General features: G+C 73.1%; 48 protein-coding genes (1 of these 48 running past the window's edge). 30 read left to right on the top strand and 18 right to left on the bottom strand.

Features of this window, described 5'->3' with window-relative positions:
* The 4 genes in view from hutU to hutI are tightly spaced (at most 26 nt apart) and all read left to right on the top strand, a layout consistent with a single transcriptional unit that may run on beyond the window.
* A protein-coding gene (gene hutU / locus AB0N63_RS29155) for a urocanate hydratase (RefSeq protein ID WP_365533402.1) crosses the window boundary here: on the top strand, positions 1–1,086 show its 3' portion. 579 nt of this gene lie to the left of the window's left edge; 1,086 of the gene's 1,665 nt are visible here — the last part of the coding sequence; its start codon lies off the left edge, out of view; its stop codon occupies positions 1,084–1,086.
* On the top strand, positions 1,083–2,300 hold the full coding sequence (locus AB0N63_RS29150; RefSeq protein WP_365533400.1) for an allantoate amidohydrolase: 1,218 nt from the start codon (positions 1,083–1,085) through the stop codon (positions 2,298–2,300). The genes hutU and AB0N63_RS29150 overlap by 4 nt, the downstream gene beginning before the upstream one ends.
* A complete protein-coding gene (locus AB0N63_RS29145) occupies positions 2,297–3,646 on the top strand; it encodes a formimidoylglutamate deiminase (protein WP_365533397.1) in 1,350 nt (449 codons plus the stop codon). Before AB0N63_RS29150 ends, AB0N63_RS29145 begins: the two co-directional genes overlap by 4 nt.
* 26 nt (positions 3,647–3,672) lie before the next feature.
* Complete coding sequence (gene hutI, locus AB0N63_RS29140; RefSeq protein ID WP_365533395.1) at positions 3,673–4,863, top strand: imidazolonepropionase; 1,191 nt, start codon at positions 3,673–3,675, stop codon at positions 4,861–4,863.
* 166 nt (positions 4,864–5,029) lie between these two features.
* Here hutI and AB0N63_RS29135 read toward each other — a convergent pair whose 3' ends face one another.
* Positions 5,030–5,947 (bottom strand): RNA polymerase sigma factor SigF, encoded by a 918-nt coding sequence (locus tag AB0N63_RS29135; RefSeq protein ID WP_365533392.1) that lies wholly within the window; start codon positions 5,945–5,947, stop codon positions 5,030–5,032.
* A gap of 237 nt (positions 5,948–6,184) precedes the next feature.
* Here AB0N63_RS29135 and AB0N63_RS29130 point away from each other — a divergent pair, with 237 nt between their 5' ends.
* Both AB0N63_RS29130 and AB0N63_RS29125 read left to right on the top strand, forming a co-directional pair.
* Entirely contained in the window at positions 6,185–6,562 is a 378-nt protein-coding gene (locus AB0N63_RS29130; RefSeq protein WP_009188994.1) for an STAS domain-containing protein, read from the top strand.
* 288 nt (positions 6,563–6,850) lie between these two features.
* Positions 6,851–7,399 (top strand): ATP-binding protein, encoded by a 549-nt coding sequence (locus AB0N63_RS29125; RefSeq protein ID WP_365533388.1) that lies wholly within the window; start codon positions 6,851–6,853, stop codon positions 7,397–7,399.
* Positions 7,400–7,738: 339 nt separating this feature from the next.
* On the opposite strand, the gene AB0N63_RS29120 is transcribed toward AB0N63_RS29125, so the two are convergent.
* Positions 7,739–9,235 (bottom strand): oligopeptide:H+ symporter, encoded by a 1,497-nt coding sequence (locus AB0N63_RS29120; RefSeq protein ID WP_365533385.1) that lies wholly within the window; start codon positions 9,233–9,235, stop codon positions 7,739–7,741.
* Between the two features lie 576 nt (positions 9,236–9,811).
* Between AB0N63_RS29120 and AB0N63_RS29115 the strand changes: the two genes are divergently transcribed.
* Positions 9,812–10,489 (top strand): response regulator transcription factor, encoded by a 678-nt coding sequence (locus tag AB0N63_RS29115; RefSeq protein ID WP_365533383.1) that lies wholly within the window; start codon positions 9,812–9,814, stop codon positions 10,487–10,489.
* Between the two features lie 37 nt (positions 10,490–10,526).
* Entirely contained in the window at positions 10,527–11,798 is a 1,272-nt protein-coding gene (locus AB0N63_RS29110; RefSeq protein WP_365533380.1) for an ATP-binding protein, read from the top strand.
* A 90-nt stretch (positions 11,799–11,888) separates the two neighbouring features.
* On the opposite strand, the gene AB0N63_RS29105 is transcribed toward AB0N63_RS29110, so the two are convergent.
* Complete coding sequence (locus AB0N63_RS29105) at positions 11,889–12,530, bottom strand: GtrA family protein (RefSeq protein WP_365533482.1); 642 nt, start codon at positions 12,528–12,530, stop codon at positions 11,889–11,891.
* 242 nt (positions 12,531–12,772) lie between these two features.
* On the opposite strand from AB0N63_RS29105, the gene AB0N63_RS29100 reads away from it, so the two are divergent.
* From AB0N63_RS29100 to AB0N63_RS29090, 3 genes are read left to right on the top strand one after another with little or no spacing between them, the layout of a single operon-like run.
* Positions 12,773–13,912 (top strand): 5-(carboxyamino)imidazole ribonucleotide synthase, encoded by a 1,140-nt coding sequence (locus AB0N63_RS29100; protein ID WP_365533378.1) that lies wholly within the window; start codon positions 12,773–12,775, stop codon positions 13,910–13,912.
* On the top strand, positions 13,909–14,445 hold the full coding sequence (purE, locus tag AB0N63_RS29095) for a 5-(carboxyamino)imidazole ribonucleotide mutase (protein ID WP_365533375.1): 537 nt from the start codon (positions 13,909–13,911) through the stop codon (positions 14,443–14,445). Before AB0N63_RS29100 ends, purE begins: the two co-directional genes overlap by 4 nt.
* Complete coding sequence (locus tag AB0N63_RS29090) at positions 14,442–15,629, top strand: dipeptidase (protein ID WP_365533372.1); 1,188 nt, start codon at positions 14,442–14,444, stop codon at positions 15,627–15,629. The genes purE and AB0N63_RS29090 overlap by 4 nt, the downstream gene beginning before the upstream one ends.
* A 69-nt stretch (positions 15,630–15,698) precedes the next feature.
* Here AB0N63_RS29090 and AB0N63_RS29085 read toward each other — a convergent pair whose 3' ends face one another.
* Positions 15,699–16,088: a VOC family protein gene (locus AB0N63_RS29085; protein ID WP_365533369.1), complete on the bottom strand. Its 390-nt coding sequence runs from the start codon at positions 16,086–16,088 to the stop codon at positions 15,699–15,701.
* A gap of 23 nt (positions 16,089–16,111) precedes the next feature.
* Positions 16,112–16,471, bottom strand: a complete 360-nt coding sequence (locus AB0N63_RS29080) for a VOC family protein (protein WP_365533367.1) — start codon at positions 16,469–16,471, stop codon at positions 16,112–16,114.
* 118 nt (positions 16,472–16,589) lie between these two features.
* On the opposite strand from AB0N63_RS29080, the gene AB0N63_RS29075 reads away from it, so the two are divergent.
* Positions 16,590–17,096 carry a CGNR zinc finger domain-containing protein gene (locus tag AB0N63_RS29075; RefSeq protein WP_365533365.1) on the top strand — a complete coding sequence of 169 codons (507 nt, stop codon included), beginning with the start codon at positions 16,590–16,592 and terminating at the stop codon, positions 17,094–17,096.
* Positions 17,097–17,317: 221 nt separating this feature from the next.
* On the opposite strand, the gene AB0N63_RS29070 is transcribed toward AB0N63_RS29075, so the two are convergent.
* Positions 17,318–18,661 carry a UDP-glucose/GDP-mannose dehydrogenase family protein gene (locus AB0N63_RS29070; RefSeq protein ID WP_365533363.1) on the bottom strand — a complete coding sequence of 448 codons (1,344 nt, stop codon included), beginning with the start codon at positions 18,659–18,661 and terminating at the stop codon, positions 17,318–17,320.
* 186 nt (positions 18,662–18,847) lie between these two features.
* Here AB0N63_RS29070 and AB0N63_RS29065 point away from each other — a divergent pair, with 186 nt between their 5' ends.
* Together AB0N63_RS29065 and AB0N63_RS29060 are read left to right on the top strand one after the other, a co-directional pair.
* Positions 18,848–20,005: an acyl-CoA dehydrogenase gene (locus tag AB0N63_RS29065; RefSeq protein ID WP_365533361.1), complete on the top strand. Its 1,158-nt coding sequence runs from the start codon at positions 18,848–18,850 to the stop codon at positions 20,003–20,005.
* A 203-nt stretch (positions 20,006–20,208) separates the two neighbouring features.
* Complete coding sequence (locus tag AB0N63_RS29060) at positions 20,209–20,577, top strand: four-helix bundle copper-binding protein (RefSeq protein ID WP_365533359.1); 369 nt, start codon at positions 20,209–20,211, stop codon at positions 20,575–20,577.
* 119 nt (positions 20,578–20,696) lie between these two features.
* Here the strand turns inward: AB0N63_RS29060 and AB0N63_RS29055 are convergent, their stop codons facing one another.
* Positions 20,697–22,013, bottom strand: a complete 1,317-nt coding sequence (locus tag AB0N63_RS29055; protein ID WP_365533357.1) for an LCP family protein — start codon at positions 22,011–22,013, stop codon at positions 20,697–20,699.
* A gap of 121 nt (positions 22,014–22,134) precedes the next feature.
* On the opposite strand from AB0N63_RS29055, the gene AB0N63_RS29050 reads away from it, so the two are divergent.
* On the top strand, positions 22,135–22,692 hold the full coding sequence (locus AB0N63_RS29050) for an acyl-CoA thioesterase (RefSeq protein ID WP_365533355.1): 558 nt from the start codon (positions 22,135–22,137) through the stop codon (positions 22,690–22,692).
* 212 nt (positions 22,693–22,904) lie between these two features.
* On the opposite strand, the gene AB0N63_RS29045 is transcribed toward AB0N63_RS29050, so the two are convergent.
* Positions 22,905–24,410 carry an LCP family protein gene (locus AB0N63_RS29045; protein WP_365533353.1) on the bottom strand — a complete coding sequence of 502 codons (1,506 nt, stop codon included), beginning with the start codon at positions 24,408–24,410 and terminating at the stop codon, positions 22,905–22,907.
* A gap of 127 nt (positions 24,411–24,537) precedes the next feature.
* Between AB0N63_RS29045 and AB0N63_RS29040 the strand changes: the two genes are divergently transcribed.
* Positions 24,538–25,569, top strand: coding sequence for a glycosyltransferase family 2 protein (locus tag AB0N63_RS29040; protein WP_365533351.1), 1,032 nt, complete (start codon positions 24,538–24,540; stop codon positions 25,567–25,569).
* A gap of 104 nt (positions 25,570–25,673) precedes the next feature.
* Here the strand turns inward: AB0N63_RS29040 and AB0N63_RS29035 are convergent, their stop codons facing one another.
* From AB0N63_RS29035 to AB0N63_RS29020, 4 genes are all read right to left on the bottom strand, one after another.
* Positions 25,674–27,293: an LCP family protein gene (locus AB0N63_RS29035; protein ID WP_365533348.1), complete on the bottom strand. Its 1,620-nt coding sequence runs from the start codon at positions 27,291–27,293 to the stop codon at positions 25,674–25,676.
* A 142-nt stretch (positions 27,294–27,435) separates the two neighbouring features.
* A complete protein-coding gene (locus AB0N63_RS29030; protein WP_365533346.1) occupies positions 27,436–29,229 on the bottom strand; it encodes an LCP family protein in 1,794 nt (597 codons plus the stop codon).
* Positions 29,230–29,456: 227 nt separating this feature from the next.
* Entirely contained in the window at positions 29,457–30,746 is a 1,290-nt protein-coding gene (locus tag AB0N63_RS29025; protein ID WP_365533480.1) for an LCP family protein, read from the bottom strand.
* A gap of 501 nt (positions 30,747–31,247) precedes the next feature.
* Positions 31,248–32,003 carry a TIGR03089 family protein gene (locus tag AB0N63_RS29020; RefSeq protein ID WP_365533343.1) on the bottom strand — a complete coding sequence of 252 codons (756 nt, stop codon included), beginning with the start codon at positions 32,001–32,003 and terminating at the stop codon, positions 31,248–31,250.
* A 149-nt stretch (positions 32,004–32,152) separates the two neighbouring features.
* Here AB0N63_RS29020 and AB0N63_RS29015 point away from each other — a divergent pair, with 149 nt between their 5' ends.
* Entirely contained in the window at positions 32,153–33,565 is a 1,413-nt protein-coding gene (locus AB0N63_RS29015; protein WP_365533340.1) for a peptidoglycan recognition protein, read from the top strand.
* Positions 33,566–33,694: 129 nt separating this feature from the next.
* Positions 33,695–34,777, top strand: a complete 1,083-nt coding sequence (locus AB0N63_RS29010) for an NDP-sugar synthase (protein WP_365533339.1) — start codon at positions 33,695–33,697, stop codon at positions 34,775–34,777.
* A 220-nt stretch (positions 34,778–34,997) separates the two neighbouring features.
* Here AB0N63_RS29010 and AB0N63_RS29005 read toward each other — a convergent pair whose 3' ends face one another.
* The 4 genes from AB0N63_RS29005 to AB0N63_RS28990 all read right to left on the bottom strand — a co-directional run bounded on the left by AB0N63_RS29005 (position 34,998) and on the right by AB0N63_RS28990 (position 39,130).
* Positions 34,998–36,026 (bottom strand): DNA-3-methyladenine glycosylase 2 family protein, encoded by a 1,029-nt coding sequence (locus tag AB0N63_RS29005; protein WP_365533337.1) that lies wholly within the window; start codon positions 36,024–36,026, stop codon positions 34,998–35,000.
* 109 nt (positions 36,027–36,135) lie between these two features.
* Positions 36,136–37,473, bottom strand: coding sequence for a coenzyme F420-0:L-glutamate ligase (locus tag AB0N63_RS29000; protein ID WP_365533334.1), 1,338 nt, complete (start codon positions 37,471–37,473; stop codon positions 36,136–36,138).
* Positions 37,470–38,429 (bottom strand): 2-phospho-L-lactate transferase, encoded by a 960-nt coding sequence (cofD, locus tag AB0N63_RS28995; protein ID WP_365533331.1) that lies wholly within the window; start codon positions 38,427–38,429, stop codon positions 37,470–37,472. Before cofD ends, AB0N63_RS29000 begins: the two co-directional genes overlap by 4 nt.
* Positions 38,430–38,608: 179 nt before the next feature.
* Positions 38,609–39,130, bottom strand: coding sequence for a cysteine dioxygenase family protein (locus tag AB0N63_RS28990; RefSeq protein WP_365533329.1), 522 nt, complete (start codon positions 39,128–39,130; stop codon positions 38,609–38,611).
* Between the two features lie 672 nt (positions 39,131–39,802).
* Between AB0N63_RS28990 and AB0N63_RS28985 the strand changes: the two genes are divergently transcribed.
* From AB0N63_RS28985 to AB0N63_RS28975, 3 genes are all read left to right on the top strand, one after another.
* Positions 39,803–40,066, top strand: a complete 264-nt coding sequence (locus tag AB0N63_RS28985; RefSeq protein WP_003975777.1) for a WhiB family transcriptional regulator — start codon at positions 39,803–39,805, stop codon at positions 40,064–40,066.
* A 262-nt stretch (positions 40,067–40,328) separates the two neighbouring features.
* The gene (locus AB0N63_RS28980) at positions 40,329–44,144 is read left to right on the top strand and encodes a glycosyltransferase family 2 protein (RefSeq protein ID WP_365533327.1); all 3,816 of its coding nucleotides are present in this window, start codon (positions 40,329–40,331) and stop codon (positions 44,142–44,144) included.
* Entirely contained in the window at positions 44,141–45,676 is a 1,536-nt protein-coding gene (locus AB0N63_RS28975; RefSeq protein WP_365533325.1) for a DUF5719 family protein, read from the top strand. Before AB0N63_RS28980 ends, AB0N63_RS28975 begins: the two co-directional genes overlap by 4 nt.
* Positions 45,677–45,828: 152 nt before the next feature.
* Here the strand turns inward: AB0N63_RS28975 and AB0N63_RS28970 are convergent, their stop codons facing one another.
* Complete coding sequence (locus AB0N63_RS28970) at positions 45,829–46,278, bottom strand: metallopeptidase family protein (protein ID WP_365533477.1); 450 nt, start codon at positions 46,276–46,278, stop codon at positions 45,829–45,831.
* Between the two features lie 305 nt (positions 46,279–46,583).
* Between AB0N63_RS28970 and AB0N63_RS28965 the strand changes: the two genes are divergently transcribed.
* From AB0N63_RS28965 to AB0N63_RS28930, 8 genes are all read left to right on the top strand, one after another.
* Positions 46,584–47,003: a DUF3499 domain-containing protein gene (locus AB0N63_RS28965; RefSeq protein ID WP_365533324.1), complete on the top strand. Its 420-nt coding sequence runs from the start codon at positions 46,584–46,586 to the stop codon at positions 47,001–47,003.
* 179 nt (positions 47,004–47,182) lie between these two features.
* Positions 47,183–48,547, top strand: a complete 1,365-nt coding sequence (locus AB0N63_RS28960; RefSeq protein ID WP_365533322.1) for a phosphomannomutase/phosphoglucomutase — start codon at positions 47,183–47,185, stop codon at positions 48,545–48,547.
* Positions 48,548–48,666: 119 nt separating this feature from the next.
* The gene (locus AB0N63_RS28955; RefSeq protein ID WP_009188957.1) at positions 48,667–48,837 is read left to right on the top strand and encodes a Trm112 family protein; all 171 of its coding nucleotides are present in this window, start codon (positions 48,667–48,669) and stop codon (positions 48,835–48,837) included.
* Between the two features lie 93 nt (positions 48,838–48,930).
* A complete protein-coding gene (locus tag AB0N63_RS28950; protein WP_365533320.1) occupies positions 48,931–50,058 on the top strand; it encodes an SIS domain-containing protein in 1,128 nt (375 codons plus the stop codon).
* A 187-nt stretch (positions 50,059–50,245) separates the two neighbouring features.
* Positions 50,246–51,397 (top strand): mannose-6-phosphate isomerase, class I, encoded by a 1,152-nt coding sequence (manA, locus tag AB0N63_RS28945; protein WP_365533318.1) that lies wholly within the window; start codon positions 50,246–50,248, stop codon positions 51,395–51,397.
* Between the two features lie 171 nt (positions 51,398–51,568).
* A complete protein-coding gene (locus tag AB0N63_RS28940) occupies positions 51,569–52,549 on the top strand; it encodes a cation diffusion facilitator family transporter (protein ID WP_365533316.1) in 981 nt (326 codons plus the stop codon).
* Between the two features lie 315 nt (positions 52,550–52,864).
* The gene (ahcY, locus tag AB0N63_RS28935) at positions 52,865–54,322 is read left to right on the top strand and encodes an adenosylhomocysteinase (protein ID WP_365533313.1); all 1,458 of its coding nucleotides are present in this window, start codon (positions 52,865–52,867) and stop codon (positions 54,320–54,322) included.
* Between the two features lie 190 nt (positions 54,323–54,512).
* Positions 54,513–55,130, top strand: a complete 618-nt coding sequence (locus tag AB0N63_RS28930) for a hypothetical protein (protein ID WP_365533310.1) — start codon at positions 54,513–54,515, stop codon at positions 55,128–55,130.
* 73 nt (positions 55,131–55,203) lie between these two features.
* On the opposite strand, the gene AB0N63_RS28925 is transcribed toward AB0N63_RS28930, so the two are convergent.
* Positions 55,204–56,208 carry an RDD family protein gene (locus AB0N63_RS28925; RefSeq protein ID WP_365533307.1) on the bottom strand — a complete coding sequence of 335 codons (1,005 nt, stop codon included), beginning with the start codon at positions 56,206–56,208 and terminating at the stop codon, positions 55,204–55,206.
* 131 nt (positions 56,209–56,339) lie between these two features.
* Here AB0N63_RS28925 and AB0N63_RS28920 point away from each other — a divergent pair, with 131 nt between their 5' ends.
* Positions 56,340–57,347: a stage II sporulation protein M gene (locus AB0N63_RS28920; protein WP_365533305.1), complete on the top strand. Its 1,008-nt coding sequence runs from the start codon at positions 56,340–56,342 to the stop codon at positions 57,345–57,347.
* Positions 57,348–57,671 lie beyond the last annotated feature (324 nt).

Raw genomic sequence — 57,671 nt, 5'->3', positions numbered from 1 at the left:
GACCCGCGCGCCATCGACCGCCGCATCGAGCACCGCTACCTCGACGTGCGGGCCGACTCCCTCGACCACGCGCTCCAGCTCGCCACCGAGGCCCGCGACCAGCGCAGGCCGCTGTCCATCGGCGTCCTCGGCAACGCCGCCGAACTGGTCCCGCAGCTGCTCGCCATGGGCGCGCCCATCGACATCGTCACCGACCAGACCTCCGCCCACGACCCGCTGTCCTACCTGCCGCTGGGCGTCGACTTCGACGACATGGCCGACGCCGCCGCCAAGGACCCGGCCGGCTTCACCACCCGCGCCCGCGAGTCCATGGCCCGGCACGTCGAGGCGATGGTCGGCTTCCAGGACGCGGGCGCCGAGGTCTTCGACTACGGCAACTCCATCCGCGGCGAGGCACAGCTCGCCGGGTACGACCGGGCGTTCGCCTTCCCCGGCTTCGTCCCCGCCTACATCCGCCCGCTGTTCTGCGAGGGCAAGGGCCCCTTCCGCTGGGCCGCCCTGTCGGGCGAGGCGTCCGACATCGCCAAGACCGACAAGGCGATCCTGGACCTCTTCCCGGAGAACGAGTCGCTGGCCCGCTGGATCAAGATGGCCGGTGAGCGCGTCCACTTCCAGGGACTGCCCGCCCGTATCTGCTGGCTCGGCTACGGCGAGCGCGACAAGGCCGGCGAGCGCTTCAACGACATGGTCGCCGGCGGCGAGCTGGCCGCGCCGATCGTCATCGGCCGCGACCACCTCGACTGCGGCTCCGTCGCCTCCCCGTACCGCGAGACCGAGGCCATGCTCGACGGCTCCGACGCCATCGCCGACTGGCCGCTGCTGAACGCCATGGTGAACGTCGCCTCCGGCGCCTCCTGGGTCTCCCTCCACCACGGCGGCGGCGTCGGCATGGGCCGCTCCATCCACGCCGGCCAGGTCACCGTCGCCGACGGCACCGCGCTCGCCGGCGAGAAGATCCGCCGGGTCCTCACCAACGACCCCGGCATGGGCGTCATCCGGCACGTGGACGCGGGGTACGACATCGCCGAGTCGGTGGCGGCCGAGCGGGACGTACGCGTCCCCATGCGCGAGGGTGACGGGGCGTGAGCTTCCACAGCATGTGGGCGGAGCTGCTGCCGGTCGGCCGCAGCTCCGCCTCCGGCGGATACCGCCGCTTCGCCTGGACCGGCGCCGACGCCGAGTGCCGCGCCTGGTTCGAGGACCAGGCCCGCGCGCGCCAACTGGCCTACGAGACCGACCGCAACGGCAACCAGTGGGCCTGGCTCGGCGACCCCGCCGCCGGGAACGCCGTCGTCACCGGCTCGCACCTCGACTCCGTGCCCGACGGCGGCGCCTTCGACGGCCCCCTCGGGGTGGTGTCCGCCTTCGCGGCCCTGGACGAACTGCGCCGCGCAGGAGCGCGGTTCACCCGGCCGCTGGCGATCGTCAACTTCGGCGACGAGGAGGGCGCCCGGTTCGGCCTCGCCTGCGTCGGATCGCGGCTGACCGCCGGGGCGCTGACGGTCGAGGACGCGCACCGCCTCACCGACGGCGACGGGACCACCCTGCCGAAGGCCATGGAGGCCGCCGGGTACGACCCCGACGCCATCGGCCCGGACCCCGAACGTCTCGCCCGCATCGGTGCGTTCGTCGAACTCCACGTCGAGCAGGGGCGTGCCCTGGACCTCACCGGCGACGCCGTCGGCGTGGCCAGCGCCATCTGGCCGCACGGCCGCTGGCGGTTCGACTTCCGCGGCGAGGCCAACCACGCCGGCACCACCCGGCTCGCCGACCGCCGCGACCCGATGCTGTCGTACGCCGAGACGGTCCTCGCCGCCCGCCGCGAGGCCGAAGTCGCCGGCGCCGTCGCCACCTTCGGCAAGGTCGCCGTCGAGCCCAACGGCGTCAACGCCATCCCCTCCCTGGTGCGCGGCTGGCTCGACTCCCGCGCCGCCGACCAGCACCGCCTGGACACGGTGGTCACCGGCATCGAGAAGGCGGCCCGCGAGTACGCCGCTGCCCACGGCGTCGGCCTCGACGTGGTCCGCGAGTCCTTCACGCCCGTGGTCGAGTTCGACCACGCCCTGCGCGACGAACTGGCCCGCGTCCTCGGCAAGGACACCGAGCTGACCGTGCCCGTCCTCGGCACGGGCGCCGGACACGACGCGGGCATCCTGTCCGCGCGCGTGCCGACCGCCATGCTGTTCGTGCGCAACCCCACCGGCGTCTCGCACTCCCCGGCCGAGTCCGCCGCCGAGGACGACTGCGTGGCCGGGGTGCGCGCCCTCGCCGACGTACTGGAAGGACTGGCCTGCACGTGAGCCCCACCGAGCAGACGCGGACGTACTGGCTGGAGCACGCCTGGCTCGGCACGAACGTCGAGCCGGGCGTGGCCCTCGACGTGCGCGGCGGGCGCATCGCGGCCGTCCGCACGGATGTGGCCGCCCCGCCGCCGGGCGCCGAGGTCCTGCGCGGCCTCACGCTCCCCGGGCTGGCCGACGCCCACTCGCACGCCTTCCACCGCGCCCTGCGCGGCACCGTCCAGGTCGGGTCCGGCACCTTCTGGACCTGGCGCGAGGTCATGTACTCGGTCGCCGACCGGCTCACCCCGGAGACCTACCACGCGCTGGCCCGCGCGGTGTACGCCGAGATGGCGCTGGCCGGAATCACCGCCGTCGGCGAGTTCCACTACGTCCACCACGCCCCGGGCGGCGCCCGCTACGCCGACCCGAACGCGATGGGCGAGGCCCTGATCGAGGCAGCCGCCGAGGCGGGCGTGCGCATCACCCTCCTCGACACCTGCTACCTGTCCGCCGGTTTCGGCGAGGCGCCCAACCACCACCAGCTGCGCTTCTCCGACGGCACCGCCGAGGCCTGGGCCGAACGCTCCTCGGTTCTCAGGGAACGCGAACACGCACGGATCGGCGCCGCGATCCACTCGGTGCGGGCCGTGCCCGCCGGGCAGATGGCCACCGTGGCGGCCTGGGCGGAGGAACGGCGGGCCCCGCTGCACGTGCACCTGTCGGAGCAGACCGCCGAGAACGACGCCTGCCTCGCCGCCCACGGCCGCACGCCCACCCGGCTCCTGGCCGACCACGGCGTCCTCGGCCCGCGCACCACCGGCGTGCACAACACCCACCTCACCGACGCGGACATCGCCCTGCTCGGCGGCTTTGGGACCGGCACCTGCATGTGCCCGACCACCGAACGGGACCTGGCCGACGGCATCGGCCCCGCGCCCGCCCTCCAGCGCGCCGGCTCGCCGCTCTCCCTCGGCTCCGACAGCCACGCCGTCATCGACCTGTTCGAAGAGGCCCGCGCCATGGAGCTGAACGAACGGCTGCGCACCCGCACCCGCGGCCACTGGACGGCCGCCGCCCTGCTGCGCGCCGCCACCGCCGACGGCCACGCGGCCCTCGGCTGGGACGAGGCGGGCAGCCTCGTCCCCGGCGCGCTCGCCGACTTCACGACGCTCGCGCTGGACTCGGTCAGAACGGCGGGACCGGTGCCCCGGCTCGGCGTCGAGACGGCCGTGTTCGCGGCGAGCGCGGCGGACGTACGGCATACGGTCGTGGGCGGGCGGCACGTCGTGCGCGACGGGGCGCACACCCTCGTGCCCGATGTGCCGCGGGCGCTGACGGCCGCCGTCGAAGCCCTGCACGGCTGACCCCCACCGCCACTCCCGAGGACGCCATGAGCAGCACGGACACCACCACCAGCACGGTCGTCACGAACATCGCCACGCTGGTCACCAACGACCCCTCCCTCGGCGACGGCTCCCCGCTCGGACTGGTCCGGGACGCGGCCGTCGTCATCGAGGGCGACCGCGTCGTGTGGACCGGTGGAGCAAGCAGAGCACCCGCCACTGACCACCGGGTCGACGCGGGCGGCCGGGCGGTGCTGCCGGGGTTCGTGGACTCCCACTCCCACCTGGTCTTCGCGGGCGACCGCACCGAGGAGTTCAACGCCCGCATGTCCGGCCGGGCCTACAGCGCCGGCGGCATCCGCACCACGGTCGCCGCCACCCGCGCCGCGAGCGACGGGGAACTGGAGGCGGGCCTCGTCCGCTACCTCGCCGAGGCCCTGCGCCAGGGCACCACCACGTTCGAGACGAAGTCCGGCTACGGCCTCACCGTCGCCGACGAGGCCCGCGCCCTGGCCATCGCCGCCCGCCACACCGACGAGGTCACCTACCTCGGCGCGCACATCGTCCCCCCGGACTACGCCGAGGACCCGGCCGCCTACGTGGACCTCGTCACCGGGGAGATGCTGGAGGCCTGCGCCCCGCACGCCCGCTGGATCGACGTGTTCTGCGAGAAGGGCGCCTTCGACGGCGACCAGGCGCGCGCGATCCTCACCGCGGGCCGGGCCAGGGGCCTCACCCCGCGCATCCACGCCAACCAGCTCTCCTACGGCCCCGGCGTGCAGCTCGCCGTGGAACTCGACGCGGCCAGCGCCGACCACTGCACGCACCTCACCGACGCGGACGTGGACGCGCTGGCGAGCGGCCGCACGGTGGCCACGCTGCTGCCCGGCGCGGAGTTCTCCACCCGGGCCGCCTGGCCCGACGCCCGGCGGCTGCTGGACGCGGGCGTCACCGTGGCGCTGTCCACCGACTGCAACCCCGGCTCGTCGTTCACGTCGTCCGTGCCGTTCTGCGTCGCGCTGGCGGTGCGGGACATGGGGATGACGCCGGGCGAGGCGGTCTGGTCGGCCACGGCCGGCGGCGCGGCGGCGCTCCGGCGCGACGACGTCGGCCGCCTCGCCCCCGGCGCCCGCGCCGACCTGCTCGTCCTGGACGCGCCCAGCCACGTCCATCTGGCCTACCGGCCGGGCGTGCCCCTGGTCTCCCAGGTGTGGCGGCGGGGCGTGCGCGTGGTCTGAGACCGCCCGCGCGACGCCCTGCGCGGTCAGGCGCCCGCACCGGCGACGGCCCGGTACGGGCCCGTGCGCGCCGGCGCGGCACCGGCCCGCAGCGCACACCGCCGCCGGCCCGCAGCACATACCGAAACCGGCCCGGCCCAGGACGGAGGGGCCGGGCCGGCGGCGGTCATTCCACGACCGTGAGGCCCTTGCGCAGGCGTACCAGGGTGCGCGACAGCAGCCGGGAGACGTGCATCTGCGAGATGCCCAGTTCCTCGCCGATCTCCGACTGCGTCATGTTGGCGACGAACCGCAGGGACAGGATCTTCCGGTCCCGGGAGGGAAGCTCGGCGATGAGCGGCTTCAGCGACTCGACGTACTCGATGCCCTCGATCCCGTGGTCCTCGTAGCCGATGCGGTCCGCGAGGGCGCCCTCCGACTCGTTCTCCTCGGGCTGCGCGTCCAGTGACGAGGCCGTGTACGCGTTCGAAGCCGCCATGCCCTCGACCACCTCTTCGCCGGACAGGCCGAGGTGCTCGGCCAGCTCCGACACGGTGGGGGCGCGGTCCAGCCGCTGCGCCAGCTCGTCACCGGCCTTGGCCAGGTCGAGCCGCAGCTCCTGAAGCCGGCGCGGGACCCGCACGGACCACGAGGTGTCGCGGAAGAAGCGCTTGATCTCGCCGATGATGGTTGGCATCGCGAAGGTGGGGAACTCGACCCCACGCGAGAGTTCGAACCGGTCGATCGCCTTGATCAGGCCGATCGTGCCGACCTGGATGATGTCCTCCATCGGCTCGCTGCGGGAGCGGAAGCGGGAGGCGGCGAACTTGACCAGGGCGAGGTTGAGTTCGACGAGGGTGTTGCGGACGTAGGCATGTTCGTGCGTGCCTTCTTCGAGGGACTCCAGCCGCTCGAAGAGGGACTTGGACAGGGCCCGGGCGTCGTCCGGGGCCACCTCGTCGTACGGGGGGATGTCGGGAAGCCCGGCCAGGGCGTCCTCTGCTGCGTCCCTGGCGCCGGTCGGCTCCAGGCGGACCGGAGTAGGTGTCGACGTCGCCCTCGGGGTGTGCGAGGCGTCGAGCCGGGATGACATGATGTCCTCCATCGTTCTCGGCATATGGCTGCCGAAGCCAGTTCGTGCACTGCGGTGTGCGGCGCCTCCAAAGCCGGCCGTGTCGGGTGCGTGTCTCTACTAGCCCTACCCGCTTTCCCCGGGCCGCCGCAAGTGCGTTCTGTGGAAGTATGTCCGTTTCTGTGCGGTTGTTCGGGTGTCGGAGCGCTGCGGGAGGGCGTAGGGTGCGAGGGCGTCAGTCAGCAGCCAAGACCCCGGGAGAGAGACGGCATGGACCGCGGGACGGTCGGCAGTGCACAGTCGGGCCGGCTTCTGGTGGAAGTACGGCAGGAAGGATCGAGTGCCGTCGTGACCCCTGCGGGGGAACTGGACCACCACACGGCCGACCTGCTGCGCGAGCCGCTTGAGGAGTGCCTCGAGAAGGGGCGCTCGCGCCTGGTGGTGGACTGTTCACGCCTGGAGTTCTGCGACTCCACCGGGCTGAACGTGCTGCTGGGGGCGCGGCTGAAGGCGGAGGCGGCCGGGGGAGGTGTCCATCTCGCCGGCATGTTGCCGGTGGTGGCCCGCGTGTTCGAGATCACCGGGGCGGACGCCGTCTTCAGCGTGCACGACACGCTGGAGGACGCGCTGGCCGAAGAGACCGGCTGAGCCGGCCGCCGAGCAGACGACGTGTCCTGTACGTATCCGTACGCATCGGCGCCCGCGGGGCCCGTCCGTCCCCGGCGTCACGCCCCGGGGCCGGAAAACGGGGGTGTTCCGCAGGAACGGTCGGGCAGGAGACATCCTGAACGGACCGGACGCACGGACCGGCCGAACGGATCGATCGTTCGGACCGGGAGCCGGCGCGGGGCTGGACGGCGTGTATGGGGACGTATGCGGTGTACGTGTGTAGTGACTTCTGAATCGTGTCTGGTGAATCGGTGAGGTGAAGCGCTGATGAGCACCACCCGGCCTTACTCGCCGGGCGACCGCGGCCCGGAGCCCAGCGGCGCTTCCGGGGCGTCCGAGGGGGGCGTACCGGCGGGCGGGGCGTCCGCAGGGGGCGCGACGGCTGCGCCGTCGGCCCCGTCGGCGGGTCGTCAGGTCCGCAGGCTGAGCTTCGACGGCGAGAGCGCCGTCGTGCCGCTCGCCCGCGACTTCACCCGCCAGGCGCTGCACGCCTGGGGCTGGCTGCCCGCCGAGACCGCCGACCAGCGGGCGGCCGCCGAGGACGTGCTCCTCGTCGTCTCCGAGCTGGTCACCAACGCGTGCCTGCACGCCGAGGGGCCGGAGGAGCTGGAGCTCACCTGTGACAACAAGGTGATCCGCATCGAGGTCGCCGACCGCGGCGCGGGCCAGCCCGCCCCGCGCACCCCGCACCGTGCCGGCCGCCCCGGCGGCCACGGCATGTTCATCGTCCAGCGTCTGTGCCTCGACTGGGGCGTCGTCCGCGCCCCGGGCACGTCCGGCAAGAAGGTCTGGGCCGAACTCGGCGCCCCGGCATAACCCTCCGGGCGCCTGAACGGAACTCCCCGCCCCTCCCAGCGCGCCGGCCCGCCCACGGACCGGCGCGCCACGCGTTCCCCGCCCGCCACCGCACGGCGCGTGCGTGCCTCCCGGCCCCGCCCGCACGCGGCCCCGTACGCCCGCGCTGCCGAGACGCCCCAGGGCCGCCCGGCATGCGCCGCCCGGCATGCGCCGGCGGGCGAACGGAGGCCCGTCACCCGATGCGCGTGCGTACCCCCCGAAAACGCCCGGAGGGCCACCCCACCCCCCCCGTCAGGGGAGTGCGATGGCCCTCCGGGAAGAACCAGGGAGAGGTGGCCGTGCGGCCGGGGTGTCGCGTCAGCGGACGTCGCCCATGAGCTGCTTGACCTTGCTGCGGTACATCCACACCGCCACACCGGCGAGGACGGCGAGGACGGCCTCCAGGGTCACGATGCCCGTCTTGTTGAGGTCGACGCCGGCGATGGAGAGCAGACCGGTCGTGGCGTCACCGGCGGTGACCGCCAGGAACCAGACGCCCATCATCTGGGAGGCGTACTTCGCGGGCGCCATCTTCGTGGTGACCGACAGGCCGACCGGGGAGAGCGTCAGCTCGCCGACGGTCTGGACGAAGTAGATCGCCACCAGCCACAGCGCGGCCGCCTTGTGACCGCCGTCGGCGATCGCCAGCGGGGCCAGGAAGAGGAAGAACGACGCACCGATCAGCACCAGGCCCATCGCGAACTTCACCGCGGTGCTCGGCTCCTTGCCGCGCCGGGCGAGCGCCAGCCACGCCCAGGCGAAGACCGGGGCCAGCGCCATGATCATGACCGGGTTGACCGACTGGTACCAGGAGACCGGGAAGTCCCAGCCGAGGATCGTGTTCTTCGCCGAGGACTCGGCGAACAGCGACACCGTCGAACCGCCCTGGTCGTAGATCATCCAGAACACGGCCGCGGCGACGAAGAACCAGATGTAGGCGCTCATCTTCGACTGGTCGGCGCGGGACAGTTCCCTGTCCCGCTTGATCCGGGCGATGACCAGGACCGGGATGAGCAGACCGGCGACGGTGATCGGGACCAGCAGCCAGTTCAGGGTGTAGACGCCGGAGAAGCCGACGACCGCGTAGAAGACGACCGCGACGCCCGCCCACAGGGCGGCCTTGGTCAGCGTGGCCCGCTTCTCCTGGTCCGACAGCGGCGTCGGGACGACGTCCGAGCGGGCGTCCAGGTGACGGGAGCCGAGCAGGAACTGCGCGAGGCCCAGCGCCATGCCGAGCGCGGCGAGCGCGAAGCCGAAGTGCCAGTTCACGTTCTCGCCGACGGTGCCGATGATCAGCGGCGCGGCGAAGGCGCCGAGGTTGATGCCGATGTAGAAGAGCGTGAAGCCGCCGTCACGGCGCGGGTCGTCCGCGCCCTTGTACAGGTGGCCCACCATCGTGGAGATGTTGGCCTTCAGCAGGCCCGAGCCGACGGCGACGAGGCCGAGACCGCCGAAGAAGCTGCCCGACCACGGCAGGGCCAGCGTCAGATGGCCCAGCATGATGATCGCGCCGGCGACGGCGACCGTCTTGCGGGGACCGAGGACCCGGTCGGCGAACCAGCCGCCCGGCAGGGCGAGCAGGTACACGAGCGAGAGGTACACCGAGTAGATCGCGGTCGCGGTGGCCGCGTTCATGTGCAGCCCGGCCGGGGCCACCAGATACAGCGGGAGCAGGGCCTTCATGCCGTAGTAGGAGAAGCGCTCCCACATCTCGGTCATGAAGAGTGTGGCCAGGCCGCGGGGGTGGCCGAAGAAGGTCTTCTCGGAACCGGGGGTGCCCGGGAGGACCGAGTCCTTCGTCAGGCTGGACGCCATGGTCGTTCCTTGCTGGTCGGGACGCGCGCTCGACGAGCGGACGGCGCGCCCGGTGGGGGGCTGGCCGGCACCGGCAGGACCTGTCGTCCACCCCACGCCCAGGGGAGTACGCCCCGGGGTGCGGAGCGACGGACGGCGGCCACCGGGATCCACGCCCCGCAACGCGACGATGCGTCCAGCGAGGCCCGGCCCTAGGTCATTCCTTTTCGAGGCCGGACAGAACCGGCCCGCACGCAAAAGGGACCCTCAGCGCCGGATGAGCGCCGAAGGTCCGCTGCGTGCTACAGGCGTTCAGCTCACCATACGGCAGGACACTGCCGGATATGGAAGGACTTGAGACGCGGATCACAGGAAGCAACGGAACCGCACACCCGGTTTCGAAGGTGTTTTCAAGAATCGCACCTCTACCTCGGTGGTGCGGACCAGTGCCGTGGACGGTTCGTGGAGGGTTCGCACCCACCGTGTACCCACCGTCGCGGCAGTGTCCCGCCGCCGGGCCGCAAGGTAAGAGCGGCCGGATTCGATCACACCTGCGCACCGCCCCGGGGGGTGGCGCGGGCGGACTACCATCACTCCATGACCCGTGTACTGCTCGCCGAGGACGACGCGTCCATCTCGGAGCCGCTGGCCCGCGCTCTGCGCCGGGAAGGTTACGAGGTCGAGGTGCGTGAGGACGGACCCACCGCGCTCGACGCCGGAATGCAGGGCGGTATCGACCTGGTCGTGCTGGACCTCGGGCTGCCCGGCATGGACGGCCTGGAGGTCGCCCGCCGGCTGCGCGCCGACGGCCACACCGTGCCCATCCTGATCCTGACCGCGCGCGCCGACGAGGTGGACACCGTGGTCGGCCTGGACGCGGGCGCCGACGACTACGTCACGAAGCCGTTCCGGCTCGCCGAACTGCTCGCCCGGGTCCGGGCCCTGCTGCGCCGCGGCGCCGCCGAGCCGCAGCAGCCGCCCGCCACGCACGGCGTGCGCATCGACGTCGAGTCGCACCGCGCGTGGATGGGCGACGAGGAGCTGCAGCTCACCGCGAAGGAGTTCGACCTGCTGCGGGTGCTGGTGCGCGACGCGGGCCGGGTCGTCACCCGCGACCAGCTGATGCGCGAGGTCTGGGACACCACCTGGTGGTCGTCGACCAAGACCCTCGACATGCACATCTCCTGGCTGCGCAAGAAGCTCGGCGACGACGCGGCCAACCCCCGGTACATCGCGACGGTGCGGGGCGTCGGTTTCCGTTTCGAGAAGAGCTGAGCGGCCCGCTACGCCGGGCCGCGGCAGGTAAGAGGTCATGCGCCGTCGACTGATCCAGTCCACGCTCGCCGTGGTGCTCGTCGTGATCGCCGTCTTCGGCGTCTCCCTGGTGATCGTGGAGACCCGCACGATCAGCAACAGCGCGCAGGAGCGGGTCGACTCCGAGGCGCTGCGGCTGGCCAGCATCGTGGACAGCCGCCTGCTGGGCGCGGAGACCGTGAACGCGTCGATCCTGCGCGACCAGGTGGCGCCGGGCCAGTACGCGGTCATCGGCATCCCCGGCCACCCGCCGATCGAGGTCGGCAGCAAGCCCGCCGGGGACGTCATCCACTCCACGGCCACGGGTGAGCAGGGCGAGACGGTCCGCATGGAGGAGCCGCGCTCCTCGGTCACCCGCGAGGTCGGCCGCACCCTGCTGATCATCGGGCTGGTGGCGCTGCTGGCGGTGGTCGCCGCGGTGCTGCTGGCGATCCGCCAGGCCAACCGGCTCGCCTCCCCGCTGACCGACCTCGCCGAGACCGCCGAGCGCCTCGGCTCGGGCGATCCCCGCCCCCGCCACAAGCGCTACGGGGTCCCCGAGCTGGACCGGGTCGCCGATGTGCTGGACTCCTCCGCCGAGCGCATCGCCCGGATGCTGACCGCGGAACGGCGCCTGGCCGCCGACGCCTCCCACCAGCTGCGCACCCCGCTGACCGCGCTGTCCATGCGGCTGGAGGAGATCACCCTCACCGACGACCCGGAGACGGTGAAGGAGGAGGCGAACGTCGCGCTCACCCAGGTCGAGCGGCTGACCGATGTGGTGGAGCGGCTGCTGACCAACTCCCGCGACCCGCGCACCGGCTCCGCGGTCACCTTCGACATCGACGAGGTCATCCAGCAGCAGATCGCCGAGTGGCGCCCCGCCTACCGCAGCGCCGGCCGGGCCATCGTCAGCTCCGGCAAGCGGCATCTGCGGGCGGTGGGCACGCCGGGTGCGGTCGCGCAGGTGCTGGCCGCGCTGATCGAGAACTCCCTCATGCACGGCGGCGGCACGGTGGCGCTGCGCACCCGCGTCACCGGCAACCAGGCGGTCGTGGAGGTCACCGACGAGGGACCCGGCGTCCCCGCCGACCTGGGCGCGCGGATCTTCGAGCGCACGATCAGCGGCCGCAACTCCACGGGCATCGGCCTCGCGGTCGCCCGCGACCTCGCCGAGGCGGACGGCGGCCGGCTCGAACTGCTCCAGGCGCAGCCGCCGGTCTTCGGCCTGTTCCTCTCCCGCACGCCCCCGCTGAAGCGGTCCGCGGAGGACCTGCCGACGGTGCGCTAGCGGACGCCGGAAGCCCTGCCGGCGGTGCGGCGGCCGACGCCGTACGGGAACGCCGCCGGCAGGCACGCGGCCCCTGCGCCGCCGTACCGGTCAGCGGTAGACCTTCGACCGCTGCTTCTTCGCCTCCGGCGGCTTCGGCTGCGCCCGCAGGTACGACTCCGCCTCCGCCGCCTCCCGGTCGGCGGCGGACGCCCGGCCACCGCCGGGTGCGCCGCTCTCCTCGGCGACCGGCAGGGCCCGGAAGACCCAGGTCCGGTAGGACCAGAAGCGGAACAGGGTGGCGATGCCGATGCCGAGGAACTTGAAGACGTTGCTCTGCAGCGGGGTGTCCCAGCCGAAACCGTACGTCGCGAGGTAGAGCACGCCGTTCTCGATGACCAGGCCGACGACGCTGAACAGCAGGAACAGCGTCAGTTCCTTGGTACGGCCGCTCTTGTCGCGGTCCCGGTAGGTGAAGTAGCGGAACCCGATGTAGTTGAAGACGATCGAGACGACGGTCGCGACGACGCTCGCCCGGACCACCGGCAGGTCGGTGACGTGCCGTACCAGGTTGAACACGAGCAGGTTGACCAGTAGTCCCGCCCCGCCCACCGCGCCGAACTTCACGATCTCACGCCAGACCCGTCCGGCCCGTCGCAGCAGCCCGTCGCCGGACGCGGCCGGAGCGGGGCCGGCGGGGGGCGCCGGGGAGGCCGGGGGCGCCGGTCGGCGTCCCGAGGAACCATGTCCCATGGTCGTGCAGGCCCCCGTCCGGGTCGGTTTCGTCAACCCCGCCATGCTAACCAGCGGCGGGTGCCCGCGCCCGCGGACCGCTCACGACCCCCCGAACGGGTCGCGAAGAGTCCCGGAAAGGACGGGAAAGAGACGGTGAAGGAGTCGGTGAGAGACCGGCCGCGGGCCGGGCGGGAGCGCGGAGCGGGCCAAGGCGACGGCGCGGGATCCGGCCACGGTGGCCCGGCCGATACCCTAGGGGCGTGACGTTCCCGGTAGTCGGCATGGTCGGCGGTGGCCAGCTCGCTCGTATGACACACGAGGCGGGCATCCCGCTCGGCATCAGGTTCAAGCTCCTCAGTGACACCCCTCAGGATTCCGCGGCACAGGTCGTGAGCGACGTCGTCATCGGCGACTACCGCGACCTGGACACGCTGCGCGCGTTCGCACGGGGCTGCGATGTGATCACCTTCGATCACGAACACGTTCCCACCGAGCATCTGCGGGCCCTGGAGGCGGACGGCATCCCCGTGCGCCCCGGCCCCGACGCGCTCGTGCACGCCCAGGACAAGGGCGTGATGCGGGCGAGGCTCGACGCGCTCGGCGTGCCCTGCCCACGGCACCGGATCGTCGCCGATCCGGCCGACGTGGCGGCGTTCGCCGCGGAGGGGGACGGCTTCCCGGTGGTCCTCAAGACCGTCCGCGGCGGCTACGACGGCAAGGGCGTGTGGGTGGTGGACTCGGCCGAGGAGGCCGCCGACCCGTTCCGCGCCGGGGTGCCCGTGCTCGCCGAGGAGAAGGTCGACTTCGTCCGCGAGCTGGCCGCCAACGTCGTCCGCTCCCCGCACGGCCAGGCCGTGGCCTACCCGGTGGTGGAGTCGCGGCAGGTGAACGGCGTCTGCGACACCGTGATCGCCCCGGCCCCCGACCTGCCCGAGGAGCTGGCGCTGCGGGCCGAGGAGATGGCCCTGACCATCGCCAAGGAACTCGGCGTCGTCGGTCACCTCGCCGTCGAGCTGTTCCAGACCCGCGACGGCGCCATCCTCGTCAACGAACTGGCGATGCGCCCGCACAACTCCGGCCACTGGTCGATGGACGGCGCGATCACCTCGCAGTTCGCCAACCACGTCCGCGCCGTCCTCGACCTGCCGCTGGGCGACCCGCGTCCGCGCGCGAAGTGGACGGTCATGGCGAACGTCCTCGGCGGCGACTACCCGGACATGTACTCCGCGTACCTGCACTGCATGGCCCGCGACCCCCAGCTCAAGATCCACATGTACGGCAAGGACGTGAAGCCCGGCCGCAAGGTCGGCCACGTCAACACCTACGGCGACGACCTGGACGACGTACTGGAACGCGCCCACCACGCAGCCGGCTACCTGAAGGGCACGATCACCGAATGAGCGCTGTTGGTCCCGTCGTGGGCATCGTCATGGGGTCGGACTCCGACTGGCCGGTGATGGAGGGCGCCGCCAAGGCGCTCGACGAGTTCGAGATCGCCTACGAGGTCGACGTCGTCTCCGCGCACCGGATGCCGCGCGAGATGATCGCGTACGGCGAGCAGGCGGCCGACCGCGGGCTGAAGGTGATCATCGCGGGCGCGGGCGGCGCCGCCCATCTGCCCGGCATGCTCGCCTCCGTCACCCCGCTGCCGGTGATCGGCGTGCCGGTGCCGCTGAAGTACCTGGACGGCATGGACTCGCTGCTGTCGATCGTGCAGATGCCGGCCGGCGTCCCGGTCGCCACGGTCTCCGTCGCCGGCGCGCGCAACGCCGGTCTGCTGGCCGCCCGCATCCTCGCGGCCCACGACGACGAGCTGCGGCACCGGATGACCGACTTCCTCCAGGACCTCAACGACCAGGCCACCGAGAAGGGCAAGCGGCTGCGCGCCAAGGTCGAGGGCGCGGGCGGCTTCGGCTTCGGCACGGGGAAGTGACCGCGGTGAGCTTCCTCGATGGGGCCCGGGACCTGCTGCGCGACTTCCCCGTCGTCGACGGCCACAACGACCTGCCCTGGGCGCTGCGCGAGCAGGTCCGCTACGACCTCGGCGCCCGCGACATCGCCACCCCGCAGAACGCCCACCTGCACACCGACCTGCCCCGGCTGCGCGAGGGCGGCGTCGGCGCCCAGTACTGGTCGGTGTACGTCCGCTCGGACCTGCCCGACCCGGTCCCGGCGACGCTGGAGCAGATCGACTGCGTACGGCGGCTGCTGGAGCGCTACCCGGCGGACCTCGCGCCCGCGCTGAGCGCCGCCGACATGGAGGCGGCCCGGGCCGAGGGCCGGATCGCCTCCCTGATGGGCGCCGAGGGCGGCCACTCCATCGCGAACTCGCTGGGCGTCCTGCGCGGCCTGTACGCGCTCGGCGTGCGCTACATGACCCTCACCCACAACGACAACGTGGCGTGGGCGGACTCGGCGACCGACGAGCCGGCCGTGGGCGGTCTGTCGGCGTTCGGGCGCGAGGTGGTGCGGGAGATGAACCGCCTCGGCATGCTGGTGGACCTCTCGCACGTGGCCGCGACGACGATGCGGGACGCGCTGGACGCCTCGGCGGCCCCGGTGATCTTCTCGCACTCCTCGGCCCGCGCCGTCTGCGACCACCCGCGCAACGTCCCCGACGACGTCCTGGAGCGGCTGCCCGCCAACGGCGGCATGGCGATGGTGACGTTCGTGCCGAAGTTCGTGCTCCAGGCCGCCGTCGACTGGACGGCCGCGGCCGACGAGAACATGCGCGCGCACGGCCTGCACCACCTCGACACCACCGAGGAGGGCATGAAGGTGCACCGGGCCTTCGAGGAGGCCCATCCGCGGCCGGTCGCGACCGTGGCCACCGTCGCCGACCACCTCGACCACATGCGCGAGGTCGCCGGCGTCGACCACATCGGCATCGGCGGCGACTACGACGGCACCGCCTTCACCCCGGACGGCCTCGGCGACGTCTCCGGCTATCCGAACCTGCTCGCCGAACTGCTGAAGCGCGGCTGGTCCACGTCCGACCTGGCCAAGCTGACCTGGCAGAACGCGGTACGGGTGCTGGGCGCCGCCGAGGACGTGGCCCGCGACCTGCGGGCCACGCGGGCGCCGTCCCACGCGACGATCGAGGACCTGGACGGCTGAGAAGCCGCAGGACGGGTGAGGGGCGGTCGGCTGCGCGAGCCGACCGCCCCTCACCTTGTCGTCCGTCCGTCACGGGTGATCGATCCGGCACAGGCAGAACGGGTGCCCCGCCGGATCGGCGTAGACCCGGAAGTCCTTCTTCTCGCTGTCCTCCAGGTCCAGCGGGCGCGCCCCGAGGGCGAGCGCCTTCTCGTGCGCGGCGTCCATCTCCTCCCAGGTGGCCCCGCCGTCGAAGTCCAGGTGGAGCTGCTGCGCGTTGCGGTCGGCGCGGGGCCACTCCGGCGGGGTGAGCCCGGGCGCCCGCTGGAAGGAGAGCCGCGGGCCGTCCGGGACCGCCAGGACGACCCAGTCGTCGTCCTCCGGCTGCGGGGCGCCCCCGGCGAGGCCGGCGTAGAAGTCGGCGAGCGCGTGCGGGTCGGGGCAGTCGAGGACGACGGAACGCAGACGGGCCACAGGCATGGAACCTCCCGGTTCTCGGTACGTCAGCAGGCGCAGAGGCAGAACGGGTGCCCGGCCGGGTCGGCGTAAACCCGGAAGCTCTTGCCGTCCGCCTCGGCCAGCGACTTCGCGCCGAGCGCGAGCACGCCCCGCTCGGCCGCGTCCAGGTCGTCCACGGTCAGGTCCAGGTGGAACTGCTGTGCGTTGCGGTCGGCGCGCGGCCACTCCGGCGGGGTCAGGCCGTCCGCGCGCTGGAACGCCAGCGCCGGTCCGCCCGGCACCTCGAGGTCCACCCAGTCGCCCTCCCCCTCCGGCGTTCCGCCGAGCACGTCGGCGTAGAAACCGGCGAGCGCGCGCGGGTCGGGACAGTCCAGTACGACGACACCCAGCTTGGCGAGAGCCATGACTTCCTCCCAGGAAGCAGCGACGGTTACCGGTAAGAGCGGGTAACCAGTAACGGTTACCGTATGCTCGCCGATATGGGGTCACTGCGCAACGGATTAGCGCGGTACCGTCGCCGGTATGAGTGAGAGATCGCCCGCGCCCGGCGGCCTGGCTCTGCTCCAGTCCCTGGTGAACACGCTGGACATCGAGGCCGGCGCCGACCGGCTCGACACTCCGGAGGGCCGGGCGGACTTCGGGATCGCCGAGGCCGACCTCGCCGAGGCGCGGGAGCTGCGCGAGTCGCTGCGGGCGGCCCTGCTGGCGCACGCCGGACATCCGCCGCACCGCGCGGTCGTCCCGCTGGGCGAGCTGCTGGCCCGCGCGCCGCTGCTGGTGGCGGTCGACGCCCGGGACGGCTCCGCCGCCCTCGCCCCCGCCGACGCCGGGCCGCTGCTCTCCCGGGTGGCCGCCGCGGTCGCCGAGGCGCTCGTCGCGGACACCTGGACGCGGCTGAAGGCCTGCGAGGCCGCCGACTGCCACTGGGCGTACTACGACCGCAGCCCCGCCGGCCGGGGGCGCTGGTGCTCGATGCGGGTGTGCGGGGCGCGCGCGAAGATGCGCCGGTACCGGGCGCGGGAGGGCTGAGCGCGGCCGAGTGGTGCAGAATGCCGGAAGACGCCGGTTCGGCCGACTGAGCCTCGGCCGAACCGGCGTCGCCGGTACCACCGGGCCGCCGGTCCGTCGTCGGCCCCCGGTACGGCCCACGGAACGGTGCCCCGCCCGCCTTCGCCGCCGTCACGGCCGGGCTCCGTGCTGCGCCGTTCCCGTGCCCGCAGGGGACCACGCCCGTCCCGCGCCCGCAGGGACTACGCCGTCGGGCGGCCCATCGCCCGGTACGTCCAGCCCGCGCGGCGCCACAGCTCCGGGTCCAGCGCGTTGCGGCCGTCCAGGACGAGTCGCGAGTTGACGGTCTCACCCAGCTCCGCCGGGTCCAGCTCGCGGAACTCGCGCCACTCGGTCAGGTGCAGCACCGCGTCGGCGCCCCGGACCGCCTCCAGCGCGGAGTCGGCGTAGCCGAGGGTGGGGAAGACGCGGCGGGCGTTGTCCATGCCCTTGGGGTCGTAGACCGTGACCTGACCGCCCTGGAGGTGGATCTGGCCGGCGACGTTCAGCGCGGGCGAGTCGCGCACGTCGTCCGAGTCGGGCTTGAAGGTGGCGCCGAGCACCGCGATCCGTTTGCCGAGGAACGGCCCGCCGCCCAGCGCCTGCCGGGCCAGCTCCACCATCTGCCCGCGCTGGCGCATGTTGATCGAGTCGATCTCGCGCAGGAACGTCAGCGCCTGGTCGGCGCCCAGCTCGCCGGCGCGCGCCATGAAGGCCCGGATGTCCTTGGGCAGGCAGCCACCGCCGAAGCCGATCCCCGCGCGCAGGAACTTCCGTCCGATCCGGTCGTCGTAGCCGATCGCCTCGGCCAGCTTCGCCACGTCGCCGCCCGCCGCCTCGCACACCTCGGCCATGGCGTTGATGAAGGAGATCTTCGTGGCCAGGAAGGAGTTCGCGGAGGTCTTCACCAGTTCGGCGGTGGGGAAGTCGGTGACGACGAACGGCGAGCCCTCGCCGATCGGCGCCGCGTACACCTCGCGCAACAGCTTCTCCGCGCGCTCGCTGCGCACGCCGACCACGATCCGGTCCGGGTGCAGGGTGTCCTGGACGGCGAAGCCCTCGCGCAGGAACTCCGGGTTCCAGGCCAGCTCGGCGTCCTGGCCGGCGGGCGCCAGCTCGGCGATCCTGCGGGCGAGGCGGTCCGCGGAGCCGACCGGCACCGTCGACTTGCCGACCACCAGCGCGGGCCCGGTCAGGTGCGGGGCCAGCGAGGCGACGGCGGAGTCGACGTAGCTCATGTCGCAGGCGTACTCGCCGTGCTTCTGCGGGGTGTTCACGCAGATGAAGTGGACGTCGCCGAAAGCGCCCGCCTCCGCCCAGTCCTGGGTGAAGCGCAGCCGCCCGGTGGAGCCCTCGATGCCGGCCACATGGCGGCGCAGCAGTTCCCCCAGGCCCGGCTCGTACATCGGGACCTCACCGCGCCGCAGCATCTCGATCTTCTCGGCGACGACGTCGAGACCGAGCACCTCGAACCCCATCTCGGCCATGGCCGCGGCGTGCGTAGCGCCGAGATAGCCGGTGCCGATCACGGTGATCTTCAGGCTCATGGGTGCTCCAGGAGGGATGATGGCAGTGCGCTGCCCGAGCATATCCGGGGCATGGGCGAGGCCCGCGCCGGGCAAAGTCCGGGCTGTCGCCAAGCTCACGTATCCCTGGCGCGGGCGCGGCCTCTAAAATTTGGGTTACTTAACGGTAATTAGCATTCACTGGTCGTCTTTGGAGCGTGAGAGACCTTGGCCGGATCGGCTGACTTCGACCTGTACCGCCCGTCCGAAGAGCACGACATGCTCCGCGACGCCGTCCGCTCGCTGGCCGAGGCGAAGATCGCACCGTACGCCGCCGCCGTGGACGAGGAGGCCCGCTTCCCGCAGGAGGCGCTCGACGCCCTCGTCGCGAACGACCTGCATGCCGTGCACGTCCCCGAGAGCTACGGCGGCGCGGGCGCGGACGCCCTCGCGACGGTCATCGTCATCGAGGAGGTGGCCCGTGTGTGCGCCTCCTCCTCCCTGATCCCGGCCGTCAACAAGCTCGGCTCGCTCCCGGTGATCCTGTCGGGCTCCGAGGAGCTGAAGAAGAAGTACATGACGCCGCTCGCCAAGGGCGACGCGATGTTCTCGTACTGCCTGTCCGAGCCCGACGCGGGTTCCGACGCGGCCGGCATGAAGACCAAGGCGGTCCGCGACGGCGACCACTACGTCCTCAACGGCGTCAAGCGCTGGATCACCAACGCGGGCGTCTCCGAGTACTACACGGTGATGGCCGTCACCGACCCGGAGAAGCGCTCCCGGGGCATCTCCGCCTTCGTCGTCGAGAAGTCCGACCCGGGCGTCTCCTTCGGCGCCCCGGAGAAGAAGCTCGGCATCAAGGGCTCGCCGACCCGCGAGGTCTACCTCGACAACGTGCGCATCCCCGCCGACCGCATGATCGGCGCCGAGGGCACCGGCTTCGCCACCGCGATGAAGACCCTCGACCACACCCGCATCACCATCGCCGCCCAGGCCCTCGGCATCGCCCAGGGCGCCCTCGACTACGCCAAGGGCTACGTCAAGGAGCGCAAGCAGTTCGGCAAGCCGATCGCCGACTTCCAGGGCATCCAGTTCATGCTCGCCGACATGGCCATGAAGGTCTCGGCCGCCCGCGCCCTGACCTACCAGGCCGCCGCCGCCTCCGAGCGCGGCGACGCCGACCTCACCTACCAGGGCGCCGCCGCCAAGTGCTTCGCCTCGGACGTCGCCATGGAGGTCACCACGGACGCCGTCCAGCTGCTCGGCGGCTACGGCTACACCCGTGACTACCCGGTGGAGCGCATGATGCGCGACGCCAAGATCACCCAGATTTATGAGGGCACGAACCAGGTCCAGCGGATCGTGATGGCCAGGAACCTGCCGTAACCGGCGCTCCGGCTCCCGTGCGCAGCCCCCGGCGGACCCCGCCGGGGGCTGTCGCGCGTCCGGGGGCCGGGGCCGGGCCGCCACTCCAACGGCCGCAGCGGCGCGGTCTGCTCCGAATGGCGGGCGGCGGCGGGCTGACGTACCACGGAGATGTTCGGGGCCCACGCCGGGCCCCGGCTCCCGTCGTCCCCACTGGAGGAGCCATGACCCACACCCAGTCCGGCGCCATGACCGCGATGAGCAAGCAGATGCAGGACTGCGTCGACGCCTGCATGAGCTGCCACAGCATCTGCGAGGAGGCCATGAGCTCGTGCATGCAGATGGGCGGCCAGGCGCAGATGCAGGTCATGCGCGCGCTCATGGACTGCTCCGAGACCACCCGGATGTGCGCGGACATGATGATGCGCCGCTCGCCGATGGCCGGCGACATGTGCGCGATGTGCGCCAAGGCGTGCGACATGTGCGCCGAGGCGTGTATGTCGATGCCCGACGACCAGACGATGATGCGCTGCGCGGAGGCGTGCCGCCGCTGCGCCGAGATGTGCCGCTCGATGGCGGGCGCCGCCATGTGACGTCGCCCGGCACGGCGGCGGGGTTCCGCGGCCTCGTGCCGCGGGACCCCGCCGTGGACGCGCCGTGCCGTCCGGTCGGGCGCCGGTGTCCAGTTCCTGATTCCGGCGCCGGTGTCCGGTCAGTTGCCGGTCACGGTGACCTTCTCGTCGTTCTTCAGCTCGTCCACCAGGGTCTTCACCTTCGCCTTGTCCCAGACGAGGTTGCCGCCCCTGGAGCCCGAGATCGGCATGTTCATGGAGGTGCCGTCACCGCCGCTCACGCCCTTCATCGCCCAGAACATGGACGCCAGGTCCCACAGGCCCATGTCCTTGTCGACGATCAGGGAGTCCAGACCGGAGCCCATCGTCGGATAGAACTTGAACGGGTTGAGCACCGTGGACGGCGTGGCCACCTCGTGCGCCAGCGCGGACAGGAACTTCTGCTGGTTCTTGGTGCGCTGGAGGTCGGAGGCGGCGAAGGCGTGCCGGGTGCGGACGAAGGCCAGCGCCTGCTGCCCGTTGAGCGTCTGCTTGCCCGCCTGGAAGTCGGCGCCGGACCACTTGTCCTTGAACGGCTTGTCGATGGTCATCTCGACGCCGCCCACCGCGTCCACGATGTTGGCGAAGCCGGCGAAGCCGATCTCGACGTAGTGGTCGATGTGCAGACCGGTGTTGTACTCGATGGTGCGCACCAGCAGCGTCGGGCCGTCCTCGGCGTAGGCCGCGTTCAGCTTGGTGCGCCGCCCGGTCGCCGGGTACGTCTTGCCCGACTCGGCGCCCTTGTACGACGGTATCTCCACGTCCGAGTCGCGCGGCAGCGAGATGAGCGTGTCGCCGTTGTCGCCGACGTGCAGGATCATCATGGAGTCCGTGCGCTTGCCCTCGGCGGAGCCGGTGTGCAGCTTCTTCTTGTCCTCGGCGGACAGCCCGGCCCGGCTGTCGGAGCCGACGATCAGGTAGTTCGTGCCCTCGCCGCCCGCCGGCCGGTCGATGACCTTGGACAGGTCGACGTCCCGGTGGAGCTTGGAGTCGGCCCAGAAGTAGGTGGCGACCGAGGTCACCACCACGACCGTGGCGAGCGTGATCGCGGTCCACTTGATCCGGCGCCGCCAGTTCGGCGCGGGGCGCGGACCGCGCGGGCTGGTGCCGCCGGGACCGGCCGGACCGCCACCGCCTGGGCTGCCGTAGACCTGGCCGGTGTTGTAGCCGCTGTCGTAGCCGGCGGGGCCGTCGGCGTAGTTCTGGCCCTCGCCGCCGTCGACGTACGACGGCTGCCGCGGCACCTGGGGCGGCGCCGAGGGGCGACCGCGGCCGCCGGGGGCGCGCTGTCCGGGCGGCACCTGGCCGCCGCGCCGTACCTGGCGCATCACCTGTGCGCCTTCCGGCTGCGCCCCGGCGCTGCCGCGTCCGTACCGGGGTCCGTCGTCGTCGGACCACCCCTCGGGCCATTCATTCATGTGGCCCAGTGTGCCGGGCCGCGGGGTGTGACTTACAAGGGCCGTCGGAAAATCAGGGCCCCGCTGTTGCGAAGCTGACACACATCGGACCGAATTGTCGCCTCCGCATAAGGTGGAGGCCATGACAGATCAGTCCTCGGCCGTGGAATCCGGCGCCCCGGAGATCCCGGGCAAGCCGACCTCGGCGTCCCGCACCACCCTCAGCCACATCATGACCCACAACGACACCAACCTCCTGGGGACGGTGCACGGCGGTGTGATCATGAAGCTGGTCGACGACGCGGCCGGCGCGGTGGCCGGCCGGCACAGCGGCGGTCCCGCCGTCACCGCGTCCATGGACGAGATGGTGTTCCTGGAGCCCGTCCGGGTCGGCGACCTGGTCCATGTGAAGGCCCAGGTCAACTGGACCGGCCGGACCTCCATGGAGGTGGGCGTGCGGGTGCTGGCCGAGCGCTGGAACGAGTCGGCGCCCCCCACCCAGGTCGGCTCCGCCTATCTGGTCTTCGCCGCCGTGGACGCCGACGGCCGCCCGCGCACCGTACCGCCGGTCCTGCCCGAGACCGAGCGGGACAAGCGGCGCTACGAGGAGGCCCAGATCCGCCGCACCCACCGCCTGGCCCGACGCCGGGCGATCAAGGAACTCCGCGAGAAGCGCGCCGCGGAGGGCTTCGAGGACTGAGCCGCCGGATCCAGCCTCCCGGGGGCCTGGCCCGGCCATCCTCCCAAGGCCTCGGCCCGGCTTCCCGAAGCCTCGTCCCCCGCCGCCCGAGGGCCTGGCCCGGCCTCCCGAGGTCTCGGCGCAGTCCCCCGGAACCCTCGGGCCCCGGCTGCCCGGAGCCTTCGGCTCCCGGGCCACCGGGCTCCACGCCCGGCCCCCTCAGACCCCCGCCCTCACTCGCAGGTCACCTCGTCGCCCCGTACCACCTGGGTGGCGCGCTTGACCGGGTCCTCGACACGGACCGGGCGGACCGCGCGGAAGTCGGCGCCGGCGATCACGCGCATGGTCGCTCCCATGCCCGGGACGGCCCGCAGCTCGCTGCCCGGCAGGGCGGCGGCCACCGACCGGGCCGAGCGGTCCCAGCGGGGGTCGTAGAGCACGGCGGTCCGCTTGACGCCACGCTCGCGGGAGTCCACCGGCGCCTTGGTGGTGACGAACCCGGCCCCGGCCAGCGCCGTGTCCACCCGACGGCCGAGCCCCGCCGTGTCGGTGCCGTTCTCCACCTGCACCCGGACCCGCTGCGGGGCGATCTCCACCGCCGCGGACCCGTCCTTGCGCGGGGCCGCCTTGTGCGGGGCCAGCGGCCGGTCCTCGCGCAGCGAGCGGAACAGCTCCCGCGCCTTGACCGTGTCCCACTTCACGGTCGAGCCGAGGCCCTTGACCGGGAAGGCGGTCTGCGCGATCGGGACGGTGGTGAACTCCGAGGAGGACGGGGAGAAGTTCCGCATCGCCCGCCCGAGGTCCAGCAGCTCGTCGGTGTGGAAGCCCCGGTCCGCCCGCACCGACCCCAGCACCGTCCGGGTCACGTCCCGGAACCGCATCGGGTTCAGCAGCACCCGAGAGGCGGTCGCCCGCTCCAGCAGGGCGGCCAGGAACCGCTGCTGGCGCTGCATCCGGCCGAAGTCGTTGCCCGAGTCGACGTGCCGGGAGCGCACGTACTGCAGGGCCTGGCCGCCGGTCAGGGTGTGCGCGCCGGCGGGCAGGTCCAGGCCGGTGTAGGCGTCCTTGAGCGGTTCGGCGGTGCACAGCGGCACCCCGCCGAGGACGTCCACGGTGCGCATGAAGGTGGTGAAGTCCACCTCCAGGTAGTGGTCGATCTTCAGATGCGTCATGTCCTCGACCGTGCGCACGGTGAGGTTCGGCCCACCCTCCGCGTACGCCGCGTTCAGCTTCACCGGGTGCGGCCCGTGCTGCTTGCCGGTGACCGGGTCGACGCGGGAGGGCAGCTCGACGTAGGAGTCACGCGGCAGGCTGACGACGCTGGCCCGCTCCCGGTCACTGGAGACGTGCACGATCATCATCGTGTCCGTGCAGTGGCAGGGCTGGCCGCCCAGCCGGTACGCGCGCCGTTCCTCCTCGCTGATCTTGTCCCGGCCGTCGGTGCCGACCAGCAGCACGTTCATGCCGTGCCCCGTCGGCGGGCGGTTCTTCATGTCGCGGAAGGGATCGACCCGGCTGATGTCGGCGTCCAGGCTGGAGACCACCGCGTGCCCGATCCCGGCGGAGGCGAGCAGCACCACCGACAGGGTGGTCGCCGCCCGCATGGCCCAGCGCGGTCTGCGCCGCGGCACGGGCGCGAAGGGCAGCTGGGCGGGCCGGGGCGACGGGGGGAGGGGCGGGCGCGGTCCGCGGCGCGACTGCGCGGGCGGCCGGGGCGGCCGGTGCGACGTGGTGGACATGGGGGACACCTCCGCTTATGGCGTGGGTGGACACCGTGAGCACCGTAGGGCCATACGATCGGCTGACCGGTGTGCGGGCCCCCGCGGCGCGCACCGGTGTCCCCCGTTCGCGGTAACGTGAGCACCGATGAACGCCAAGCCCGACGTGCGGTTCCCCGCCGTGTCTGTGATCATGCCCGTCCTCAACGAGGAGCGGCATCTGCGCGGAGCCGTCGAAGCGATCCTCGCGCAGGAGTACGCCGGCGAGATGGAGGTCGTCATCGCCCTGGGTCCGTCCACGGACCGCACGGACGAGATCGCCGCCGAACTCGTACGCGACGACCCGCGCGTGCACACGGTCCCGAACCCCACCGGCCGCACCCCCGCCGCGCTGAACGCCGCGATCAAGGCGTCCCGCCATCCGATCGTCGTCCGCGTCGACGGCCACGGCATGCTCTCGCCGGACTACATCGCCACCGCGGTACGGCTCCTGGAGGAGACCGGCGCGCAGAACGTCGGCGGCATCATGCACGCCGAGGGCGAGAACGACTGGGAGCACGCGGTCGCCGCCGCCATGACGTCGAAGATCGGCGTCGGCAACGCCGCCTTCCACACCGGCGGTCAGGCCGGCCCGGCCGAGACGGTCTACCTGGGTGTCTTCCGGCGCGAGGCGCTGGAACGACAGGGCGGCTACAACGAGGAGTTCATCCGCGCCCAGGACTGGGAGCTGAACTTCCGCATCCGCGAGGCGGGCGGCCTGATCTGGTTCTCGCCCGAGCTGCGGGTCTCCTACCGCCCCCGCCCGAGCGTGCGCGCGCTGGCCAAGCAGTACAAGGACTACGGCCGCTGGCGGCACGTCGTCGCCCGCTACCACGAGGGCTCCATCAACCTGCGCTACCTCGCCCCGCCGACCGCGGTGTGCGCGATCGCGGCCGGGATCGTGGTGGGCGTCGCCGTGACCCCGTGGGCGCTCGTGGTCCCGGGCGGCTATCTGGCGGCGATCGCCGCCGGTTCGCTGCCGGCCGGCAAGGGCCTGCCGCTGAAGGCGCGGCTGCGGATACCGGTGGCGCTGGCCACCATGCACATGTCGTGGGGCTGGGGCTTCCTCACCAGCCCCAGGTCGCTGGCGAGGAAGGTCATCGCCTCCCGCCGCCCGGCGGTCGTCACCACCTCCGGCTGACCGCCCGCGGGCCACAGCGTCACCAAGGGTCCCTCCCGACTTCGGGAGGGACCCTTCGCGTGCCCCGGGAACGGCCGGCGGCGCACTTCACCGCCGGCCGGGACTCACCACTGGTACGGCTTGTACACGTCCATGCACTGCTTGGTGTCGGCGCCGTTGATGGCGTCGGAGTTCTGCGGGATGTCGCCCGCCTTCGGCACCGCTTCCTTCGGATAGGAGTCGCCGGTGCGCCAGTCCGCGCCCACGACCAGGGTCACCCCGGAGACGTCCGTGGACTTCACCACCGAACTCGTGGGGATGCCCAGCGCCTTGGCTACCTGCTCGGCGTCGCCCTTCAGGTCGGCGCTCGGGTAGCGGACCACCGTCTTGTCGGCGGCCGGCGTCACCGACGCGTCCGCCGCCGCCTTGGCGAAGCCCTTGCCCACCAGTACGTCGCTGATGTCGGCGGCCCGGTGGCGCACCGCGGCGAGCGCGGAGGTGCGGGTGCCGTTCCGCACCATGACGCCGATCTCGCCGTCCGGGTGCGCGGGGGTCGTGGACGCCCGTGCCGCGCCGGTGTCCTTCTTCGCGCCCGAACCGCCGTCGGTCCCACCCCCGTTGGCGTCGAGGGGAACGTCGTCGCGGAGCATCTTCCAGATCTTCTCGGCGTCCGCCCCGTCCGGCACGACGTGGTCCCTGTTCAGCGGGTCCTGGACGTTGGGCATCGTCACCATGGTGATCCGGTCGGTGGGGACCGTCTTGAGCTGCATGGCCAGGTCGTACAGCTTCTTGACGGTGCCGATCTCCTCGGAGACCTGGAGCGACTTGGTGGCCGCCTCGGCCAGGTCCATCAGCCGGCCGGTGTCGGTGAAGACGTTCTGGCTCTTGAGCGTGCGGATCATCGAGTTCAGGTACATGTGCTGGGCCCGGGCCCGCATCAGGTCGCTGCCCCAGGCGTGCCGGGTGCGCAGCCACTGGAGGGCCTGCTCGCCCTGGACCTTGGTGGTGCCGGCCTTCAGCTTCAGCCCGGAGCCGCCGCGCTGGCTGGGCGTCGAGCGGTCCCACACGTTCTGGTTGACGCAGACGTCGACGCCGCCGATGGCGTCCGCCATGCTCACCACGCCCGCGAAGTCGATCGTCATCCAGTGGTCGATGTAGACGCCGGTGAGGTCCTGCCAGGTGGCGAGGGTGCAGCCGGCGCCGCCGCGGGCCAGCGACTCGTTGATGATGGTGTCGACCGGCTGGTACTCCTTGCCGGTCTTGGGGTCCTTGCACTGGGGGATCTTGACGCGGGTGTCGCGGGGGATGCTCACCACGGCGGCGCTCTTGCGGTCCGCGGACAGGTGGATGAGCATCTGCACGTCGCCCAGCGGCGGGTTGCCCCGGTTCTCCTTGCTGCCGCCGAGGGCGACGTTGGCGTCGGAGTTACGGCTGTCGGAGCCGATCAGCAGGATGTTCACGGGCGTCTGGCCGGCCGCGTTCGGCTCCGTCCTGTGCGCCTTGGAGTCGCCGCCGCTGTCGCGCTCGCCCTTGCGTATGTTGCCGTTCAGATGCTCGTAGTACAGGTATCCGGCGCCGGCCGTCCCGAGTATGACGATCGCCAGCACTGTCGCCGACCAGCGCAGCACCCGTCTCTTGGGGCGTCTGCCGCCCGTGCCGCGGCCGCCGTTGCCGCCGCCGCTCCTCCCGCCGCCGTGCCGGCCGCTGCCCTCCGTCGCGCTGCCACCTTGCGACGCGAGGGGCATCGTGTCATCGACCGCAGGCCCCTCCCCGCGCAGACCGCTCTGGGTCAACTCCCCATCCTCCCCACCCTGATGCTGCCATCGAACAGGCCTGTCATTCGTCCTGTTAGACGTATGACAGGCCCGTCAGGTCACACGGTTGTGCTCAACTGGCGCACTGAACCTTGTCCGCGGTGGACTGCCCCTGCACCTTCGGCGCCTTCTTCGGGGCGGTCAGCGGGATGCCCGCGCCCTTGAAGTCCTTGCCCAGCGTCAGTGTCATCGCGGGCAGGCCCTGTGCGTTGGTCACGCTCTCGCCCGGCTTGAGCGCGGACCCGGACAGTCCCATGAGCGAGGCGAGTTCCCGGGCCTGGTCGGCCTGGTCGGGGGCGTACTCGAGCTGCGTCTTGTCGAGCTTCTCGGGGGCGTTGCTGCCGTTCTCCGACTTGGCCACGCCCTTGACGTTCTGGAGCCAGGTGAGGGTGTCCTGCGCGGACCCGGGGGGCGCGCCGCCGTTGAGGATGCGCACCCGCACCTCGGAGGGCGCGGACTTGGCGCCCTGGAGCCGGGCGGCCTCGGCGTCCCGGGCCGCCTTCTCCTTCTTCTTCACGTCGGTGAAGGAGACGTCGTTGCTGATGGCGTCGAAGACCTGGGGGGCCTGGTTCTGGTCGACGATGACGGTCTTGTGGACCTTGCCGTCGGCCGGGTTGTCGAGCACCGGCACGGTCAGGAAGGTGATGTTCTTCGTCGGCACCTTCTTCAGCTCCAGGGCCATGTCCTTGAGCGTGCTGACCTTGTCTATGCCCTGGTCGACGGTGAGCGCCTTGGTGGCCGCGTCGGCCAGGCCGTACAGCTTCGTCGGGTTGCTGAGCGTGTCGCCGGAGGCCATCTTGCGCATCAGCGAGCTGAGGAACTGCTGCTGCACCTTGATTCGGTCCAGGTCGCCCTGGTTGCCGAAGCTGTGCCGGGTGCGCACGAAGGCCAGCGCCTGCTCGCCCTCGATCTTGGACTCGCCGGCGGGCAGCTTCAGGTGCGAGTCCTTGTCGTCGACCGCGTGCTTGAGACACACGTCGACGCCGCCGACCGCGCTCGTCAGCGTCTTGACCGCGTTGAAGTCGGCCATCATGAAGTGGTCGGGGGCGATCCCGGTCACTTCCTTGACCGTGCGCATGGTGCAGCCGGCGTCGCGGCCGTCCTGGCCGAGGCTGGTGTTGAAACGGACGTTCTCCGTCCCCGGGACGACCTTCTCGCTGCCGTCCGGCTGCTTGGTCGGGCAGTCCGGCACGTTCACGATCAGGTCGCGGGGGATGCTCAGCGCGGTCGCGTTGGTGCGGTCCTTGGAGACGTGCAGCAGGATGTTGGTGTCCGCGTGGCCCACGCTGCCCTTGTCGCCGTAGCCCTCGTTGCCCTTGCCGGTGCGCTTGTCCGTGCCGATGATCAGCAGGTTGAACGCCTCGTCCTTGCTGAAGCCGTTCTTGGCCGCGCTGCCGACGTCGGTGCTGCTGATGTTGCCCTCGAGGTGCTTGAGGATCAGATAGCCGGCTGTTCCGGCGCCCACCAGGACGAACGCCATGGTGCCGCCGGTCCACATCAGGGCCTTCTTGGTCTTCGACTTCTTGGCCTTCTCCGGCCGCCGTCCCCGCCGCCCGGGCAGCGGCTCCTGAGGCGGCGCGCCGCGGCGGCGACGCTGGCCCGGGACCGGCCGGGCGGGCGCGTCCTCGCCGGACTGCTTCCGCGCGGGCGCACCGCCCCGCCGGCCGGCCGCCGGACCGCCCGCACCCTTGGCGGCGGAGGCACCGGGTGCGCCCGCTCCGCGGGAGCCCGCTCTGCGGGGGCCGGGGATCGGCGACTGCGGAGCGGAAGGCGTCAGTCGCAGTTCGTATTCGCCGGTGTCCGGATTGAGCACCCACTGGTCTGCGGGGTCGATGTCATCCGCCCGCCCACGGCCTTGCGCGTCCACGGTTGTCCGAATCCTCCGTCGGGGCCACGCGGCGCCTTCCCCCTCAAAGGCGCTCAGATCTGGTCACACAGTGCACGACCCCAGGGAGACCTCGCGGCCGGATGCACCGGATCGCTCACACTATCCGGCCGGTTGAGCATTCAGCGACGCCGGTGACAAATTCCACGCCCCTACAAGGGGGCAATCCGCCCATTTCCCTGGACAAAAGTTCGCCTTTGGCCGCGGTTTTACCCGCACGCGTCCTCGACGGCGGTGTTGCCGGTGAACGTCGGGGTGGGAGAGGGTGGGTTCCCGAAGGCCGCAGCCCGCTCACCGCTGTTCAGAGCGCCATCGAAAACATACCGAACGTAGTCGCCCGACTGCACAGGAGAATCGCCTTCCGGAGCGTGGGGCGCACGCTCCGCTCCGGGCCGGGATTTCGATTCCGGGGAAGCCGAAATGCCGCCCTTCGCGCGGGAATCCGGGGGAACGCCCTTCACCACCTCCACCGGCGCGTCCGCCCGCAGCCGGGCGAACAGCTGTCCGGCCGCCGGCTGCACCAACTGGTCGCGGTTGGCGTCGCGGGCGTACGCCTCGCGCGGCACGGTCAGGAAACGCACCTGCCCGGTGGGGATGTCGCGCAGCCCGCGCACCAGCTGGTAGAGCCCGCGCAGGCTCGCCAGGGCCGGATCGGCGGTCAGGGACCGGGTGGCCGCGTTCAGCACCGGATACAGCTTCGCCGGGTTCAGCAGCACGTCGTCGCCGCGCGCCTTGCCGAGGAGGGCGCCGAGGAACCGCTGCTGGCGTTCCATCCGGTCGGTGTCGCTGCCGTCGCCCAGCGACTTGCGGGCGCGGACGTAGCCGAGAGCCTGCTCGCCGTTCAGGGTGACCCGGCCCGCCGGCAGCCGGAGCCCGGCGTCCTTGTCGTCGACGGGCTCCTTCAGGCACATCCGCACCCCGTCCATCGCGTCCACCAATTGCTTGAACCCGCTGAAGTCGACGGCCAGGTGGTGATCGACGCGGATGTCGGTCAGCTTCTCCACGGTGCGGATCGTGCAGGCCGAACCGCCCGTCTCGTAGGCGCGGTTGAGCGCGGTGAGCGCCGGCGCGCTGCTGCTGCCGTCCGGGCGGTGGCAGCCGGGCACGCGCACCATCAGGTCCCGGGGCAGCGAGACGCCGGTGGCACTGCGCCGGTCGGCGGCCAGGTGCAGCAGGATCACCGTGTCGGACCGCTCGGTGCCCGAGTCGTGCCCGTAGTGCCGGTTGCCGCCGGCGCGGGTGTCCGAGCCGATCAGCAGGATGTTCTGCGCGCCCTTGACCAGGGCGGTGGGCCGCTCCTTCTCGTAGCGGCGCAGCTCGGCCGCGGCGTCGTCGTCGGCGGTGATGTTGCCGCTGAGCGTCGTGTACGCCGCGAGCCCCGCCCCGGTGCCCCCGGCGACGAGGACGGCGACCCCGAGCGCGCCGCCGCGCAGCCGGTTGCGGCGCCGCCGCCGGGCCAGACCGACGCCGGTGGCCGACGCACGGAGACCGGGGCCCATGGCCGACCGGGCCCGCTCCTCGGTCTCCTCGTCCGGCCCACCTGCGCCGCGGGTCACCTCAGCACCCACCCTCCTGCCGTACGGACGCCCCGTGCTGCTCCTACGACCATGCCCCGGGGGGAGGGAAGGGGCGGGATGGTGGTGGGCCGGACGGGGGAGGGGGTGCCCTCCGGCGGGTTCCACGGCCGGTGCCCAACGCCGGGCGGGGGAGAGGGGCGCCGTGTCGTACGGGCGGTTCCACGGCCGGGGCTGTCGCCGGGCGGGGAGCCGACGCCCTCGGGGCGGGCGGGGGAGCGGGCGGCTGCCCCGGAGGAGAGGTCTCGCGTCCGGTGCGTCCGCCGGGCGGGCGCTCTCCGGCCAGACGGAAGAGCGGGCAGCTGCATCGAGGAGAGGTCCCGGGTCGGACCCTGGCCGGGCGGGCGCTCTCCGGGCAGGCACGCGAGCACCCCCGGGGGGCCGGGCGGGGAAGTGGGGAGGCCGCCACGGCCCGGCCCGCGTCCCTCACCGCGCCGTGGCGGTGACCCGTTCGCTCTCGATGCGCTTGGCCAGGGCGTCCTCGTCCAGCCGGTCGAGATGGCGGCACAGCACGACCGAGCCGCCGGCGGCGAGCGGGGCGTACAGGCCCGCGCTCAGCCCCTCCCAGGTGTCGTAGGACAGCCCGGACAGCAGCCGGGAGCCCGGCCCCGTCAGACCCAGTCCCGGCGCGTCGGCGCGGGCCCGTTCCACGACCTCGGCGGCCGTGTACTCCGCCCCGGCCACGATCAGCGCCGGCTCCTCCGGGTCCACGGACGCGAACGGCGCGAACCGGTCGCCCTGGGACGGCACCTCGACGGCGTAGTCGGCGAAGCCCGCGGGCGGCTGCGGGAACCGCCCGCCCAGCGGCCGCAGCGCCAGCGCCACCCGCTCACCGGAGCAGGCGCGCGCGGCCTCCAGCGTGTCCGGTCCACTGACGACGAGGTCCGCCGCCGCCGGATCGCCGCCGACATCCGCGACCGCGCCCACCGAGGCGCACGCCAGCAGCCACGCCGCGGTCTGCCAGTGCGCGGGCAGCAGCAGCGCGACCCGGTCGCCGGGCGCGGCGGCGAGGTCCCCCTGGAGGAGGTTCGCCGTCTTGGCCACCCAATTGGCGAACGTGGCCACGGACAGTTCGACGCGTTCGCCCGTGGCGTCGTCGTAGAAGGTCACCAGGGGGCGCCCGGGGTCCGCGGCGAGCGCGGAACTCAGCAGGTCGGCAGGGGTGCGTTCGGCGGCTCTCACCCGCGCAAGCGTACGCCGCCCACCGCCCGCGCGCCGCGTGCCGCCCGCCGCCGGGCCGCAGGCCGGCCACCGGTTCGGCGGAACGTCAGCCGACGCACCGTCAGTTCAGGGATGGACAGATATGTCTGACTATGTCCAAGATCAGGAGCATGCGTCGATACGGATTCCTTGCGTCCTCGATCGGTGTCACGAGCGCGGTGGCCCTCGCCCTGTCGCCCGCCCTCCCCGCGACCACGGCGACGGCCGCGACGGCGGGACCGGCGACCGGCCGGACCGCGGCCGCCACCGCTTCCGTCCCCGGCAGCACCCAGTCCCTGCCCCTCGCCCCGCGCACCGCGGACCGCCCCGGCGACCGCGCCCTCGCCCCCTTCGAACGGAGCCTGTACCGCGCCCGCGTACGGCACTTCTCCCTCGTCGGCGTCGTCTGGGACAACCCCGACGCCCACCTGCGCGGCAGCGTCCAGATCCGCACCCGCTCCACCGCCACCGGTGCATGGTCCGGCTGGCAGGACGTCGACACCCACAACTTCGACCACGGAGCCGACCCCGGCACGGCCGAGCGCACCACCGGCCATGTCCGCGGCGCCACCGCTCCCCTGTGGGTGGGCGACTCCGACGGCGTCGACGTGCACGTACGCGCCGACACCGGGGACCGCGCAGGCGGTGACGGCGACGGTGACGGTGGCGGCGGGGCCGCGGAGCCGTCCGTCCCGCTGCCCGACGGGCTGAGCCTCGAACTCGTCGATCCCGGCGACGAGCCGGCCGCCGCGGGCCCCGAGTCCGACCCGGCACGCACCGGCGAACTGACCGAGGAGGCGACGGCCGCCTCCGCCGCCAACGCCGCCCTCGTCCCGGTCGGCGCCGCCGAGATCCCCGAACTCGGCCGCGAGGACACCGAACGCGAGATGCTCGACCTGCGCGGCGGCGAACTGACGGCGGATCAGCGCGCCAAGCCGCACGTGGGACCGCGCCCGCGCATCGTCACCCGGCGCGGCTGGGGCGCGGACGAGTCGCTGCGTGCCCACGGTTTCGTCTACACGAAGAAGGTCAAGGCGGTCTTCGTCCACCACACCGCCACCGGCAACAACTACCGCTGCTCACAAGCCCCGTCGGTGATCCGCGGCATCTACCGCTACCACGTCAGGAGCATGGGCTGGCGCGACATCGGCTACAACTTCCTGGTCGACAAGTGCGGAACCGTCTACGAGGGACGCGCGGGCGGCGTGGCCAAGGCGGTCCTCGGCGCCCACACCATGGGCTTCAACAGCGACAGCATGGGCGTCGCCGTCATCGGCACCTACAGCAAGACCAAGCCCGCCAAGGCCGCCGTCACGGCCGTCGCGCGGCTGGCCGCGTGGAAGGTCGGCCTCTACGGGATGAATCCGCGCGGAAAGACATATCTGAAGTCCGGCGGTGGCAACCTCTACCAAAAAGGAAAGAACGTACGCCTGAACGTGATCTCCGGCCACCGGGACGGCTTCGCCACCGACTGCCCGGGACGGCAGCTCTACGGCAAGCTCGGCTCGGTCCGCTCGTCGGCGGCGCGCTACCAGGGCCGCTGAGGGCCCTGTGCCGCCGGGGCCGCCGAGGAGGGAGCCGCGCGGCGCTGCGTGAGGCGGCACGAGGGGCTGCATAAACTGTCCGGCCGAACGACGAGAGCGGCCGGTCCCGGCAGGAAGCGGAGACGACAGGTGACAGAAGCGATCCTCCTGGTCGGCGGCAAGGGCACCCGGCTGCGTCCGCTCACCGTGTACACGCCCAAGCCGATGGTGCGGGCGGCCGGGGTGCCGTTCCTCACCCATCAGCTGGCCCGGGCCAAGGCGGCCGGTGTCGAGCACGTCGTGCTCGCCACGTCGTACCTGGCGGAGGTCTTCGAACCGTACTTCGGCGACGGCTCCTCCCTCGGCCTCCATCTGGAGTACGTGACCGAGGAGGAACCCCTCGGCACCGGCGGCGCCCTCCGCAACGTCGCCTCCCGCCTGCACTCCGGCCCCGACGACCCGGTCCTCGTCTTCAACGGCGACATCCTGACCGGCCTGGACATCCGCGCGCTGGTGCGCACCCACGAGGTCAGCGGCGCGGACGTCTCCCTGCACCTGACGAAGGTGCCGGACCCGAGGGCGTACGGCCTGGTCCCGACCGACGGGACGGGCCGCGTCCTCGCCTTCCTGGAGAAGCCGCAGACCCCCGAGGAGATCGTCACCGACCAGATCAACGCGGGGGCGTACGTCTTCCGCCGCTCGGTCATCGACACCATCCCGCAGGGGCGGCCCGTCTCGGTGGAACGCGAGACCTTCCCGGAGCTCCTCGCGGCCGGCGCCCACCTCCAGGGCCTGGTGGACTCCACCTACTGGCTGGACCTCGGCACCCCGGCCGCCTTCGTCCGTGGCTCGGCGGACCTCGTCCTCGGCCGCGCCCCCTCGCCGGCCGTTCCCGGCCGCTGCGGCGACCGCCTGGTCCTGCCCACGGCCGTCGTCGCCCCGGACGCCAAGCTGACCGGCGGCACGGTGGTCGGGGAAGGGGCCTTCGTCGCCGAGGGCGCGCGGGTGAGCGGCAGCACGATCCTGCCCGGCGCGGTCATCGAGCCCGGCGCGGTGATCACCGACTCCCTCATCGGCACCCGCGCCCGCATCGGCACCCGCACCGTCCTCACCGGCACGGTGATCGGTGACGGCGCGGTCATCGGCCCGGACAACGAACTCCGCACCGGAGCGAGAATCTGGTGCCACGCGAGAATCCCCCCGGCCGCAGTCCGCTTCTCCCCGGACGAGTAACCGCGTGACTGCGGGCAGCCGTGCCGCACCCGCCCATCCCTCCGCAGCCGCGGGCAGTCGTGCCGCTGGGGCGGCACGGGTGGGCGCTGCGGCACCCCGCCGACGCGGGCAAGCCTCCCCGCCTCGCGCCGGCCACTGTCCCACCGGGGCGCCTCGCGCACCCCGGACCGCCGGGCGCGCAGCCCACTGCCGAGGCGAGCCCCAGCTCACCTCGGCCCGCTCAGAACCGCCCGATGTCCCCCCGAGTCATCCGCGGCCCCCGCCGCTCCGGCACCCTCCCGCTGAGCAGGATCAACCGCGCCGCCCGATGCCGTTGCCCCGCATACGGTTCCAGCAGCCGCAGCATCTCCGTGTCATCGGCATGCCGATCCCCGGCCAACGCGAACCCCACGATCCCCGGCAGATGCAGATCCCCCACGGTCACCGCGTCCGCCGCCCCATGACTGCGCTGCACGGTCTCCGCGGACGTCCACGGCCCGATCCCCGCCACCAGCTCCAACCGCGCCCGCGCCGCCTCCGGAGGCATCCCCACCGACTCCTCCAGCCGCGCGGCGACCCGCACCGCCCGCAACACCGTCGAAGCCCGCTTGTCCTCGACCCCGGCCCGATGCCACTCCCAGGAGGGAATCAGCGCCCAGGCACGGGGTGCCGGCATGACGTACATCGGCACCGGCACCGGCCCGGGCGCGACCTCCCCGAACTTCCGCACCAGCGTCCGCCACGCCGCGTACGCCTCCACCGTCGTGACCTTCTGCTCCAGGATCGACGGGATCAGCGACTCCAGGACCAGCCCGGTCCGCGTCAGCCGCAGCCCGGGCCGCCGGTGCCGGGTCACCGCGAGCAGCCGGTGCCGGGGCACGAACGCGTCCGGATCGTCGGCGGCCCCGCACCACTCGGGCAACCGCTCCAGCAGCCACTCGGCGCCCGGCCCCCACGCCTCCCCGCGCACCTCACCGCCGTACGCGCACACCCGCAGTGTCCCGGGGCCCAGCGGCGTACGGCAGGCCCGCCACACCGACCCGTCGGGCAGCGCCCGGAACGTCGGATCGCCGGGCCCGCGCCGCAGCGGCCCGAGCACGAGCCCGAGGTCCAGCGGCCCGTCCGGCGCCCAGACCCGCACCCGCCCCGTCGCCGCACCGGCGCCCGCCTGCCGCGGCACCCCACCGGCAGCAACCCCCGCGCCGGGTACGGCGACATGCCCACCGCGCACGGTCGTACGCGTGGGCCGCGGAGCGAACCGTCCTGCCACGAAGAAAGACCCCAGACGTCCCTAAGGAGCCGAAAGAACCGGAGAGGCGTTACGAGCCTAAGCGGTCACCGGCCCCCACGAGGCCACCGCCGCCACAAGGCCGCCGCCCTCACAGCGCCACGACGAACGTCTCCGCGTCCCGCTCCGGCCGTTCCCGCGGCGCCTCCGCCGGATGCCCGACCGCCACCGCCCCCATCGGGTCCCACCCGGCGGGCAGACCCAGCACCTCCCGCACCACGTCACGGCAGAACATCGTGGAGGACACCCACGCTGAGCCGAGCCGCTCCCCGGCCAGCACGACCAGGAAGTTCTGCACCCCGGCCCCGGCGGCCACCACGAACATCTCCCGCTCGGCGGCGTCCCGCCGCGCGTCGCCGTAGGTGTGCGAGCCGTCCATGACGAGGCAGGGCACCACCAGATACGGCGCGCCCCGCAGCACGTCCCCGCGCCGCACCCGCTTGGCGATGGACTCCTCGCTCTTGCCGTCCCGCCGCAGATCCGCGATCCACGCCTCCCGCATCGCGTCCAGCAGCCGCGTCCGCACCTCGGCGGTCTCCAGCAGCACGAACCGCCACGGCGTGGTGTGGTGCGGCGCGGGCGCGGTCACCGCGGCGGCCACCGCGCGCCGCACGGCCCCCGGATCGACGGGCTCGTCGGTGAAGGCCCGCACGGTACGCCGCTGGGTCACCGCCTCCCGTACGGCCTCGGAGGTGCCGAGCCGGAACATGTCGTCGCGCGCGTCGCGCACCAGGGCCCGCGCGCCCTCGCCGTCGCCGTCGGCCAGCACGTGCGGCAGGCCGCGCACCACGGCGACGGGCAGCCCGGTCGCCTTGCCCTTGACCAGATCGCCCGCGGCGGCGAGTTCGTCGGCGGTGGCGACGACGGTCGCGCTGAGCGGGTTGCCGTGCGCGTCGGCGCCGCCGCGCAGGTCGTCCAGGACGTGCAGGCCGGCCGCGCCGATGGCGACATCGGTGAGCCCGGCCCGCCAGGGGCGCCCGAAGGTGTCGGTGACGACGACGGCGACATCGACGCCGAGGGCTTCCCGCAGGCCCTCCCGGATCGCCCGCGCGGAGGCGTCGGGGTCCTCGGGCAGCAGCAGCACGGTGCCGGGCCGGGTGTTGGAGGCGTCGACCCCGGCAGCGGCCATCACCAGCCCCTGCCGGTTCTCCACGATGCGCAGCAGCCCGCGCCGGGCCACGACCCGCACGGTCTCGGCGTCGATCGCGGCCTCCCGGTCGGCCGCCTCCACCAGGCGGCCCTCCGCCTTGGAGACGATCTTCGAGGTGACGAGCAGCACGTCCCCGTCGGCCAGCGCCGGTTCCGCGGCGGCGATCAGCTTGGCCAGGTCGTCGCCCTCGGCCACCTCGGGGATGCCGGGCACGGCCCACACCCGGAACGCGGGGGCCGTCCCGCCGCCCGGGCCGGCCGCCGTCGGGGCACCGCTCATGCGGCCCGCACCTCCTCGGCCAGGGCCAGCGCCTCGCGCGCCATCTGCGCGGCGGCGTCCACGTCGGTCATCATCAGCGGCACCGCCCGGCAGCGGATGCCGGCCGCCTCGACCCGCTCCACCGAGGCCTCGTCCACCGTGTCCACGAGCCAGCCGTCCAGCAGCCCCGAGCCGTAGTGCTCGGCCACCGCGGCGGCCGTGGACTCCACGCCCACCGCCGCGAGGACCTTGTCGGCCATGCCGCGCACGGGCGCGTCCCCGACGATCGGGGACAGGCCGACGACCGGCACCCCGGCCTCGGCGATCGCCTGCCTTATGCCGGGCACGGCCAGGATGGTGCCGACGGAGACGACGGGGTTGGACGGCGGGAAGAGCACCACGTCGGCCGCGGCGATCGCCTCCAGCACACCGGGCGCCGGCTTGGCCTGCTCCGCGCCGACCGGCACGACCGCCTCGGCCGGGACGGAGGCCCGCAGCCGCACCCAGTACTCCTGGAAGTGGACCGCCTTGCGCTCGCCGTCCAGTTCGACGGCGACATGGGTCTCCACCCGGTCGTCGGTCATCGGGATCAGCTTCACGCCCGGCCGCCAGCGGTCGCACAGGGCCTCTGTCACCGCGCTGAGCGGGTACCCCGCGCCGAGCATCTGGGTGCGCACGATGTGCGTGGCGAAGTCCCGGTCGCCGAGCCCGAACCACTCCGGCCCGACGCCGTACGCCGCGAGTTCCTCCTTGAGGTGGAAGGTCTCCTCGGCGCGACCCCACCCCTGTTCCTCGTTGATGCCGCCACCGAGCGTGTACATCACCGTGTCCAGGTCCGGGCAGACCTTCAGCCCGAAGAGGTGGATGTCATCGCCGGTGTTGCCGATGACCGTGACGTCCGCGTCCGGCACGGCCTTCTTCAGGCCGCGCAGGAACCGGGCACCACCGATGCCGCCTGCCAGAACCACAATCCGCATGCGCCCAAGTCTGGCAGGCGGGTCCGACAACGCGGTACGCGGTCGCGCCCGGCACGCGCACGAGTGCCCGGCGTCCCGCACCTGTCCGGCCTCCCGCGCACACGCGCCCGGCGCCCGCACGCGTGTCCGGGGTCGCCTCGGGCTCCCGGCGCCGCGCCGCGCCTCGCCCCGGTGACGCCTCAGGCGTTGACGGCGCCGACCGGCTCGTACGGCCCGGCCACGGCGCCGGCGCACCGGGCGGCGCCGTGCATGGGCATCTCGGTGAGGCCGGGGAAGTAGACGTGCAGGCTGACGGCGGGGCGCAGCGTGTCGTTGACGACCTCGTGCGCGTACCCCGGCGCGAAGACGCGCTGCGCGCCGGCCTCCAGCGCGCGCGTGCCGCGGCCGGTGCGCTCGGTCAGCGTGCCCTCCAGGACGGTCAGCACGCCGGAGGACCGGCCGTGGTCGTGCAGGCCGGTGCCCTGCCCGGGCACCCAGGACAGCAGCCACACCTCGTAGCCCGGGCCGGTGCCCAGCCGGTGGTACCAGCGCGTCGTCGCGTCGTAGCGGACGAGGGGGCGCCACCGGTCGGCGTCGGCGGCGACCGAGCGGGCCAGACCGGCGAACTCGGCCACGGTGACGGGGTGCTCGCGCGGGGCCTGGAGCAGGTGGGGGACTTCGAGGATGTCGCCGGCGATCTGGAGGTCGCTGTCGCTGTTCATGGGGTGCGGTGTTTCCTCGGTGAGGGCGGGTCAGCGGGGGAACGGGTCGCCCGGCCGTGGGGGGCCGGACGGCGGCTGGAGCGCGCGGGAAGCGCGAGGGCTCAACAGCCGCAGCAGCGACAGCTACAGCGAGCGCGGGCAGCACCGAGGGACCCGGCGGTGCGGGTCGAGGTGAGTGCCGAGTTCGCGAGCATGCCCACAAGAACACCGGCTCATACCTCCAGTGTCAACTCGGCGCCCGGAATGTGGGACATGTTTCACCTCATCCGGTTCATCTCCCAGATGAAAGGTTTGCTCATCCGGGTAGCGGGACACATGCGGCACATGCCGGGCGCGCAAGCGCCGTTGCCGTCCCGTGATCCGACTGTGATCAGGGCCGCTTCGGCGCGCGTGTCGGAACGAGATCCACGGCCTGGACGTCCTTGCCTGTGTGCCCCCTTCCGGGGGCCGCGCGCGGAGCGGAGGGTTCTCGGGGTCCTGCGGTGTGTCAAGGTTTATGCCGATTTGAACACTTACTGCAGGGGCTTGGTTCCGCAGAGTGAATAAGGGGCCCAATAGCAGATCTCGGCTTGACTCGCCCGGAGCAGCACACTTGTAATTTCACTCGTGTCGTTCAGCCGCGATCGGTAACGGCTACATCACGGGGACGCGAAAGACAGACGAGGGGCGCACATGACCGAGCTGGTGCAGCAACTGCTGGTCGACGACGCGGACGAGGAACTCGGCTGGCAGGAGCGCGCGCTGTGCGCCCAGACCGACCCCGAGTCCTTCTTCCCCGAGAAGGGCGGCTCCACCCGCGAGGCCAAGAAGGTCTGCCTCGCCTGCGAGGTCCGCTCCGAGTGTCTCGAGTACGCCCTCGCCAACGACGAGCGCTTCGGCATCTGGGGCGGCCTCTCCGAGCGCGAGCGGCGCCGCCTGAAGAAGGCCGCCGTCTGACCCTCCACCGCCTGCCCGTCACCTCCGCAGGCGCCCGGCCGCCCCTTGACGCGGCCCGGCATCCGGCCCGACGCCCGGCCGACGGCCGCGTGCACATATCCACAGGCAAACCTCACGAACGGCCCGTCGCGGGTGGGTTGTCCACAGGCGGCGGGCCGCCGTCATGGCCAGCCAGTAGTGTGGTCGCTCGTCCGAGACGCCCTGTTGCCGCAAGGAGCACCGGCGTCCACCGCAGTCCACCGAACCGGGGCCGTGTATCTCGATGTCCGTGCACAGCCATACGGCAGCCCACCACGACGTCACCGCGGCGGCGCCGGCCGCCCCCGAGCGCGCCCCGGCGACCGGCCCGGGCGGCGCGCCCGAGTACCCGCGGCACGTCGTCACCGCCGTCCTCGTCTCCCACGACGGCGTCCGCTGGCTGCCCGACGCGCTCGCCGGCCTGCTCGGCCAGGAGCGCCCCGCGCAGTACGCCGTGGCGGCCGACACCGGCAGCGCCGACGCCTCCACGCAGGTCCTCACCGACGCCCTCGGCGCCGACCGCGTGCTCCACCTGGCCCGGCGCACCGGCTTCGGCCAGGCCGTCGAGGAGGCCGTCCGCACCGCCCCGTACCTCACCCCGGACGACCTGCCGTACCTCAAGCGCCCCAGCGGCTGGGACCCCGTCACGCGCACCTGGCGCGACGACGCCTACGACCTGCCCGACCTCCCGCACGGTGAACCCGTGCAGTGGCTGTGGCTGCTGCACGACGACTGCGCCCCCGAACCCGACGCCCTCGCCCAGCTGTTGCGCGTCGTCGACAACGAGTACGAACTCGGCCGTGAGGACGTAGCCGTCGTCGGCCCCAAGCTGCGCGGCTGGTACGACCGCAGGCAACTCCTCGAAGTGGGCGTCAGCATCGCCAACTCCGGCCGCCGTTGGACCGGCCTGGACCGCCGCGAACAGGACCAGGGGCAGCACGACCACGTCCGGTCCGTGCTCTCGGTGTCCACCGCCGGAATGCTGATCCGCCGTGACATCTTCGAACAGCTCGGCGGGTTCGACCGCCGACTGCCCCTGATGCGCGACGACGTCGACCTGTGCTGGCGCGCCCACGCCGCCGGCCACCGTGTCCTGATCGCCCCCGAGGCCGTCGTGCGCCACGCCGAGGCCGCCTCGCGCGAACGCCGCACCGTCGACTGCGTCGGCCGCACCGCCGCCTCCCCGCACAAGGTCGACAAGGCCGGCGCCGCCTACACCCTCCTCGTCAACACCCGCACCGCCGCCCTGCCCTGGGTGCTGCTGCGCCTCGTCCTCGGCACCCTGCTGCGCACCGTCGCCTACCTGGTCGGCAAGGTCCCCGGCCAGGCCCTCGACGAGATCCGCGGTCTGCTCGGCACCCTGCTGCGGCCCGAACGGATCGCCGCCGGCCGGCGGCGGCGCGGGAAGCCGCAGATCGACAAGGGCGAACTGCGCGCCCTGTTCCCGCCGCCCGGCGCCACCGTCCGGGCCACCGTCGAACAGGTCGCGGGCAACCTCGTCGGCCGGTCCGACCCCGAGGCCTCCTCGGCCGGCCGGCACGGCGGCGCGGTCGAGTCCGGACCCGGCGGCGACGACGCCGACTTCCTGGAGATCGAGCAGTTCGCCCGACTCAAGCGCATCGCCCGCAAACCGGGCCCGGTGCTCTTCCTGGTGCTGCTGCTCGTCTCCCTGGCCGCCTGCCGGGGCCTGCTCGGCGGCGGCGCGCTCACCGGCGGCGCCCTGCTGCCCGCCCCCGCCGACTCCGGCGACCTGTGGGCGCGCTACCTGGACGCCTGGCACCCGGTGGGCACCGGCGGCACCCCCGCCGCCCCGCCCTACCTGGCGCTCGTGGCCATGCTGGCCTCCCTGCTGTTCGGCTCCACCGGTCTCGCGGTCACCGTGCTGCTGATCGGCTCGGTCCCGCTGGCCGGGGTCACCGCGTACTTCGCCTCCCGCCCGCTCGTCCCGTCCCGGCTGCTGCGCGCCTGGGCGGCCGTCGCCTACGCCTTCCTGCCCGCCACCACCGGAGCGCTGGCCGGCGGCCGGATCGGCACCGCCGTGCTGGCCGTGCTGCTGCCGCTCATCGCCCGCGCGGGCATCGCCGCCAGCGGCCTGGCCCACTCCTCCGGCGCCCGCGGCAGCTGGCGTGCCACCTGGGCGTACGCGCTGCTGCTGACCGTCGCCACCGCCTTCACACCCCTCGTGTGGCCCGTCGCGCTGGTCCTCGGCCTCGGCGTGCTGGCCGTGCGCCGCGCCGACCCGCTGGCCCACGGACTGCGCTTCCTGGCCCAACTGGCCACGCCGCTGCTGATCCTCGCCCCCTGGTCGCTGTCCCTGCTGCCGTTCGGCTTCTTCACCGAGGCCGGCCTCGACTACGGCGCCTCGGCCGCCTCTGCCCTGGACCTGCTCGGCGCCGGCCCCGGCGGCCCCGGCACGGTGCACGGACTGATGCTCATCGGCATCGTCCTGGCCGCGCTCGCCGCCCTGCTGCGCTCCGAGCGGCGGTTCGCGATCCTGGCGGCCTGGACGGTCGCCCTGGTGGGGCTCGTCCTCGCCGTCCTGTCCAACCGCTCCACCTGGGCCGGCCCCGCCACCCTCGTCTACGGCCTCGCCCTGCTGGTCGCCGCCCTGCTCGGCGCCGACGGGGCACGCGCGCGCGTGGCCGAGCAGAGCTTCGGCTGGCGCCAGCCCGTGGCCGCGCTGATCGCCTTCGCCTCGGCCGCCGGCCCCCTGCTGGTCGCCGCGGGCTGGATGATCCGCGGCGCCGACGGCCCGCTGGAGCGGCGCGACCCCGTGCAGGTGCCCGCGTTCGTCGCCGAGGAGAGCAGCACCCGCGACCAGGCCCGCACCCTGGTCCTCGACAGCGACTCCGCCGCCCACGTCGGCTACATGCTGGTGCGCGGCTCCGGCGTGCGCATGGGCGACGCCGAACTGGCCGACGCGGCAGGCGAGAACAGCGCCCTCGGCAAGGTCGTCGCCAACCTCGTCGCCGGCTCCGGAGCCGACCAGGCCGGCCAGCTCGGCGGGTTCGCCGTGCGCTACGTCCTCGTCCACAAGGGGGCGCCCCGCGAGATCAGCCGCGTCCTGGACGCCACCCCCGGCCTGACCCGGCTCAGCCAGCAGGACGGCAGCGCCCTGTGGCGGGTGGACCGCGAGGTCTCCCGCGCCGCCGTCGTCCCCGCCGCCGGTCCCGGTTCCACCCCTGTGGGCTCCGGTACGGCCGCCGCCCAGCCCGTGGCCGCAGGACCCGTCGAGATCCACGCCACGATCCCGTCCGGCGCCGCGGGCCGCGTCCTGCGCCTCGCCGACTCGGCCGACCCGGCCTGGACGGCCACCCTGGACGGCAAGCCGCTCACCCGCACCACCGTCGACGGCTGGGCCCAGGGCTTCCAGCTGCCCGCCTCCGGCGGCAGGCTGGACGTCACCTTCGACACCCCGATCGTCCACACCGCCTGGCTGTGGACCCAGGGCGTCCTCGCCCTCGTCCTCGTCGTCCTCGCCCTGCCCGGCCGCCGCCGCGAGATCGACGACGACCTGCCCGAGGAGCAGCCGGCGCCCGCCGAGGCGATCACCGGCGACGGCCGCCGCGCCCGGCGGCTGCGCGCCCAGGCGGAAGCCGCCGAGGCCATCGAAGCCGAAGAGGACGGCCAGGAGCACCCGGCCGGTGCGCCGCCCGTCCCGCAGGAGGCCCCCGCCGTCCCGCACCAGCACTCCTACGGCGACTGGGACACGCGAGCCGCCGACAGTGACACCCACGCCGACGCCTACGCGGAAACGGGCGCCGCGCCCGGGTACGGGGGCTACGGCGGCGAGCAGTACGGCGCCGTCCCGCCCCAGCAGTACCCGGCGGACCCGTACGGCCAGGCGTACCCGGGCGGTCAGGGCGGCCACCCCGCGCCCGGCGGCCAGGGCGACCCCTACCAGGGCGTCCCGTACGACCCGTACGGGTACGGCGACCAGACCCAGCAGGGAACCTACGGGCAGCCGTACCACCAGGGGTACGAGGAGCAGCCGTACGACCCGGCACAGCACCACCAGCACGGCAACGGCAGTGAGCGCCCCGACGGGAGCCAGCAGTGAACCGCACGACCTTGTCCCTGATCGCCGGAGCGGCCGCGCTCGCCGCCGTCACCGGATTCGCCGCGCTGGACGCGCCCGGAGCGGCGGGCGCAGGGCCGACGGGGGCCGCCGCCCGGCTGCCCGTCGAGCGCACCACGTTGGTGTGCCCGGCGCCGAGCGACTCCGACATCGCGGAGACCTCGTACACGTCCTTCACCCCCGTGACCCAGGGCGCCGCCGGCGACGGCAAGGGCCGGCTCCAGGCGGCCGCCGAGGAGTCGGGCACGGGCGACGGCAAGAGCGGCGGTAAGGACGAGGGCAAGGGCGGCGGCAAGGGCGGCGGCAAGAAGAAGACCACCGAGGCCGCGCTCCAGCCCAAGGCGCCCGGCACGCCGGCGACCGGCGACTCCGAGGGCGCGGACGCGCCCGCGCTGATCGGCACCGCCGACGGCAGGTTCGCACCCGGCTGGACCGTGCAGCAGACCAGCGAGGTCGCCGCGGGCGCCGGACGCGGCCTGCTCGGCGTCAACTGCACCGCCCCGGACACCGAGTTCTGGTTCCCCGGCGCGAGCACGGCCGCGAGCCGCGCCGACTACGTCCACCTGACCAACCCCGACGACTCCGCCGCCGTCGTGGACATCGAGCTGTACGGCAAGGACGGCGCCGTCAAGTCGGCGGTGGGCGAGGGCATCACGGTCGCGCCGCGCTCCAGCGAGCCCGTCCTGCTGTCCACGCTCGCCGACGCCGCGCAGGACGACCTCACGGTGCACGTGAGCGTGCGCAGCGGCCGGGTCGGGGCGGCGGTGCAGGCCCTGGACGACAAGGCCGGCGGGGACTGGCTGGCCGCCTCGGCGGACCCGGCGGGCAGCGTCGTGCTGCCGGGCATTCCCAAGGACGCCACGGACGTCCGGCTGATCGCCTTCACGCCCGCCGACGCGGACACCGACCTGAAGGTGAAGCTGGCCTCCCCGTCCGGTCTGATCACCCCCGCAGGGCACGAGACCGTGCACCTGAAGGGCGGTACGACGACCGCGGTGGACCTCGGCGACGTCACGCGCGGCGAGGCGGGCTCCCTGGTGCTGGCCCAGTCCGCCCGGTCCGTGCCCGTGGTGGCTGCCCTCCAGGTGGTACGCGGCAAGAGCGGCAAGCAGGAGACGGCGTTCATCCCGGCGGCCGGTCCCCTCGCGGCGCGCGCCACGGCTGCCGACAACAGCGCCGAGGGCGCCATGCTCTCGCTGACCGCCCCCACCGCCACCGCGCAGGTCAAGGTCACCGCCTCGGCGGGCAGCGAGGGCGGTACGGCGGTGACGAAGACGTACACGATCAAGGCGGGCACCACGCAGGACATCGCCCCGCCCGTGCCGGCCGGCCTGAAGGGCACCTACGCCCTGACGGTGGAACGGATCTCCGGCGGTCCGGTGTACGGGGCGCGCACCCTCACGGCGACGGAGGAGGGCGTCCCCGGCGTCACCGTCCAGACCCTCCCGGACGACCGGGGAACGGTGTCGGTGCCGCACACGGACGAGGACGTCTCGGTACTGCAGAAGCCCTGACACCGCGGCCTCCGTGACACCGGGGAAGCCATGGCATCGCGCGGGCCGTGTGCGTCACGGCCCGCACCGCGGCGCACGCCCGGCGGCCGACGACGGCCCGGACAGGCACCGGCGCCCGGCCGTCTCGGAAGGCGGCCGCACCCCCGCCGGGGTCAGTCCTCCCCGTACCGCGGGTCCACCGTCTCCGGCGTCAGCCCCAGCAGGTCGGCCACCTGCTCGACCACGATCTCGTGCACCAGCGCGGCCCGCTCGTCGCGGCCCTTGCTGCGGATCTCCACCGGCCGCCGGTAGACGATCACCTGCCCCCGGCGCCCGTCCCGGGCGGCGACCGTCGCCCCCAGCGGGACCGGCTCGTCGCTCCAGGACTGCCCCGGCCCGTCCAGGCGGGGCACCTCCAGCACCACGAAGTCCACCTCGGCCAGTTGCGGCCAGTGCCGCTCCAGCCGGTCCACGGAGTCCTGCACCAGATCCGCGAACACCTCGGCACGGCTCGCGGCGAGCGGCACCTGCGGCGGTGCGATCGGGCCGCGCATGCCCCGGCCGTGGCGATCACGCCGGCGGGGCCCGGGACCTGCGGAACGGGGCGGTACACGGTTGTCCATCACCGCTGAAGCCTAGTCCTCGCCGCCCCTCCGCGCCCGGTTGCGCACGGCATCCCGGCCACCACGCCGCCCACCCGGACGCACCTCGTTCGCCCCCGCCGTCCGGGCGGGGCGCCCGACCACGTGTCGCATCTGCGGGAGGCCCGATCTCATGGACGTCTCAAGGAGATTGGCGGGGTTTGACCCCACTCGTGACCGCCGCAGGGGGTGTTGGAGATCTCGTCACCCGGGCCCGCGCAGGTCAGAAACGTGTGTCAGAGTGGGTGTGTGGGGTGTTTCACAGCACGACACGGGGGAGTGACCTGGTGGAGAGTCGTCGCGGCCCGCTCAAGAGTGCGGTACCGTCCAACGTCGTGAGCCCTGTACGTCGCTGTTCGCGCACCGCTTGCGGCCGTCCCGCCGTAGCGACGCTGACGTACGTCTACGCCGACTCGACCGCGGTCCTCGGCCCGCTCGCCACCTACGCCGAACCCCACTGCTACGACCTGTGCGCCGAGCACTCCGAGCGCCTCACCGCCCCGCGCGGCTGGGAGGTCGTCCGGCTCCTCGACGGTTCGGCCCCCGCCCGCCCCAGCGGCGACGACCTGGAAGCGCTCGCCAACGCGGTGCGCGAGGCCGCCCGCCCCCAGCAGCGCGCGGCCGAGGCCGGCGGGGTGCGCGGCGCGGATCCGATGGAGGTCGCGCGGCGCGGCCATCTGCGGGTGCTCCGCTCGCCTGAGAACTGACGAAGCCGTTCCTCGCGAAGACCGGCGAATCCGTTCGCCTCGGGCCGAGTCGGCGCGGCGGCCTCCCGCACCGCACCGCCCCCGCCCCTCGCCTGCACCGGCCGTACCCGCCGGAACGGGTAGTTTGTGGGGACGGATCGGGACGTCGGGTGCGGCGTCGGTGTTCAGAAGGGTTGGCCGTGACTGCTGATCTGTCGCAGCTCGTGAAGGCGTACGACGTGCGCGGCGTCGTCCCGGACCAGTGGGACGAGCCGCTGGCCGAGCTGTTCGGCGCGGCCTTCGTCCAGGTGACCGGCGCCGGCGCCATCGTCACCGGGCACGACATGCGGCCCTCCTCGCCCGGCCTGGCCGGCGCCTTCGCGCGCGGCGCGGCCCGTTCCGGCGCCGACGTCACCGAGATCGGCCTCTGCTCGACGGACCAGCTGTACTACGCCTCCGGCGCGCTCGGCCTGCCCGGCGCGATGTTCACCGCCTCGCACAACCCGGCGCGGTACAACGGCATCAAGATGTGCCGTGCGGGCGCCGCCCCCGTCGGCCAGGACACCGGACTGTCCCGCATCCGCGAACTGGTCGAGGAATGGAGCGAGTCGGGCGCCCCCGAACCGGCCGCCCGCACCGGCGCGGTCACCCGTCGCGACACCCTGGAGGACTACGCGGCACACCTGCGCTCCCTCGTGGACGTGACCTCGATCCGCCGGCTGAAGGCAGTCGTCGACGCGGGCAACGGGATGGGCGGCCACACCGTCCCCACGGTCCTCGCCGGGCTGCCGGTCGACCTGGTCCCGATGTACTTCGAGCTGGACGGCACCTTCCCCAACCACGAGGCCAACCCGCTCGATCCGGCCAACCTCGTGGACCTGCGCGCCCGGGTCCGCGCGGAGGGCGCCGACCTCGGGCTCGCCTTCGACGGCGACGCCGACCGCTGCTTCGTCGTGGACGAGCGCGGCGAGCCGGTCTCCCCGTCCGCGATCACCGCGCTGGTCGCCGCCCGCGAACTGGCCCGCAACGGCGGCACGGGCGCGGTCATCCACAACCTCATCACCTCCCGGTCGGTCGCCGAGGTGGTGCGGGAGCACGGCGGCACCCCGGTCCGCACCCGGGTCGGCCACTCGTTCATCAAGACCGAGATGGCCCGGACCGGCGCCATCTTCGGCGGCGAGCACTCCGCGCACTACTACTTCAAGGACTTCTGGAACGCCGACACCGGCATGCTGGCCGCCCTGCACGTCCTCGCGGCCCTCGGCGGCCAGGACGGCCCGCTGTCCGCCCTCGTGGCGCGCTACGACCGCTATGCCGGCTCCGGCGAGATCAACTCCACCGTCGAGGACCAGGCAGCCCGGATCGCCGCGATCAGGGCCGCCTACACCGGCCGCCCGGACGTCACCCTGGACGACCTCGACGGCCTCACGGTCAGCGCCGCCGACTGGTGGTTCAACGTCCGCCCCTCCAACACCGAGCCGCTGCTCCGTCTGAACGCGGAGGCGCGTGACGAGGCCACGATGGCCAAGGTCCGCGACGAGGCCCTCGCGATCATCCGGGCCTGACCTCCCGCCCGGTCCGAGGGCCTTCGGCCGCGCCGCCGCCGAGCCCGCGACCGGCGGTACCCTGACCAGGCACGTCCGTACAACCGCACACGCACTCCCGCGCCCCGAAGGGAACCCTCATGCCGCTCGAAGCCGGCCTCCTGGAGATCCTCGCCTGCCCGGCCTGCCACTCTCCCCTGAAGGAGGAGGACGCCGAGCTGGTCTGCACCGGCCAGGACTGTGGCCTCGCCTACCCCGTGCGCGACGGCATCCCCGTGCTGCTGGTCGACGAGGCCCGCCGCCCCGCCTGACCGGCGAGCGGCGTCCCAGGCGCCGTTCCGCCGTCCCGACGACTCGCCGTCCCGAGGCCCCGGCGCTCGGAGCCCGATCGGAGGCTGCCGCCCATGCTCGACGAATCGCTGCTCGACGACCCGGAGGCGCTCGCCGCCGCCGACCGACGCGGACTGCTGCGCGGCGCCGCCGAGGCCGGCGCCCGGGTCCGCACCGCCGCCCGGCACGCCGCCGAGGCCGGCGTGGCCGGACTCAAGCCGGACGGCCGTCCCCGCGCCGTCCTCATCGCCGGTCCCGGCGCCGCCGCCACCCACGCCGCCGACCTGCTCGGTACCCTGGCCGGAGCCGGCAGCCCCGTCACCCGGCTGGCGCCCACCGGCGTGGCCACCGCCGCCGGCGCCCTGCGCTGGGAACTGCCCGGCTGGGCCGGCTCCGTCGACCTGCTGCTGATCGCCACCCCCGACGGCACCGAACCGAGCCTCGGCGTCCTCGCGGAACAGGCCTACCGCCGCGGCTGCGCGGTCGTCGCCGTCGCCCCCGCCGGCACCCCGCTCGCCGAGGCCGTCGAAGGCGCGCACGGCTTGTTCCTCCCGATGGCGACGGCCCCCTACGACCACGACGAGCCGCTGGCCGGCTCCGCGCCCGGCGTGCTGTGGGCGCTGCTGACCCCGCTGCTCGCGCTCCTGGACCGCATCGGCCTGCTCGCCGCGCCGCCCGACGCCCTGGAGGCCGCCGCCGACCGGCTGGACCTCGTCGCCGAGCGCTGCGGCCCCGCCGTCGCCACGTACAACAACCCGGCCAAGACCCTCGCCGCCGAACTCGCCGACGGGCTGCCGGTGATCTGGACCGAGGGCGCCGCGGCCGGCCCCGCGGGCCGCCGCTTCGCCGCCGTGCTCGCCGAACTCTCCGGCGTCCCCGCCGCCGTGGCCGAACTCCCCGAGGCGCTCGCCGCGCACGACGCCCTGCTCGCCGGCCCGCTGGCCGCCAGCGCCGACCCGGACGACTTCTTCCGCGACCGGGTCTCGGAGCCGCCGGCCCTGCACGCGCGTGTGGTGCTGCTGCGCGACCGCCCGCTCGGCGGCCTCACCGCCGCCCCTGCCGCCCGTGACCTGGCCCTCGGCCATGACACGCCGATCAGCGAGCTGGAGCCCGAGCCCGGCGGCGAGGTCGAGGCCCTCGCGGAACTCATCGCTGTCACCGACTTCACCGCGGTCTACCTGGCCCTCGCCTCCCGCGCCTGACCCGCGGCCGCCCGCGCCGACACGGACGTACCCGCCCCCCACAGACGTACGCGCCTCCCATGGTCGTACGACAATCTGACGGACGTACGGACACCCTCCCGGTCGTACGGCGTCGTACGGGCCCGCCCGGCCCGGCCCGCCGTGCCCGCCGCCCGGCCCGCCCGGAAAGAACCGCAGAGAGAAGCGCATGGACCGCCTCGACAACACCGTCCGCCCCTACGCCTGGGGTTCCACCACCGCCATCCCGCACCTCCTCGGCGTCGAGCCGACCGGCGAACCCCAGGCGGAGATGTGGATGGGCGCCCACCCCGGCGCGCCCTCGCGCACCGCCCGCGGCACCCTCGCCGACCTCGTCGACGCCGCCCCGGAACGCGAACTCGGCGCCGCCACGGTCGCCAGGTTCGGCCCCCGCCTGCCCTTCCTGCTCAAGCTCCTCGCCGCCGGCGCGCCCCTCTCCCTCCAGGTCCACCCCAACCTGGAACAGGCCAGGGAGGGTTACGCCGACGAGGAGCGCCGCGGCGTCCCGCTCGACGCCCCGCACCGCAACTACAAGGACGCCAACCACAAGCCCGAACTCATCTGCGCCCTCACCGAGTTCGACGGCCTGTGCGGCTTCCGCGAGCCGGCCGAGGCCGCCGCCCTGCTCGCCGCCCTCGGCGTGGACGCCCTGAAGCCCTACGTCGACCTGCTGCGCGCCCGCCCCGAGGAGGCGGCACTGCGCGAGGTCCTCACCGCGATCCTCGGCGCCGACCGCGAGGACACCGCCCGCACCGTCCACGAGGCCGCGGCCGCCTGCGACCGCCTCGGCGGCGACCACGCCCCGTACGCCGCCATCGCCCACCACTACCCGGGCGACCCCGGCGTCCTGGCCGCGATGCTCCTCAACCACGTCCGCCTCCAGCCCGGCGAGGCACTCTTCCTCGGCGCCGGCGTCCCGCACGCCTACCTCGACGGCCTCGGCGTGGAGATCATGGCCAACTCCGACAACGTCCTGCGCTGCGGCCTGACCCCCAAGCACGTCGACGTCCCCGAACTCCTGCGCGTCGTCCGCTTCGAGGCCGGCGACCCCGGTGTCCTGCGCCCCGAGGCCGCTCCCGACGGCGAGGAGGTCTACGAGACCCCCATCGACGAGTTCCGCCTCTCCCGCTACCTCCTCGCGCCCGGCGCCGCCCCCCGCGACCTCACCCTCGGCGCCCCGCAGATCCTGCTGTGCACGGCGGGCGCCGTCGAAGCCGGCGAACACCGGCTTACGCCGGGGCAGTCCGTGTTCGTCCCGGCCGAGGACAAGGCCGTGGTGTCCGGCGAGGGCACCGTCTTCCGGGCCACCGTCGTCGTCTGACCCCGCCCGGCGGCCCGGCGGGCACCTGGCACACCGGTCCGGAGCCGGGCTGCAACAATGGCCCACCGGCAAAGGGCGGGCAAAGACCGCGACCGGCACACAGACGTGCGGCGCGGGTACCCGCCCGCACACGGACACCAGCGCACGAAGGCGAAGGGACACCCCGAACACATGAGCGCGTCAGGCGGCAGCAGGGCGATCGTGGCGGCACTCGGCGCCAACCTCGCGATCGCGGTATCGAAGTTCGTGGCCTTCGCCTTCAGCGGCTCCTCGTCGATGCTCGCCGAGGGCGTGCACTCGCTCGCCGACTCCGGCAACCAGTTCCTGCTGCTCATCGGCGGCAAGAGGGCCCAGCGCGAGGCGACCCCGCAACACCCCTTCGGCTACGGCCGCGAGCGTTACATCTACGCCTTCCTCGTCTCCATCGTGCTGTTCTCCGTCGGCGGCATGTTCGCCATCTACGAGGGCTACGAGAAGATCACCCACCCGCACGAGCTGGACAACTGGTACTGGCCGGTGGCGGTGCTCGCCTTCGCGATCTGCGCCGAGGGCTTCTCCTTCCGCACCGCCATCAAGGAGTCCAACGAACTGCGCGGCAAGCTGTCCTGGGGGCAGTTCATCCGCCGCGCCAAGGCCCCCGAGCTGCCCGTCGTCCTCCTGGAGGACTTCGGCGCGCTGATCGGCCTCGTCCTCGCCCTCGGTGGCGTCGGACTGGCCCTGATCACCGGCGACGGCGTCTGGGACGGCATCGGCACTCTCTGCATCGGCGTGCTGCTGGTCGCCATCGCCCTCGTCCTGGCCGCCGAGACCAAGTCGCTGCTGCTCGGCGAGGCCGCAGGCGTCGACGTGGTCCGGCAGATCGAGGACGCCACCGTCGACGGCGAGAGCGTCACCCGCATCATCCACATGCGCACCCTCCACCTCGGCCCGGAGGAACTGCTGGTCGCCGCGAAGATCGCCGTCCGGCACGACGACACCGCCGCCGAGGTCGCCGCCGCCATCGACGCCGCCGAGGCCCGCATCCGCGCCGCCGTCCCCATCGCCCGCGTCATCTACCTGGAACCCGACGTCTACAGCGAGGCCGAGGCCGCCAAGGGCCCCGACCCCGAGGCCACCCCGGGCGGCCCCACCCCGCACACCGGCGGCCACTGAACCCGCCGACCGACCCCGCACCCAAGGGGCCCGCCGATCACCGGCGGGCCCCTTCGGCGTCCACGAACGGCCGGATCCGTTCGCAGGCCCACTGGGGGCCGCACCGCCCTCCGGTGTAGCTTGGGACGGAGCCAGACGTCGCTGCTGATGGCGGTCGGGCGATCCGGTGACGGACCGTCCGAGGGAGAGAGGGCCTCCGACGGACTGCGCTGCGCGCACGCGGGCATGCCTGTGTCCTCCTCGGGCACCCCTGTGTCCGCCGCCGCGCAGGTCAGCCGTACCCACCTCGACCCAACCACCGAGGAGCAGCCCGTAATGACGACTGTCGACAAGCGACAGGACTTCAAGGTCGCCGACCTGTCCCTGGCCGAGTTCGGCCGCAAGGAGATCACCCTCGCCGAGCACGAGATGCCGGGCCTGATGGCGATCCGCAAGGAGTACGCCGAGGCGCAGCCGCTGGCCGGCGCCCGCATCACCGGCTCCCTGCACATGACCGTGCAGACGGCCGTCCTGATCGAGACGCTGGTGGCGCTCGGCGCCCGGGTCCGCTGGGCGTCCTGCAACATCTTCTCCACCCAGGACCACGCCGCGGCCGCCATCGCCGTCGGCCCGAACGGCACCCCGGAGAACCCCCAGGGCGTCCCGGTCTTCGCCTGGAAGGGCGAGACCCTGGAGGAGTACTGGTGGTGCACGGAGCAGGCCCTGACCTGGCCCGACGCCGCCACCGGCGGCCCGAACATGATCCTGGACGACGGCGGTGACGCCACCCTCCTCGTCCACAAGGGCGTCGAGTACGAGAAGGACGGCAAGGTCCCCTCGCCCGACACCGCCGAGTCCGACGAGCACCGCGTCATCCTCCAGCTGCTGACCCGCACCCTGGGCGAGACCCCCCAGAAGTGGACGCAGCTGGCCTCCGAGATCCGCGGCGTCACCGAGGAGACCACCACCGGCGTCCACCGCCTGTACGAGATGCAGCGCGACGGCACCCTGCTCTTCCCGGCGATCAACGTCAACGACTCGGTGACGAAGTCGAAGTTCGACAACAAGTACGGCTGCCGCCACTCCCTGGTCGACGGCATCAACCGCGCCACCGACGTCCTGATCGGCGGCAAGACCGCCGTGGTCTGCGGCTACGGCGACGTCGGCAAGGGCTGCGCCGAGTCCCTGCGCGGCCAGGGCGCCCGCGTGATCATCACTGAGATCGACCCGATCTGCGCCCTCCAGGCGGCGATGGACGGCTACCAGGTCACCACCCTGGACGAGGTCGTCGAAACCGCCGACATCTTCGTCACCACCACCGGCAACAAGGACATCATCCTCGCCTCCGACATGGCGAAGATGAAGCACCAGGCCATCGTCGGCAACATCGGCCACTTCGACAACGAGATCGACATGGCCGGCCTCGCGAAGATCCCCGGCATCGTCAAGGACGAGGTCAAGCCGCAGGTCCACACCTGGACCTTCCCCGACGGCAAGGTCATCATCGTGCTGTCCGAGGGCCGCCTCCTCAACCTCGGCAACGCCACCGGCCACCCGTCGTTCGTGATGTCCAACTCCTTCGCGGACCAGACCCTGGCCCAGATCGAGCTGTTCACCAAGCCCGACGAGTACCCGACCGGCGTCTACGTGCTGCCCAAGCACCTCGACGAGAAGGTCGCCCGCCTCCACCTGGACGCCCTCGGCGTCAAGCTCACCAAGCTGCGCCCGGAGCAGGCGGCGTACATCGGCGTGGACGTCGACGGCCCGTACAAGGCCGACCACTACCGCTACTGACCGAGGCCGAGCCGCTTCCCGCGTCTCACCCAGGTCCCCAGAGGCAGGCCCCCGCACCCCCGTGCCGGGGGCCTGCCCCTTTCGGGCCGGAACCGGCGGCCGTCACACACGCCGGACCGACTCGCCGAGGCGACCGGACAGGACCGGGAACCGATCCCGCCAGGCCCGACCCTCAGAACCCAGGACCCCCATGCCCCGCGGCCGCTATTCGCTTCTCGATCCGCACGATCACACCCCTTTCGCGCACGAGCACTTCCAGTGCGCCCCCGGCCCCTCCGGCTGGCGCTACGTCTCCCAGGTCACCACTCCCGCCGGCGACCACCGCGGCTCCGTCGACCTCGCTCTCGACGAACTCGGCCGCCCCCTCCGCCTCGAACTCCACGCGGGCGGCTGGCAGGTGCGCGGCGCCGCTCTCGACGGCGTCACCTGGGTCCGCACCGACCCCACCGGAACCCACGCCACCGAAGGCAATGTGCGCGCCCACGCCTTCACCGGCACGTCCCCCGCGTTCCTCGTCGCCACCGCACGTCTGCTGCGCCTCACCCCCTCCGCCGCGGCCACCCGCGTACGCCTCGTCGACTTCACGGAACCGGTCCTCGCCCCCCTTACCGTGGACCAGTCCTGGACCTTGGTGGAAAGAGAAGCACACGCCACTGACAACGGCCCCCTGATCGTGGACACGTACCAGGTCACAGCCCTGGACACGGGCGAGCGGCACACCGTCCACCTGGCCGGCGACGTGGTGGTCGCAGCCCCCGGCGTCGAGCTGGACGACCTCCAGTCACCGCCGTCGGTCTTCGTCTCCTGACCGGTCCCCGCCGCTCCCGAACGCCCCGGCGCACCTCCCGCCGACGAGATCCGGACACCCGGCCCCGCACCCGCTAAGCCGGCGGCACGAACCCCGTACCGCCCCGCCCCGACGTCACCGCGTCCTGACCCGGGGAGGGAGCTGTGGGCGCCGGGGAGGGAGCCGAGGCGGGCACCGCGGTCGGCACCGGAGGAACAGCCGGCCCCTGCGGGCCGGCCGACGCCGACGGGAAAACCGGCGGCTGCGGGGCGACCGGCGCGAACGGTCCCCGCGAGGAGGCAGGCGGCTGCGAGACCCCCGGCATCCCGGGCGCCGCCGGCGCCCGCCCGCCGTTCCCGAACGCCCGCCTGGCCTCCCGCACCTGCCGCTCCTGCAACACGGCGGCCAGATACATGGCGGGTGGTACCCCGGGCGGCGCCGGAGTGCCGGTACGGGCCGCGATATCGGTGGCCAGCCGCTGCGCCATGCCCCAGCCGACCTGCGGGTCCAGCTGGTGCATCCGCGTCAGGTACTGCCGGACCGCCAGCCACAGCCCGTCGGGCACCGCCGACAGATCGAGCGCCTGGAACCGCCCGGCCAGCCAGGGCGGCGGCGGAGGAACGAAGGACGCCTGCCCGCCGGCCACCCGCTCCCGTACGACCAGGGTGCCCGCGAACACATCGCCCAGCCGGCGCCCGCGCGCCGACACGAACGAGGCGACGCAGGCGACCACCCCCAGCGTCATCAGGATCTCCACGACACCGATCGCCCCGCGCACCAGCGCGTGCCGGAACCGGATCGGTCCGCCGTCGTCCCGCACCACCCGCAGCCCGCACGCCATCTTCCCGAGCGACCGCCCGTGGCTGAGCGTCTCCACCGCGATCGGACCGCCGACCAGCACCAGCAGGAAGCTCGCGATCGACAGCGCGATCTGCGCCGCCTCGTCCATCGACGCCGTCGCGACCACCACACCCACGGACACGGCGACATAGGCCGCCCCGGCCACCGTCAGGTCCAGCAGCACGGCCAGCATCCTGCTGGGCAGCCTCGCCGGGCGCAGCTCCAGCGGCACCGCCTCGCCCGTGATCAGTTCGCTCACGCCGTCGTCCTTCCCCTGACCTGCCCCTCGGACCGCCAGTCTGCCAAGCTGAGTCCCGTCCCGCCGCAACAGGACAAGCTGACGCATCCCGTGGGCAGTCGAACAACCAGCCGAGGAGCAGGCAGACAACGATGGACCTGGACGTCTTCGTCTCCGCCCACCGGGCCGAGTGGGACCGCCTCGACGCCCTGCTGCGCCGTCGCCGTCGCCTCACCGGCGGCGAGGCCGACGAACTCGTCGCCCTCTACCAGCGCGCCGCCACCCATCTCTCCCTCATCCGGTCCAGCGCCCCGGACCCGCAGCTGACCGGCCGGCTCAGCCAGCTGGTGGCCCGCGCGCGCAGCACGGTCACGGGCACCCGGAAGGCGTCGTGGCGCGACGTCACCCGGTTCCTGCTGGAGGGCTTCCCGGCCGCGGTCTACCGGGCGCGCCACTGGTGGGTGCCCACGGCGGTCCTGTCCACCGTCGTCGCGGCCCTGCTGGGCTGGTGGATCGCCGCGCACCCGGAAGTACAGGCCACGATCGCGGCCCCCGACGAGCTGCGCAGCCTCACCCGGCCGGGCGGCGAGTACGAGACCTACTATTCGAGCCATCCCGCCACGGCCTTCGCCGCCCAGGTGTGGACGAACAACGCGCAGGCCGCCGCCATGTGCCTGGTCCTGGGCGTCTTCCTCGGGCTGCCGGTCCTGTGGATCCTGTTCGAGAACATGCTCAACCTCGGCGTCGGCATCGGGCTGATGTCCTCGGCCGGCCGCCTCGACACCTTCCTCGGCCTGATCCTTCCGCACGGTCTGCTCGAACTGACCGCGGTGTTCGTCGCCGCCGGCACGGGCCTGCGCCTCGGCTGGACCCTGATCGACCCGGGCCCCCGCTCCCGGCGCACCGCCCTGGCAGAGGAGGGCCGGGCCGCGGTCGGCATGGCGATCGGACTCGCCCTGGTCCTCTTCGTCTCCGGAGCCATCGAAGGGTTCGTCACCCCGTCCGGCCTGCCCACCTGGGCCCGCATAGGCATCGGCGTCGTCGCCGAACTGGTCTTCCTGGCCTACGTGTACGTCCTCGGTGGCCGCGCCGTGCGCGCCGGCGACACAGGTGACCTGGTGGCCGCCGAACGCAGCGCCGCCGTGCCGACGGCCGCGTGATGTGCGGTCACGGCTCTTGAGCTGCTAGTCTCCTCTTCGCCCCGCCGGAGCCGTTGACACGGAGCCGGAGGGGAGGTAGATTCGAACACTTGCCTGGAGCTGGACCTGATCCGCACAGGTGATCGTGAACATCTATCCGCTTCCGAAATCATCGATTTCCTGGAAGCCCCCGATGAATCGGAAACAACGGCCGGTCAGACCGGCGCGAGACTTCTGATAAAGTCGGAATCGCCGGAAAGGGAAACGCGGAAGCGGGAACCTGGAAAGCGCCGAGGAAATCGGGTCGGGAAGATCTGGTAGAGTCGGAAACGCAAGACCGAAGGG

Source organism: Streptomyces sp. NPDC093260 (genome assembly GCF_040683715.1).
Classification (GTDB): Bacteria; Actinomycetota; Actinomycetes; order Streptomycetales; family Streptomycetaceae; genus Streptomyces; species Streptomyces sennicomposti.
The sequence above is the reverse complement of the archived record's forward strand: the minus strand, read 5'-3'. Positions and strand labels throughout refer to the sequence as shown.

Bases quoted from the DNA above. Each gene is read 5' to 3' on its own strand.
- AB0N63_RS29110 (WP_365533380.1), top strand. From the start codon at position 10,527: ATGCGCCGTCGACTGATCCAGTCCACGCTCGCCGTGGTGCTCGTCGTG.
- AB0N63_RS29025 (WP_365533480.1), bottom strand. From the start codon at position 30,746: ATGGGCCCCGGTCTCCGTGCGTCGGCCACCGGCGTCGGTCTGGCCCGG.
- AB0N63_RS29105 (WP_365533482.1), bottom strand. From the start codon at position 12,530: ATGGGACATGGTTCCTCGGGACGCCGACCGGCGCCCCCGGCCTCCCCG.
- AB0N63_RS29035 (WP_365533348.1), bottom strand. From the start codon at position 27,293: ATGCCCCTCGCGTCGCAAGGTGGCAGCGCGACGGAGGGCAGCGGCCGG.
- manA (WP_365533318.1), top strand. From the start codon at position 50,246: ATGGACCGCCTCGACAACACCGTCCGCCCCTACGCCTGGGGTTCCACC.
- AB0N63_RS29040 (WP_365533351.1), top strand. From the start codon at position 24,538: ATGAACGCCAAGCCCGACGTGCGGTTCCCCGCCGTGTCTGTGATCATG.
- AB0N63_RS29120 (WP_365533385.1), bottom strand. From the start codon at position 9,235: ATGGCGTCCAGCCTGACGAAGGACTCGGTCCTCCCGGGCACCCCCGGT.
- hutI (WP_365533395.1), top strand. From the start codon at position 3,673: ATGAGCAGCACGGACACCACCACCAGCACGGTCGTCACGAACATCGCC.
- AB0N63_RS28970 (WP_365533477.1), bottom strand. From the start codon at position 46,278: ATGGACAACCGTGTACCGCCCCGTTCCGCAGGTCCCGGGCCCCGCCGG.
- AB0N63_RS28980 (WP_365533327.1), top strand. From the start codon at position 40,329: ATGTCCGTGCACAGCCATACGGCAGCCCACCACGACGTCACCGCGGCG.
- AB0N63_RS29125 (WP_365533388.1), top strand. From the start codon at position 6,851: ATGAGCACCACCCGGCCTTACTCGCCGGGCGACCGCGGCCCGGAGCCC.
- AB0N63_RS29075 (WP_365533365.1), top strand. From the start codon at position 16,590: ATGAGTGAGAGATCGCCCGCGCCCGGCGGCCTGGCTCTGCTCCAGTCC.
- AB0N63_RS28955 (WP_009188957.1), top strand. From the start codon at position 48,667: ATGCCGCTCGAAGCCGGCCTCCTGGAGATCCTCGCCTGCCCGGCCTGC.
- AB0N63_RS28930 (WP_365533310.1), top strand. From the start codon at position 54,513: ATGCCCCGCGGCCGCTATTCGCTTCTCGATCCGCACGATCACACCCCT.
- AB0N63_RS29000 (WP_365533334.1), bottom strand. From the start codon at position 37,473: ATGAGCGGTGCCCCGACGGCGGCCGGCCCGGGCGGCGGGACGGCCCCC.
- AB0N63_RS29045 (WP_365533353.1), bottom strand. From the start codon at position 24,410: ATGTCCACCACGTCGCACCGGCCGCCCCGGCCGCCCGCGCAGTCGCGC.
- ahcY (WP_365533313.1), top strand. From the start codon at position 52,865: ATGACGACTGTCGACAAGCGACAGGACTTCAAGGTCGCCGACCTGTCC.
- AB0N63_RS28940 (WP_365533316.1), top strand. From the start codon at position 51,569: ATGAGCGCGTCAGGCGGCAGCAGGGCGATCGTGGCGGCACTCGGCGCC.
- AB0N63_RS28985 (WP_003975777.1), top strand. From the start codon at position 39,803: ATGACCGAGCTGGTGCAGCAACTGCTGGTCGACGACGCGGACGAGGAA.
- AB0N63_RS29050 (WP_365533355.1), top strand. From the start codon at position 22,135: ATGACAGATCAGTCCTCGGCCGTGGAATCCGGCGCCCCGGAGATCCCG.
- cofD (WP_365533331.1), bottom strand. From the start codon at position 38,429: ATGCGGATTGTGGTTCTGGCAGGCGGCATCGGTGGTGCCCGGTTCCTG.
- AB0N63_RS29080 (WP_365533367.1), bottom strand. From the start codon at position 16,471: ATGGCTCTCGCCAAGCTGGGTGTCGTCGTACTGGACTGTCCCGACCCG.
- AB0N63_RS29130 (WP_009188994.1), top strand. From the start codon at position 6,185: ATGGACCGCGGGACGGTCGGCAGTGCACAGTCGGGCCGGCTTCTGGTG.
- purE (WP_365533375.1), top strand. From the start codon at position 13,909: ATGAGCGCTGTTGGTCCCGTCGTGGGCATCGTCATGGGGTCGGACTCC.
- AB0N63_RS29015 (WP_365533340.1), top strand. From the start codon at position 32,153: ATGCGTCGATACGGATTCCTTGCGTCCTCGATCGGTGTCACGAGCGCG.
- AB0N63_RS29085 (WP_365533369.1), bottom strand. From the start codon at position 16,088: ATGCCTGTGGCCCGTCTGCGTTCCGTCGTCCTCGACTGCCCCGACCCG.
- AB0N63_RS29060 (WP_365533359.1), top strand. From the start codon at position 20,209: ATGACCCACACCCAGTCCGGCGCCATGACCGCGATGAGCAAGCAGATG.
- AB0N63_RS29135 (WP_365533392.1), bottom strand. From the start codon at position 5,947: ATGGAGGACATCATGTCATCCCGGCTCGACGCCTCGCACACCCCGAGG.
- AB0N63_RS28920 (WP_365533305.1), top strand. From the start codon at position 56,340: ATGGACCTGGACGTCTTCGTCTCCGCCCACCGGGCCGAGTGGGACCGC.
- AB0N63_RS29055 (WP_365533357.1), bottom strand. From the start codon at position 22,013: ATGAATGAATGGCCCGAGGGGTGGTCCGACGACGACGGACCCCGGTAC.
- AB0N63_RS28950 (WP_365533320.1), top strand. From the start codon at position 48,931: ATGCTCGACGAATCGCTGCTCGACGACCCGGAGGCGCTCGCCGCCGCC.
- AB0N63_RS29070 (WP_365533363.1), bottom strand. From the start codon at position 18,661: ATGAGCCTGAAGATCACCGTGATCGGCACCGGCTATCTCGGCGCTACG.
- AB0N63_RS29115 (WP_365533383.1), top strand. From the start codon at position 9,812: ATGACCCGTGTACTGCTCGCCGAGGACGACGCGTCCATCTCGGAGCCG.
- AB0N63_RS28990 (WP_365533329.1), bottom strand. From the start codon at position 39,130: ATGAACAGCGACAGCGACCTCCAGATCGCCGGCGACATCCTCGAAGTC.